The organism is Lacticaseibacillus baoqingensis, assembly GCF_003946165.1.
GTDB lineage: Bacteria > Bacillota > Bacilli > Lactobacillales > Lactobacillaceae > Lacticaseibacillus > Lacticaseibacillus baoqingensis.
The window spans coordinates 1-57,671 of the sequence record NZ_RHOI01000014.1; the positions used below are offsets into that span (position 1 = coordinate 1).

The window sequence follows — 57,671 nt, forward strand, 5'->3', positions numbered from 1 at the left end:
ATAACAAAAAATCCACTCCGAAGAGTGGACCTTTCAAAAGATAAAAACTATTAATCAACACCATTTGACACAGAGCCATGAAAAAACACCCGATGAAAGCGTGTGAAACTGGCTTTCATAAATGTATAAGGGCCAAAAAAATCCCGTTCGCGACAGGCCGCGCGAACGGGATTCAATAACGTTTCTATGGCTTTCTAAGAGTTTATTAGAACTTCGATTCATTTTCTAATAAACTCTCATGAAATAACACTGCTTTTCACAGTTTTATTTCACAATATTTTTAATGACGGTTTGGCCGCCCATGTACTTGACCAACGCATCAGGGATCTTAACACTGCCATCAGCTTGTTGGTAGTTTTCCAAAACAGCGGCTAATGTCCGGCCAACCGCTAATCCAGAACCATTTAAGGTGTGGACGTAATCAACGGTGCCATCAGCTTTGCGATAACGGATCATCGCGCGCCGGGCTTGGAAGTCCCAGCAGTCGGAGCAAGAGCTGATCTCGCGGTACTTGTTTTGGGCAGGCATCCAAACTTCGACATCGAAGGTCTTACGGCTGGAAAAGCCGGTATCACCGGTGGAAAGGACGATCACATGGTATGGCAAGCCGAGTTCCCGCAAGACTTCTTCAGCGTTTTGGGTCATCTTAGTCAATTCATCCATGGACTCTTCCGGCTTGGCGAACTTCACCATTTCAACCTTGTGGAATTGGTGCATCCGGATCAAACCACGGGTGTCACGGCCGGCAGAACCGGCTTCGGAACGGAAGCAAGGACTCATGGCAGTGACGTAGATCGGCAAGTCTTCTTCTTTGAGAATCTCTTGGGCGTAGTAGTTGGTCAGCGGCACTTCAGCCGTTGGGATCAGCGTCATACCAGTACTTTCAACGGTGTAGACATCTTCTTTGAACTTCGGGAATTGGCCGGTACCAAACATGGTGTTGGCGTTGACCAAATATGGCGGGATGATCTCGGTATAGCCTTGTTTGCGGTGCAAATCGAGCATGAAGTTGTAAATTGCCCGTTCCAAACGTGCGCCATCGCCGACATCATAGACGAAGCGGGCACCGGAAACCTTGGCCGCCCGGTCAAAATCAAGGATCCCCAAATTGCCGCCGACGTCCCAGTGATCCAGCGGCTTGAAGTCGAATTCAGGGATCGCGCCCCACTTGCGGACTTCTTTGTCACTGTCTTCATCCGGGCCGACAGGTAAGGAATCATCAGGGATATTTGGCAAGCGGACCGCCACATACTCCAGCTCATCGGCAACTTTCTTTTGCTCTTCTTCAAGTGCTTTGATCTTCACGTTGGTCGCTTTGAGTTCATCGATGTTGGCTTGCCATTTTGGATCGTCTTTAGCCAGTTTCTTCATGGCTTCAGTGGCTTGGTTCTTGTCGCGCTTCAAGGCTTCCATTTCGGTGATCAGCGTCCGGTTTTGCGTGTCGAGATCGAGGTAATGGTCGATTTCTTCAGGCTCAACGCCGCGTGTGGATAGGCGTTCTTTGACGTAATCAGGCTGCTTGCGAATAATATTAGGATCAATCATGTTTTCCCACTCCTTTGAGATATAAAAAAGCGCCCCAGAGCCATCGGCTCTGGGGCGCATTGCAACTGCAACACACGGTACCACCCAGATTAGGTGCGTGATCACACCCATCTCAGTACTGTCTACTTGATGCGAGCAGTGGATTCAACCGTTAAACAGACTGACTCACACCAACCGTCAGCTCTCTGGAGTGTCGCTCGATTTACTATTTGCTCTCGTAGATCTTGCATCAAGAATATATGCGCCAAAACCGAATGTCAACCGTTTCCGGATAAAGAAACATCGCAAGCAAATGCCAATATACCGGCATTGAGACCGCTTTTTTTGCCGAACAGGGGTCAGCTGAGAGAAGCCCGTGAAGGCGCGGATTTACGCTGCTAATACGACTGTTCGCCAATATTAAACGCGGGTCAAAAGCGGCGTACCAGCGGCTCAGTCCCCGTTTTGGCAACCGATTAGCCGGTGGAACCAAGGATTTTGTGAAACCGTTTTCCGGGGATGCCAAAAGGCGCTGGCGGTTCACCAAAACACCAGTCTAAAAGTTGTGAAATTTATGGAAATAATCGAATTAAATAACAACGAGTTTCTAATTTTTAAACGCCTGTTAACGAATCGTGATACACGAGCAAGGGCGTAGTGAGCTTGGCGGCGACTGTTTCAGCTGATAGTTGCAACCTGTACCAGTTTAATTGACATAAAGCCGCGGCGACGCCTGCATTAGAAAAAAATTCAACGAAATCGACGAGATTGTGAACTAAATCACTTCTTTCTTGATACTTGCAGCTCACTGCCAGCGGCATCCATAGTTAAGCACAAGTGCGGTCTTTGATGAGGGGTGCTGTTGCAGCTTTTCCTGCTATCTGTTGAAATAGCGGCATTTTTGCGCCTGACACGCGAAACGGATCGCCAAAAACTGTGATCAGCGATGACGGCACTTGCCAGCCGCAACTGAGAAGATCAGCTCTGGATGCCGGTGTTTTGGCCGCACGATCGGTCCCTTCCCAACCAGTAAAAGTGAGCCATTTGGATCGAGCCCACAAAAAAAGCGCACTCGTCTGTGCGTTTTTTGGTGGGCCGTTAATAGCGGCGCCCTAAGATATCCAAGCTGCGAAGCTGGTCATCCATTAATGCCACATCTGGCAAGTGCGCCCAGCGCGAGAAGCCATTTTTGTTGAACAGGCCTAAACTGGGCGTGTTGTGCGCAAAAATGAACGCCACTAACGTGTTGATGTCTAAGCGCGGCAGTTGCGTGGCGACAAAGTCTAAGGCTTGCTGCCCTAAGCCTTGGTGGTGAAAATGGGTATCGATGTAGATGCTGATCTCAGCGGTGTGCTGATAGGCAGGACGGCCGTAAAAGTCTTCTAAGCCGACCCAGCCGGCGAGCTGTCCTGCCACCATGATCTTCCACAGCGGCCGAGTATGCGGGTCATATGCCGCAAACCAGGCTTGTTTGGAGGCCACGCTGACCGGTTGTAAGTCGGCAGTCGCCAGTCGCCCTGGAATCGCTTGATTATAGATCGCAACGATCGCCGGTAAGTCTTGGGATGTTGCTTCTGCAAAAGTCGTCGTCATCATCGCCTCCTCGAAATTGTTTCTATCTTAGCGCATTACGACGATGTTGGCGAATTTCGCCCTGTTGCCGCACGCTAATCAGCGCTATATTAGTAGGTATGGCTTAAGGGCAGTGCCCTTTTTAGAAAGAGGAATCAAGGTTGAATAAGAAAAATGTCATCATCGTCACGGCTGCATTACTATTATCCAACGCGATGAGCGGCTTAGATAATACCATCGTCAATACGGCGTTGCCGGCGATCATTGCGGATCTGCACGGCTTGGAGTTAATGGGATGGATCGTGGCGATCTTTTTGTTGGGTACCGCGGTGTCCACGCCATTATGGAGCAAGCTCGGCGAGCGGCTGGGCAATCGCCGCGCCTATCAGTTTTCCGCGTTACTGTTTGTGTTAGGGAGTTTATTGCAAGGCTTAGCCCCTAACATGGTGACGCTGATCGTGGCCAGAGCGGTGGCAGGGATCGGCAATGGCGGCATGATCTCGCTGCCTTACATCATTTATGCACAATTATATGCCAACCCGCGCAAACGCATGCAAGTGCTGGGGCTGGTATCGGCCAGTTATTCAACGGCAACGATCATTGGCCCGCTAGTTGGTGGGGCGATCGTCGATACTTGGTCGTGGCATTGGGTCTTTTACTTGAATGTGCCGATCGGGTTGGTGTCGGCGGTGTTGGTCCAGCTGTTTTTTCACGAACAGCGCCAAACACCACGAGCAGCCAAAGTCGACTATCTGGGCGCAACGTTGTTGACAGTGGGCTTGATCGCGTTATTAGCGGCGATCGAAATGATCGGTTCCACCGGGAGTGCCTTCGTGATCGGCTTGCTGGTCTTGGCGCTGCTGTGTTTAGGCGGATTGACCCAAGTGGAAAAGCATGCCGCAGACCCGATCATCCCGGGACGCTTGTTCAAAGATCCTGCTTTGGTCGTTGATTTTGTCTTATTTGCCTTGATCTGGGGCGCGTTTATGGGCTTTATCGTGTATGCACCGATGTGGGTGCAGGCATTGTTAGGCGTCAGCGCTTTGATCGGCGGGTGTACGCAGATCCCCGGCTCGTTTACCAACTTCTTAGGCTCTGGCTCGTCAGCGCCGCTGCGCCGGCGATTATCGCCTCAACAAGTGATCTTGATCGGGGTGTTAACGTTGAGCGTGACCTTTTTGATCATGGTGTTGGTCAATGTGCATGCCCCTTATTGGGCGATATTGGTCGCCGGGATCTTTCAAGGTTATGGCAACGGCTTGTGTTTTAGTGAGTTGCAAGTCAAAGTGCAAACCGATGCAGCCAAGCCTGATGTACCAGTGGCGACGAGCTTCAGCTTCTTGATCCGCATGCTCAGCCAAACGCTGACAGCGGCAGTTTATGGCTTGTTGATGAACCACGCTTTGAGACAAGGCGTGGCGGCTAGCGCTGGGCGGATCACGATCAAAATGATGAATAACTTGTCCAACGCCCAAAGCAATCGCACCTTGCCGCAGGCGTTATTGCCGCAAATGCGCGCCATCATGTACACCGGTTTGCACCACATCATGGGGTTGGGACTGGCATTGATGGCTTGTGCGCTGGTCGTGAACTTATGGGCCCTGCGCCGGGAGCGCATGCGCTTAGCCAAGCGATGAACGCAATAATTTTGGACAAAAACTTATATTTTAGTGGAAAATTGTTTTGATTGTGAGTATAATAATCTTGTTCCGTTAAATCTTAAAAAAATTTGCTCAAGTTCGGAGATTTTTTCCGAGCATACGACCCGCACATGAGAGAGACATGTTGGGGTCGTTTTTTTTGTTTATGAGGCATTACCACTGGAGGTGAAGGCGTGTATACCGTGTTTGCACAACCAAAGTACGCGATGATGAAGCCGACTGACGCGCCGATCGGGTATGAATTATTCATTCGGGTGTGGCGCGATGGCCAATGGGATTATCCGCGTCCGTTTGAATTGATCGGAGTCGTCACGCTGAACCGTTTGTTGCGCCAAGCGATCGCAGCGATGCCGCCAAGTATTGAGTTATTATCTTTCAACTTGGAGCAAGCGCAATTCATCGACCCGGCCTTCACCAGTATGATCGCCAGCGTGCAGCGGTCCACGTCGATCCGGCTGTATACAGAATTGACCGAACGCTTGGGTGTTGGGGTGACGGCAACGCAATTGCTGGCAGCGGCCAAGCGGTTTGCCGCGTGCGGGTTAGCGGTATGCATCGATGACGTCGGCACCGGGCAGAATTCGCCAGCGTTAGTGATGATGCTGAATGACTATATTGCCGAGTACAAGTTCGCGTTTCAAAACTTCCGTCCGCTGGATTCGGTGACGGTGCTGAAGCCGCAGCTGGAATTTTGGACGGGACTAGCGCAGCGTCAACGTAAACTATTGGCTTGGGAAGGCATTGAATCAACCGTTGAATTGGCATTGTTACAGGCGCGTTTTCCAGGGGATCTTTTGCAAGGCTTTTTGTTTGCCAAGCAAGCGCGGTTGGAAACTGTCGCCTATACGCCACAGTCTGTCAGCGGCGATCGCTAAAGCCAAAAAGCGGCAGCGGCAATCACTGTTTTTGGCCTTGGCATCGGCGAAACCGGCGGCGACGTTTGACCGGGTAGAGGCGGTGCGGTTGGGGCCGATCGATTAAATATCAACAAATAATTTTCGCAGATTTTAACTGTGCGGCTGCTGCTGATGTGTGGCAGCCCAAACAACCATAACCATTGCAATAGCAACTTGCTCAAGTTCGCTTTGGCGAGCATACGACCCGTGCATGAGAAAGTCATGCTGGGGTCGTTTTTTGCTAGCAGGCTGTAGGAGGCGTAGGAATGTTCCGGTTTTTTGGTCAACCAAAGTTCGATCTGGATCCTAAACATCAAGATCCGATCGGTTATGAATTATTTATTCGGGAATGGCGTGATGGACAATGGCTGTTGCCTGAAAATTTTAGTGCGCTTTCAGTCGCGATCATCGAGCCCTTGTTGGTGCAAACGATCGCGGCGATGCCAAGCAAAGTGCAGATGCTGTCGTTTAATCTGGAGCAGGATCAATTTATTGACCCGGCGTTTTTGGCCATGGTTTTGCGGGTCGAACAGCATGCGTCGATCCGGTTATTCATTGAATTGACCGAGCGCCTGGCCCCAGGCGTGCATGAAGACCAATTGGTCCAAGCGGCCAAGCGGTTTGCCGATCACGACTTATTAGTGTGCATCGATGACGTCGGCACCGGGCAAAACACCCCAGAAATGGTGGTGCGGATGAATGATTCCGTCGCGGAGTATAAATTTGCCTTGCAAAACTTCCGCCCCTTTGCCGCGATTGCCGAGCTCGCGCCAGAGTTGGATATGTGGTATGCCATGGCCCAAAAAGAGCATAAGATGCTGGCGATAGAAGGCATTGAAACCCCTGAGGAGCTGGCGTTGATCCGCCGACAATATCCATGTGATGTGGTCCAAGGCTACTTGCTGGGCAAACCGGCTTTGATTTGAAGTGTGACCATTAAGTTATGGCTGTCCTGATTATTTTAGAAATTATGTCAATTTAATTGTGCCACTGACTGCCATTGCGACTATAATAAGAGGTGTAGAAAGTGACTAAGCAATGGAGGTAATTGAATTATGGCAGCAGTAGCAGAGAAGACATTAGTGTTGGACAAGACGATGGCTGAAGTATTCGATTGGAGCGACAGCGACACGCCGGTTCGCGACGCGCTTTGGAACTTCTACATGGAACAAAACAATCACGACACCATTAAGACTGAAGAACAAATGAAGCCATTGCTGGATCAAAGCGATGACGAGGTGAAGGCATTAGCCGAGAAGCTGTTAAAGAAGTAATTGACAGCTTGGCGTGAATCCGTTAGCATGAAATCAAATTAAACCGCTATTAGATCGTGTTGTCGTCGGGCACACGGTATAGGCAACCGTTCCATGATCGTAGGCACAGCATTTTTTGCTGGAAGATCGTGGGACGGCTGCCTTTTTGTTTGAAGCAGGCAGGAGGAAGTCATGTTAGCTGTTTATTTGCGCGGGATGCTGATCAGCATCGCGTTAGTCAGTTCGATCGGGATGCAGAATTTATTTGTCTTTAATAGTGCCATGAGCAATCGCTTGCGCCGGGCGCTGTTGATCGCCGGTTTTGTGTGGTTGGCCGACACGGCGCTGACGGTGGTCGCGTTTTTGGGGATGGGGGCGTTGATCACCCGCTGGCAATGGCTGAAATTGCTGATCTTACTGATCGGCGGGGCCATCGTGATGTGGATGGGGGTCGGGATCATTCGCGGCGCCAGCCAAAGTGCCATCGGCAATGACCACAAGCTGATGCCGTTAAAAGAAGCGTTCACTGGGGCGTGGGTCGTCGCGTTTGCGAATCCCCAAGCGATCATTGATACCAGTGTTTCTTTTGGGGCGATGCGCAGTACCTTGGCGACTGGGCAAGTGGTGCCATTTTTACTGGGGATCTTGACGAGTACCGCCTTATGGTTTTTCGGTGTGACCATAGTCATTGGGACGTTGAAAAATCGCTTGCCGCGCCGCTTTTTACTGTGGGTCAACTTGATTTCCGGGACGATCGTCTTTGTTTATGGGGCGACTTTGATCTGGCATGCGGTAAAATTGATCCAGTAGCCGATAATGGAGGAAAAAGCGATGCAACCACCAAAATTAACACCGGAATTGACGGCCCATGCGCTGGCTGATTGGCCGAGTGATGACCCTTATTTACAAGGGGTCATGATCGACGGCGGCAGCCTCGATGACACCTGGCGCCATCATCCAACGATCGAAAACAGCCGCGTGACGCATGGCGACTTCACTGCGCTGCAGGCTGAGCGCTTTGAAGCCAGTGATGTGGTGTTTCGCAATTGTGACTTTGCCAATGTTGATTTGAGCCATGCTGCCTTTTATCGTGTGGTTTTTGAGCAATGTCGGTTCACTGGGACGGATTTGACCGGCGCTTATTTGCGTGATGTCAGTTTTCAAGGCTGTCAAATGGCGCTGGCATGGCTGCCGGAAGTGACGGCTAAAACCGTGCATTTTACCGATTGCCGCTTGGCCGGAGCCGAGTTCAGCCGGGGCAAATTCACGCAATTACGGCTGGTCCACTGTGACCTTGAAGGGCTAGGGCTATTGGGCCTAAAGTTGAAAGGCTGGGACTTGACCAGCTGCCAGTTTGACGCGATCGGCGCGGATGTGACTGGGCTGGCCGGGCTTAAAGTCACCGCCTTGCAAGCAGAAGCCTTAGCGCGGCGCTACTTAGGGCTGACGGTCAAGCCGTCATCTGATTAAAGTAGTGTCCGCTGGTGCCGCGGTGCGCTATAATGGCGGGATAGAGCATATTAAGCTCATGTTGCATGAGTAAGCTGAGGAGGAAACTGGATTGAGTCAAAAGCGCAAGGCGGTGTCTTTGGCCGGGATGTTGATCACATTAGGGATCGTCTATGGCGATATCGGGACCAGCCCGTTATATGTGATGAACGCGGTGATCGGTGACGCTGGCAAAGTGGGGGCATTGACACCAGATTATATTATCGGCTCAGTTTCGCTGATTTTTTGGACGTTGATGTTGCTGACGACGATCAAGTACGTCTTGATCGCGATGCAAGCGGATAACAAGGGTGAAGGCGGGATCTTTGCGCTGTATGCCTTGGTACGCCATCGCGGGCGGTGGCTGGCCGTGCCGGCATTGATCGGCGGCGCCGCGCTGTTGGCCGATGGGACGCTGACGCCGGCGGTCACGGTGACGTCTGCGATCGAAGGACTGAAAGGGCAGCGCTTTGGCGAGTTTATCTTCAGCGACTCGCAAACCGTGGTGATGCTGATCACCGCGGTCATCATCTTAGGGATCTTTTTGATCCAGCGCTTTGGGACGTCCAGCATTGGAAAACTGTTTGGACCGGTAATGCTGTTGTGGTTCTTATTCTTAGGGATCGCCGGTGCGCTGCATTTGACCACGCATTTGGATATCTTAAAGGCCTTTTCGCCGGTGTATGCGGTGCAGATCTTGTTTAGCCCAGACAATAAAGTCGGGATCTTCTTGCTGGGGAGCATTTTCCTGGCGACGACTGGGGCTGAAGCATTGTATTCAGATATGGGCCATGTCGGCAAAGGCAACATCTACCGGACTTGGCCGTTTGTTTATGCGATGTTGATGCTCAATTACTTCGGGCAAGGCGCTTGGCTGTTGAACCACTATCAAGACGCTGCGTATCGCAATTTGGCGACGATCAATCCGTTTTACACCATGCTGCCTGACGGGATCCGGCCCATCGCGATCGTGCTGGCGACTTTTGCGGCGGTGATCGCCTCGCAAGCGCTGATCACCGGGTCGTACACGCTGGTCAACGAAGCGGTCGGGTTGAAGTTCCTGCCGAAGATGACGATCCGCCACCCTAACAACACCCGCAGCCAGATCTATATTGGGTTGATCAACTGGTTCTTGTGCGTCGTGACGTTAGGCGTCGTTTGGTACTTTAAGACCTCTGAACATATGGAAGCCGCATACGGGCTGGCCATTACGATGACCATGCTGATGACGACGTTATTGCTGTATGAATTTCTCAGTGCGCGCTGGTCGCGGGCGCGCGCGGCGCTGTTTGCCGGCTTTTTTGCGGTGATCGAAGTGATTTTCTTGGCAGCTAGTTTGACCAAGTTCATCAAAGGCGGCTATATCACCTTATTGATCATGGTGTTGATCTTGATGCTGATGATCGTGTGGTATTTCGGCAACAAGTTCCGCGAACGTTACCAAGATGAAAGCGAATATGTCACCTTGACGGACTACTTGGAGCAATTGCAAACTTTGTCCGCTGATGAGTCGGTTCCGCTGTTGACCACGAACTTGGTTTATATGACCAAGGTCAAAGCCGGTTATCGCCTCAAGCGTACGACGATGTATTCGATCTTAGATAAGCAGCCTAAGCGGGCGAAAGTGTATTGGTTCGTGACGGTCAACGAAACCGATTCGCCTTGGGAAATGCGGTATACGGTTGACATGATGCATACCGATAATGTCGTGTCGGTCCAGCTGTATCTCGGCTTTCGCTGCTCGCAACACGTCAACGTGTACATTCGGCAGATCATCAACGATTTGTTAGATGAACATGTGCTGCAGCCGCAAGCGCCGACGTATTCGACGATGAAAACTCGCCGCGTCGGGGATTTTCGCTTCGTGATCATTGGCGAAAAACCAGCCGGGTTGTTGAACGCCGATGCGATCCCAGCTTGGCAAAAACGGCTGATCGGCGGGCGCTTGTGGTTGCAAAATATCACCACTTCGCCGGCGCAATGGTATGGCTTAGAGTTTTCTGAAGTGATCGAAGAATCGGTGCCGCTGTTCATTCAAAGACCTAAGCAGCCGCGGTTTACCACGTTTAAAGTGATCAATCAAAAAGGGGTCAACGATCACGCTGACCAGTGAGTTTAGGCTTTGCCAAAAAAGTGCCGCTGTTGCTTGCAATAGCGGCACTTTTTTAGTGTGCAGCGGATTGTTGAGCAGATTCTTTGACCTTTGAATGGAGATGGGGATAATACGAGTTAGGTAAGGAGGGGATGAAAATGCAGATGAGTTTAGTGGTGCCGGTTTATGATCTCGGCAGCTATTTTCAACCGATGCTGGCCACTTTGGCCCAGCAGACGGCGGATTTTGAATTGTGGTTAGTCGATGATCATTCACAAGACGGCTCTGCAGCAGTCGCAGCTGAGTTTGTCTTGGGCCACCCAGATTGGCATGTGCTGCGCTTGCCGCATCACGCGGGGATCTCAGCGGCGCGCAACGCGGGGTTGGCCCGTGCTAATGGTGAGGCGATCGCTTTTGTGGATGGGGATGACTTATTAGCGCCAGATTTTGTGGCGACTTTGGCTGCCGGCTTTGCGCAATCAGAAGTGATCGGCACCAGTGTCGGTTATCGGTGGTGGCATTCAGGCCCGGTGACCAAAACCCCGTGGCAATATCTTGATCAGCCGACGATGTTTGATCAAGTCTCACATCACGGCACCGAAATCGGCGGGTATGTTTGGAACAAAGCGTTTTTGCGGCAGGCGATCGGCGATTTGCGTTTCGATGAGACTTTGCGCTTGGCAGAAGATTATTGGTTCACCGCCAGTTTTGTTGCCCGCAACCCAGGCATTTATGCCCATGCCCCGCAAGTGCGTTACACGAAAGTCTCACGCCCGCACAGTACCATTCATTCTGCTGGGTTTGCGGCCCGCCGACAAGAAGATGAGGTCTTTGAGCGAATCCGCAAACTTGAACGCCAATTGCACTAAAAAAGCAGGCAGCGCCTGCTTTTTTCATGGACATGGGTTTAAAAGAGTTGCAAGACCCCAACAACGACGATCGGGACTGCCAGTGCCGGCAACAGGTTCAAGGTCTTGATCGGCTTTAAGCCAAGGATCGAAATGCCGGAAGCTAAGATCAAAACGCCGCCAACGATGCTTAATTCAGTGATCATGGCCGCAGAAATCGCCCCTTGCATCGCTTTAGCCAGCAAGTAGATACCGCCTTGCCAGCAAAATAAGACTGGCGCGGCGATGATCATGCCAATACCAAAGCTGGCGGCTAAAACCGTGCTGGTGACGGCATCCAGCATCCCGTTGGTCAATAGCATCGTGATGTCGCCTTTTAGCGCTGCCGTGATCGGCCCGACGATCGACAAGGTGCCGATGCAATACAATAAGATCCCGGTGGCGAGTCCTTGGGCGAGGCCGTTTTGCCCTTGATGCTTGGCCAAAATGCGGTTGAAGCGGCCGTCAAGATCGAGCCAAGCGCCGATCAATGCGCCAATGGCGAGACTGGCGATGAATAAAACCGGATATTTGGAATCCGGCATGTGCGTGAGGGTCGTGTTTAACCCAATGGCGATCACCGCTAAGCCCAACGCCTCCATCAGCATCGCATGGGTGCTGGGTTTTAAGCCTTTGCGAAAAATGCTTCCCAAACAGCTGCCTAAGATGATCATTGCCGTGTTAAAAATTGTTCCGAGCATAATAGCCTCCATGAAGGATCGATGTGACTAGAATACCCTTGGTACTAGGGGCGCTGTCAAGCACCAAGTAAAACCGAGATTTCAGAAAACCCCTGGTGTTCAAGGCCCATATCGCTTACAATGGCACAAAACGCACTTGGTGTGCCGACACCAGAAAGGAGGCCATTATGGCTGCACAACCTAGTGTGATCATTAGCCAAGATCTCTCCGGCATCGGGCAAGTCTCTTTAGGCGTGGCGCTGCCATTGATCGCGGCAATGGATTTTAACCCGTTCACGCTGCCTACAGCGTTGTTGTCAACGCATACCGGCGGGTTGGGAGACAATACCTATTTAGACTTATCTGCGCAAATGCCGGCGATCTTGACGCATTGGCAAAGCCTCGCGCTGCAGCCGGCGGGCTTATTGCTGGGGTATTTGGGGCAAAAGGCGTTGGCAGTTTGGCAAACGTGGCTGCCGCAGTATCAAACCGTCTTAGTGCGGGTGATCGATCCGGTCATGGCCGACCATGGCCGGTTGTACCAAGGGTTTGATGAGCAGTATGTGGCGGCGATGCGCACCTTGGTCCAACACGCGACCGTGATCACGCCTAATCCCACCGAAGCGGCCTTATTGCTAGGCGAAACCGCGCCGCGCAAGCCGTTGACAGCCGCTGCTGCGCAAGGCTTAGCCAGTCGCGTTGCCAAGCGCTTTGCCGTGGCGGTGGTGTTGACCGGGGTGGCGTTAACGACTGGCGAATTAGGGGTCGTTGGCGCCCAGCCGCAGGCGCCGCCGTGGTGTTTGACCACGGCGAAGCTGGCCGGGCATTATTTTGGCACTGGGGATATTTTTGCCAGTGTCTTGTGCGGCGCCATGCTGCGCGGTATGGCGTTGCCAGCAGCTAGCCGCTTGGCGATGACGTTTGTTTCTAAAGCGATCACCACGACACTGGCAAGCGGAAGCGATGGGCGCTTAGGCGTCGATTATGCGGCCGGGTTGCCGTGGCTGTTAGCACAATTACCACAAAGGGGGAGAAAAAATGCAACGGACTAGTAATTTACGCAAACTCGTCTTCACCGGCTTGTTTGCTGCTATCATTTTTATCGGGATCTCGATGTTGCGGATCCCATTGCCGGCATTAGTCGGGAAACCATTTATTCATTTTGGCAACACCTTGATGGTTTTGGCGATTTTATTTCTAGGCGGCGGTTATGGGTTTGTCGCCAGTGCGATCGGCTTAGGCGGGTTTGATCTGCTCAATGGCTACGCCGCCACCAGCTGGTTGACGGTGTTGGAATGTGCAGTGATGGCGATCGTCGTTTCCAGCTTGTTCAAAGCGTTCAAAGGCGCTAAGCGGCCTTTGAGCGTCGGCCAGATCATTACCATCAGTGTCACCGCCGGGGTCACGAAGGTGATCACGTCATATTTGGTATCGATCGTGGAAGCGCTGATGGTGGGCACGAGTTTTAAAGTGGCGATCGTGGCCAGCTTTTTGAGCTTGACCAGTGCGGCGATCAACGCCGTTTCCACAGCGATCGTCGTGCCGATCTTGTATCTGGCGCTGCGCGGGGCATTCAAAAATCGCGTGTGATCACCATGGACCAATCAAGCAACGGCGAATGCCGCTGTTTTTTTTGACCCAGTTTTCACCGCGCCGCCGTGACAAATCGCAATTATGGCTTGCTTTTAGGGGTCAATGCGGTAGGTTAAAAGCAAGCAGTATTGAGGAGGAGATGGCATGAATTGGACGGTGATCAAGGCGATCGTTTCGATCGTCATCGCGTTGAATGTCATTGCGTCGATTTTTACGGTATTTCGCGAACGCCGTGATATCGCCGCGACTTGGGCATGGTTATTGGTGTTGAACTTCTTGCCGCTGGTCGGGTTTTTGCTGTATGCGTTTTTTGGCCGCAAGCTGAGCCACCGGCAGCTGGATAAGATCAGGGCCCAACCGAATGCGGAATTGACTGAAGCCTTGCAACAGCAGCGCGCGTCGATCCCGCCTTATTCGCCAGCAGATTCGCATACAGACGCATCGGTGAAAAATATGATCGAATTGTTTCAAAACATCGATAACGCCTTTGTGACGACCAACAACCAAAGCGCCATCTTTACCGATGGGCCGCAATTGTTTGCGGATATGCAAGCGGAGATCCGCCAAGCGCAACATCATGTCTACATCGAGTTTTATACGTTTTATGCCGATCAGCTCGGAACAGAATTGTTGGCCACGCTGATTGAAAAAGCCCGAGAAGGGGTCGATGTCCGGATCTTGTATGATTCATGGGGGTCCATGGGTGCGCGGGCGGCGTTTTTCCAGCCGTTGCGTGATGCCGGCGGGTTTGCCGAACCGTTTTTAGGGATCCATTCGAATCTTTTGGACTTTCGCTTGAACTTCCGCAATCACCGCAAGATCGTGGTGATCGATGGGTGGACCGGCTATATTGGCGGGTTCAATGTTGGCGATCAATATGTTGGGCGGGATCAGAAGTTTGGCTATTGGCGCGATACCCACTTGAAACTTGAAGGCGATGGGGTCTTGGCGCTGCAGCAGCACTTCATCCAAGATTGGGATGCAACTGTCGATGCGCATCGCTTGGATGTTAACCAGACCCATTTTCCCAAACATAATCACGGGTTAGGCCAAACCATGGTCCAAATCGTGACCAGCGGCCCGACCAGCGACTTAGAGCAAATCAAGTTAGGGTATTTGCGCATGATCAATTCCGCCCGGGAGCATTTGTATATTCAAAGTCCATATTTGATCCCGGATGATTCGGTGATGAATGCCCTGCGCAGTGCGATCCACTCTGGCGTCGATGTGCGCATCATGGTGCCGCATATGCCAGACCATGCGTTCGTGTATCGCGCAACGCAATATTATGCGCGTTTGCTGGCCGAAGATGGCGCGAAGATCTATTTTTATCAAAATGGATTCATCCATGCCAAAGTGATCACCATCGATGATACGATCAGCTCGGTGGGTTCGGCGAATATGGATTTTCGCAGCTTCAAGTTGAACTTTGAAGCCAATGCGTTCGTTTATGACCGCCCGGTGGCGCGGCAATTGCGGGAGATCTTCTTGGCAGATATCGCCAAAAGTACCTTGGTCACCGCCGCTGATTTTCAGGCGATGTCGTTATGGCTGCGCTTCAAGCAAGCCTTTTCGCGCTTGTTATCACCGATCTTGTAGGGGTACACTATTAAGCATAAGAAGGAGTGCTGCTCGTGAAAATCACGCGTTCTCAAGCGATCCGGTACGCCGTGATCGGGGCTTTGTTTTTGATTTGTTTGGTGTATCCTGCTCAGTTATTTGCTGGCTTTCAAGCGTTATATCAAGTGGTACTGCCATTAGTGCTTGGTGCGGCATTGGCGTTTTGTATCAACTTGTTGTGCGTGCGGCTGGAAAAATGGTTTTGGCCGCATGCCCAAGCCAAGTGGCCTCAGCGGCTCAGGCGCCCGGCGGCGATCTTGATGGCATTGGTGTTGATCGTGGCGATCATTGCCTTGGTGTTGCGGCTGGTGTTGCCGCAATTTATTACCGCCATCGACGGGTTTTTCAGCAGCGTGCCTAAGACGTTGAATCAGTTGAATCATTGGCTGACTAAATCTGATCAGGCCAATGCCTTGACCAAACAGCTGGCTAGTGCCAAGATCGACTGGGCCAGCATTCAAGCCAAGGTGATGAAATATGTTTCATCTGGGATCTCCGGTTTGTTTTCGAGTTCGATCTCGTTGTTTGGCAACTTGGCTTCTGGTGTCTTCAACTTTATTTTGGCCTTTACGTTTGCGATTTATCTGGTCAGTGGCAAAGAACGCATCCGCAGCCGCCTCAACCGCGTTTGCGACGCTTTTTTACCGCGGCAGGCGATGACTAAGATCCGCTATGTCCTGCAAGTGGCCAATGAAATGTTTTCGAGCTTCATTGTGGGCCAAGTCACTGAAGCGTTCATTTTAGGCACGTTATGTGCGTTGGGGATGCTGTTGTTCCGCTTTCCTAATGCCGTATCGATCGGCGCATTAGTGGGGATGGCGGCTTTGATCCCGATGGTCGGCGCCTTTATTGGCGGCACGGTCGGGTTTGTCTTGATCGCCGTTTCCAGCCCGATGCAGGCAGTGTTGTTTGTGGTTTTTCTGATCTGTTTGCAACAGCTCGAAGGCAATTTGATCTATCCGCGCGTGGTCGGCGGCTCGATCGGCTTGCCAGGGATCATCGTCTTGGCTGCGATCACCATCGGCTCTGGTTTAGGCGGGATCATTGGCATGCTGCTGGGAGTGCCGATCGCTGCCACGGCTTATCGCTTGATCCGCAATGCGACTTGGAAAAAAGAAGGCCGCCTGTAGTACCGCTGGCATTGACGCCGGCGGAGCGTTGAATTTGGCATTGACTTTTTGTCAGTGGCTGGCTATATTAACCGTAACCGAAGATCAGACGATGATGGAAAGAGTAGACGTTTTTGCGGGGTCCAGCGACTGCCGATAGTGGAAGGGCAGCAACTGCATGGCGTTGAAGATGAATCCGGAGTCTCGCCAGTAGTGCAAGCTGCAAGCGCGCGTGGGCGCGATAACCCCCTTAGGCATGAATGTGCCGAATAAGGCCGCCAACTGCGGCGAATCTGGGTGGTACCACGGTGAAAATCGTCCCTTGCGTCAAGCGACGCGAGGGGCGGTTTTTTTCGTCCCGCGGCTTTTGGTCATTGATCGTCACTTAGTCAGCAGAAAAGGAAGTTACGCTATGAGTCAATTTCAAGCAAGTAATACGTTAACATTTGGCAATGCCAATGCCCCACATCAAGTTTGGGCAGTGTTAAACTTAGGCTGTTCTGATACCCGCGACTGGTTCAATGCGCATTTTGACGCTTTGGAAAAAGCCGTTGCGGCAGGCCGAGTACAATTGCACATCCAATTTTGGAGCAAGCAAAAGGTGCCGTTAGTCAGCGGCAACGTTGCTAATGCGTATATTGATTATCATGATCCTCAAGCGGCTTTGGCATACACTAAGGCGGTTTTTGCCGATCAAGACGCGCTGAAAGCAGCGCCTGATGTGCGGGCGTATCTGGAACAGACTTATGGGGTAACGCGCAATCCGCAAGCTGAATTAGTCGATGCGCAAGTCGCCGAGGCGATCGCTGCAGCCGGCATCACCAGTGTGCCGACGATTGTTTATGATGGCCAATTATACTTTGATGAGACACTGGCAAAGCTGCCGGAATTTTGATCGCGGCGCAATGACACGCGGGATTTATTGACTAGGCCATTTTCGCGATAGAGGGTATAATGGGCATGATGAGGAGGCGGAGATTATGGATGAAACATTCAAAGAAAAGGCGCTGGTACAATTAGAACAGGTGATCGATCCGGAGCTGGGTGTCGATATCGTTGATCTCGGCTTAATCTATGACGTGGCGTTAGATGATGCAGGAGTTTGCGTCGTCACGATGACATTGACGATCATGGGCTGCCCATTATCAGATATGTTGAGCGAAGATATCGACAACACCTTAAGCGCCTTGCCAGAGGTCAAAGAAGTCAAGATCAACCTCGTGTGGGAACCCGCTTGGTCTGTCGATAATCTGTCTCGACAAGCAAAGATCATGTTAGGGATCCACTGATCGCTTCACGGCTAAACGCAATCAACGACTAGCCATATAGACGCCTTGGGACCCGATCCGGTTTAGGATCGCGGTGCCAAGGCGTTTTTGTCTTGGGCCCAGGTGTTGGCAGCAAGCAGCTGCTTGCGGCAAAAGCGTGAAGCAGGCAAAAATACCCATGGCCGGTGATCCAAACTGCGAATCACCGGCCATGGGTATTTTGAGGCGGTTAAAATGGGGTGGTGCTTAAGGGGACGGGTTCGCCTAAGTAAAAGCCTTGGACGAGGTGGCTCGGATGGGCGCTGACGAGCTGCTCGATGTCGGTGAGCGATTCGATGCCGGCAATATCAAAGTATTTGTGATTATGCAAGGCGCGTTCAGCCCAAAAATCGAAGCGGTCTTTAAGATCGGTGGCACTGTTGAAGGTCCGCAGATTCTGGAGGCCAAACTTGTAAGTCGTCACATAAGGCGTCAAGGCTTCAACTAGGCCAGGTAAGTTGTTGCCTGACCCCACATCATCGATACACACCGCGATCCCAGCGTCATAATAGCGCTTGGCTGCGGTGACGATCGCAGTATTGTCGATGGCCGGATCATGGCGTTCAGTAAGTTCAACGGTCAAGGTGACCGCTGTGGTCGCTTGCACTTTGATGATCGCATTAAAAAAAGCGGGGTCGACAAAGTGCATGCGTTCCAGATTAAACGAGATCTGTACCGCTGAATCAGGAATGGCGCTTAAGGCATCGCGCAGATGATCCTCAAACTCAGCCGGCGGTAATTTGGTAAAGTCTTCTGGCAATAGCCATTGGCCAGCCACATGCTGGCGAATCAATAATTCATAGCCGACAGGCGCCTTATCTAGCGTTTCGGCAGCAAACTTTGGCTGTCCGTAAAACGTAATCATGCTTGGTTTCCCCCATAGTACGGCCGCTTGTACCGCACATGCTGATCCTAATCAAAAATTATAATGTCAATCTTAACCCGGAGTGACTCGCTGGTCAATCGGGAAATAGGCGGGTCTGATTGGCACACCAGCGCCTTGGCGGCGGGTACTGCTGTCAATGAGCGCTTCGTCCAACATTATACGCCCAAATGAGTGTGTTTTTCCGACGATGGCCGATATTTTTAAGCGGTTGCAAGCCCTTAATACACCTTGCCGGAAAACGGTTGATAGTACAAGCGCGCAAAGTTGAAATCCGCTAGTTTTGCAAGGGGCAAGACCACTGTGGCGCCCATTGCCGGCATGAGGTTCAAATCCCGCGTCAAGGTGTCAGGCAGCACTAACACGACGGGCTTGTGGCAGCCATACGCATACCCTAGCTCCCATAAGACGCCAGGATCAGAGTTTGCCAAGGCGGGGTCATAGATCGCCACGACTAAGTCACTGGCATTGATCCCGGCGACATCGGCGTTAAACGTGGCCAGCTGCCATTCTGGATCGGCTAACATCTCCGGATGGGTACTTAAGGTCCAATCTTTGTAGGTGTGGTTTTTAGGCATGAAGCTATTGTCCCAATCGAGCGTGGGGTTGGCTTGCAGCTTGGTACAAGCGGTATCGAGCATGGCAACTTGCGCTGGGTTGAACCAGCTGGAGGCGATGTAAGCAGTTTTCATGGCGATGAGGCGCAGCTTTGAGCAAAAGCGTTGCGCCGTGCTCCCTTCTTTTTCATGGCTGAATTTCAGCGGTTGCTTATAGTTTAGAGGAAAATGCCGGTGATGGCGAACTATTTTGTCACGCTTGGCCGCAATTTGAGGCAAACCTATTGATACCGGTAACAAGATCGCGGCCGCGCCTGCTTTTGCAAACGCTATCGTGATACGCTAGGGCCAAAGAAATGGAGGCAGTTATATGTTGAAACACTGGTGGCAAGAAGCGGTCGTCTATCAGATCTATCCACGGTCTTTTCAAGATAGTAACGGCGATGGGATCGGGGATCTGCAAGGGATCATTCAGCGCTTGGATTATCTCAAAGCACTGGGGGTGACGGTGCTTTGGCTGAATCCGATCTATCAGTCGCCAAATGATGATAATGGGTATGATATTAGTGATTACACCAAGATCATGACCGATTTTGGCACGATGGCAGATTTTGAGGCGTTGTTGCAAGCTGCGCATGCCCACGGTTTGAAGCTGGTGATGGATCTGGTGGTCAACCATACTTCTGATGAGCACCCTTGGTTCATCGAAAGCCGGCAAAGCAAGGACAATCCTTACCGGGATTACTACATTTGGCGCGATGGTCAAAACGGCCAAGCGCCTAATGGCTGGCAGTCGTTTTTCTCCGGTCCGGCGTGGACGTATGATGCGCAAACCGCGCAGTATTATTTACACCTGTTTTCCAAAAAACAACCTGATTTGAACTGGGCGAATCAGGCGGTCCGCCAAGCGATCTACCAGATGATGCGCGGGTGGTTGGATAAGGGCATCGATGGGTTTCGCATGGATGTCATCAATATGATCGCCAAACCGGCAAACATCGAAGCCGCGACGGCCTTGCCGCGCAATGGTGAACATGTGCATGAGTATCTGCAAGAGATGAATCGGGAGGTCTTGTCTAATTATGACCTCATGACTGTCGGCGAAATGGATGGCACGACGCCGGCCATGGCGCTGCAATATGCGGGTTTTGAGACCCATGAACTGAACATGCTCTTTCAATTTGAGCATATGCAAATCGATTGTGATCCAGAATTAGGCAAGTGGCGGCCGCATCAGTGGTCGTTGCCGACCCTCAAAGCGATCATGTCCAAGTGGCAAGTCGCCTTAGACGGTCAGGCGTGGAATTCGTTGTACTGGAATAACCATGATCAGCCGCGGGTGGTGTCGCGCTTTGGCGATGATCGGCCCCAATATCGCGTCTTGTCGGCGAAAATGCTCGGCGCGGTGTTACACTTTTTGCAAGGCACGCCGTATATCTACCAAGGTGAAGAGCTGGGGATGACCAACGTCGCTTTTGCGTCTTTGGATCAGTACCGCGACATTGAGACCTTGAATGCCTATCACGCGCTTGTTGATAGCGGACAAGTGGCACCAGCTGAGATGATGGCGGCGATCCATCATAGTTCTCGGGATAATGCCCGCACCCCGATGCAATGGGATGACAGCGCCAATGCTGGCTTTACTACCGGCACGCCTTGGCTGGCGGTCAACCCAAATTACCCCACGATCAATGCGGCAATGGCGCAAGCAGATCCTGACTCGGTTTGGCATTTTTACCAACAAATGAATGCCTTGCGGCGGCAATATCCAGTGATCACTTATGGACATTACCATTTATTGGATCCAGACGCGAAGACGACTTGGTGTTATCAGCGGACCTTGGATGCACAGCGGCTGGTCGTGGCGGCTAACTTCACCGCCAGCCCGCAGCCGGTACCCAAAGCGGCCCAGACCAATTATCGGCAATTGCTGGGAAATTACCCGCCGACAGCGGCGCAAACCATGCGGCCATATGAAGTCCGTGTGTTATTTAACGCGTAAAGCAAAGCGGCTCTTGAATGAGCCGCTTTTTGCATGGAGTGCGCTTTGCTAAAGGCCTAGACTGGATTGCACCGGATGAAAATGCCGGCATGACAAGGCGTCAGACTGTTTATTAAATTTAAAGAAGTATTGACACATCGTTTTGTAATGTTTAGTATCGTACATATCAACCGCTTACTAACGGTAACAAAGGAGATGGTTTCATGTGTCCGTGCATGTGTGTGATGCATCAGCAAACGAATAGGAGGCAACGGAATGGACTGGACCGTGATCGCTCGAAGCTTGCCGCAATTTACGGCGGGTTTTTGGCTGACACTGAAACTCTCCGCGATCGGAATTCTCGGTTCGCTAATCGTCGGTGCGCTCGTTAGTTTAGCGCAGTATTTCAAACTGCCAGGGTTACGGCAGCTTGCGACGGTCTACATCGAGATCTCACGTAATACCCCGCTGCTTGTGCAACTCTTCTTCATTTACTATGGCTTACCAGGCCTGGGTGTGAAGTTGAGCGCGACCGTCAGCGGGGTTTTTGGTTTGATGTTTCTCGGTGGCAGTTATATGGCAGAAGCATTTACCAGCGGATACAATGCGATCAGCAAAGGTCAACTGGAATCTGGCCGGGCATTGGGACTCACCAATGTGCAATTAGCACGGTATGTGGTGGTTCCGCAAGGCTTGGCGGCTTCAGTGCCGGCGTTGGCGGCAAACGTGATTTTTTTGATCAAAGAGACTTCGATCTTCACCGTGATCGCGATCCCAGAGCTCACGAACACGGCGCTTGATCTGATTGGGTTATATTATCGCAGTAACGAGTACCTGTTCGTACTTGTTGTGGCGTATGCCATTATCTTGATCCCATTGTCAGTGGGATTGACATGGCTGGAAAGGCGGGTACGGTATGGCACATTCGGGAATTGATCTTTTGTTCCAAGGCCAAAACTTCGCCCGCTTCTTGCAAGGCTTTGGGGTGACATTGCGCGTCGCCGTGATCACCTTGGTGATCGGCGGCGTCTTAGGGGTCGTGTTAGGGGCCTTGCGCACCCTGAACAACCGGCCATTGCAAGTGATCTTGCGATTATATCTGGAGATCTTCCGGATCGTGCCGACTGTGGTGTTGCTATTCGTGGTGTATTACATCGTGCCGCAAGTTTTTCACTTGGAAATGAGTGGCGAAATGGTCGCGATCGTGACCTTCGCCTTATGGACCGGGGCAGAAATGTCAGACATTGTCCGCGGCGCTTTGATCGCCGTGCCGAAGCATCAAGTCGAGTCTGCTCAAGCGCTGGGGTTGAATCGCTTGCAGCAATTCCGGTACGTCTTATTGCCGCAAGCCTTGCCAGTGGCTTTGCCAGGGACGATCAATTTGGCCACGCGGATCATCAAGACCACTAGTTTGTTGTTGATGATCAGCGTGATGGATATTGTCAATGTCGGTCAGACGTTAGTCGAAGCCAACGGCCACAAGCATCCGGCCTTTGCCTTTTGGGTCTATGGCATCATGTTTATCATGTATTACATCTTGTGTGCACCGCTATCGTGGTGGGCCAAGCGCATCGAGAAGCAAAGATTGGAGCGAAGCAATGGCTGAAGCGTTATTGAGTGTACGCCACTTGGAAAAAGCGTACCAAAAAAATGTGATCTTAAAAGACATCAGTTTTGACGTTCATAAAGGCGAAGTCGTCGCGTTGCTTGGTCGCAGCGGCTCTGGGAAAAGTACCTTGATCCGCACGCTCAATGGGCTGGAACCTTTTCAAAAAGGGGAATTGACGTTTGCCGGGCAAACGATCGTCCCCAATGCCGCGACTTGGCTGCAATTACGGCAAAAAATCGGGATGGTGTTTCAAAGCTATGACTTATTCCCAAATTTAACAGTGTTGGATAACATCTGTTTAGCGCCGACTAAAGTGGCCAAACGCCCGCGGGCACAAGTGGCACCAGAAGCCAAAGAATTGCTTGCCAGCGTCGGGTTAGCCGAATTCGCTCAGCGTTATCCGCGCCAGCTGTCCGGCGGTCAAAAACAGCGTGTGGCGATAGTCAGGGCATTGGCGATGCATCCGGAAATGATGTTGTTTGATGAAGTGACCGCCAGCTTGGATCCGGAAATGGTGCGCGGGGTCTTGGACATGATGGTTGATTTGGCCAAACAAGACATGACCATGATCGTGGTCACCCATGAAATGAATTTTGCCCGCCAAGTCGCCGATCGCATCTTATTTTTGGATGATGGGCTGATCACCGCAGACACCACCGCAGAAGCTTTTTTCACCGCACCACCGACAGCATCGGCAAAGGAATTCTTAGCCAGCATGAATTTTTAATAACGGCTCTTGGCAGTCGAAAAAAAGGGGTAGCATTTTATGAAGAAACGAATCTTAGGCATTATTACCGCATTGGCAGCGATCTTGGTTTTTGCCAGTGCGTGCGGCAAATCAAGTTCCTCCAGCTCTTCCAGCAGCAATGACGCCGTGGCAAAGATCAAAAAAGCCGGCGTAATCAAGATCGCTGTTTTCGGCGACTTGCAACCTTATGGCTGGATCAACAAATCCGGCAAGCGCGTCGGCTATGACTTGGAATTAGCCCGGCAGATCGCCAAGGACCTCGGCGTCAAAGCCAAGTTTGTCCAAGTGAACGCTAATGGGCGTGTGGATGCCTTAAAAGCCGGCAAGGTCGACATGGTGTTGGCGAACTTCACCGTCACCGATGATCGCAAGCAAGTGGTCGATTTCGCCGATCCTTACATGAAGGTTTCTGTCGGCGTGGTTTCCAAGAAAACCAGCCCGATCACTAAGGTCAGCCAACTCAAAGACAAAAGCGTGATCGTTACCAAAGGCACTACTGCAGAACAATACTTCACCCAATCGCAAAAGTCCGTGACCTTGCAGAAGTATGATTCCAAGACGCAACAATTCAATGCGTTGAAAAATGATCGGGCGGCCGCTTTAGCCGATGATAACTCCTACTTATACGCTTGGGTCAAAAACAACCCGACGTATACCGTCGGCATCAAGACCCTCGGCCCCAGCTCTTATATTTCCCCAGCGGTTAAAAAAGGCAACAAGTCCTTGCTGACTTGGACCAACAAAGAAATCAAGAAGTTGAACAAAAACGGCTTCTTTGAAAAGGACTATCAACAAGAACTGGCGCCATACTTCGGCAGCGACATTAAAGCCAGTGATATCATCATCACCAAGTAAACCGCTGCAAACCAGCTGAGCGGCAAAACGAGCCCATGACAAAAGCGCCTTGAAGCCACGATTCGTGATTGGAATCGCGGTTTCAAGGCGCTTTTTTGTCGCTGGGCTGCGTAGCAAAGTGCGACTAAACGCAGATGTCTTGGTCACTTGGTTTGCTCAAGGCGCAAAACAGGCGCGTGAATCGAATTTCGATTCACGCGCCTGTTTGGGGTTACTTAGCGGCGGCTAAGAGGTTATACATGTTATTCAAGGCATCTTGGGCGATTTGCATCGCGTCAGGGTCGATCTCGAATGCTGGCAAAGACGCATCCGTGTAGTGCAATAACGCACTGGCGCGGGCACACATGTCATACCAGTTTTGGAAAGGCATCTTGTTGATCGCACCGTTGACAGAAGCAGGCGTGATCTGCAAGAGCTGATTGATCACCAGCTTGGCTTGCGTTAAAGTCTCATCTGGCACTTGCGTTAAAGTCGTGGCCTTATTGGCTAAGTTAAACAAGCGTTCCGCGGCGATCAAAACGGGATTTTCAAACTGCGACGGCTTGGCGACGGCAGTATGATCATCCAGCAGGTATTTTTGCAAGCCGATCATGGAGAATAAGGTGATCTGGTCGCCAACTTGGCTCCCAAGGTCTGGCAAGCGGGTGATGCCGCAAGCGGCGAGTTGTTCCGTCGTGAAGGTCAGTGCCGCATGCGCGGAAAAGTCGCTGTATTGAATCCCAATCGTTGATTTCGAATCGCTGGTGCGCAACATGAACATCACATCTTGGCCGGTTTGGGCTTTGACGTAGCTGTTGAGCATGCGCGCGGCGACGCCTAGTTGTTCATCTTGGATCTCGTTGCGCCGGTCTAAGACGATGCGGATCTTGGCGGGTAAGGTCTTGCGTAAGCTGAGAATGCGCAAGATCGTGGCCAAGTAAGGGTATAACACGCCAAAGCCCATGGCGAAATTCCCGGTATCGCTTTGCGGCGAAAAGGCGACGAAGTTATCGGCATGATCGCCATGCGCTTTAGTCAGCATCGCCGCGATTTGATCGTGGTTTTTGCCGCGCGCTTTGACTTCATCTCCCGGCTGCCAACCGAACGGATAAAGGGTATCGGCGAATTGCTTTAAGGCATCGTCATCGTCTTCATCGACAACGGTGACGCCAATATACATATTCCGTTGATAGTCATTGCCGTGGACGAACGATTCGTCAACAAACAGCTGCAAGGCTTTGGCTGTGGTTGCCACCGGCGCCTGTGGTGCTGGCGTGGCGGCTGGTTTGGCCTCAGCAGGCACCGGCTTGACTGCAGCTGGTGCCGCTTTGTCAGGGACAGCTGGTTGGACCGCGGTTTCAGGTGCGGGTGTGGCAGCCGCCGGCTTTTGCGGCTGTTTGGCCGGGGCCGGTTGCGGGGTCGGCTTGGCTTTTGGCGCTGGTGTGGCAGTATCTGATGCAGGTTGAGCGGCTTTTTGCGGCTGCTTTGGTTCTAAGCTGCCCACGCCGGCCAATGACAGCTCTTCTGCGCGCTTTTGCACGCGGCGGCGCCGTTGTTGCGGATTGGACTGGCTCTTTTGCACATTAGCCGGCTGGTCTGCTTGCGTCTTTGGCTGCTCAGCGGTTTGAGGCGTAAACAAGGTTGCGTTCGTTTGCGCTTGGGCAAGCTTGGCTTCCGGCACGATCGGGGCGCCATCGATTTGATGGATCGTGAAGCGTGCCGGTTTAGCTGGCCGCTTAGCCGTCGTTTTTTTAGCAGCTGGCTGGTGATTTGGCTTAGCGGCTTCAGCGGCTTTTGGCGCACGCTGTTGCGTCGTTTTTTGGCGGGTTGGCTTTTGTTGTGCGGACTGCTTTTTAGCCGGCTTTTGTGCGGATGCTTTGGCGCTGGCTTTTTGGGCTGCCGGCTTTTTGGCCGGTTTTTGGTCAGCTTTGGCTGGCTGGTCAGCGGTGGTGTTTTTTGAAGCAGGTTTTGCTTGGGCAGTCGGCAATTCGCCAGGCTTCGTGTGCACGATGGCGTTGTGCGCATCGATGAAGCGGTTGACTTTAAACATCAACGGTTGGCTCATCTTGGCATCTTTGAGCACCTTGCGCATGCTCGATGGGGAAATCCCAATTTGCTTAGCGGCTTGCGTTAAGCTTAAGTGCTCAGCACTCATGATCTGTTTCAAATGGAAGGCAGTGCTACCATTCATATATTTGTTCCTCCTAAAATGACCCCGCCGCGCTGGCGGGTATCGACGTATGGTTTTTCGTGGAGATGCTCAGCGAAGGCTGACCGCACATCTTAGCTGACGTTAGGCACAGCTGCAGTGGGAGGCGGCGCATACACAGATGCAAACGGGCTCTCGACTGGTGTGAAAATACCTTAAGATCAACGCAAAAAGCGGTGTGAATCAGACGACAGTGAATGCGGGGTGACCAGATCGGCACGCATGCACTCAACTGCGATCACGTGAACAACTCTCAATAAGCGTACAACAAACCAGCCGATTTTGCAGAAAAAAATCAGTTGGGGCCGATTTATTAGGCCGATCCCTTAAGCGAATTGGCCTGATCCAGTCGTCACCAACTGTGATTTAAGTGGTCGCATTGTCTTCAAAAGTCGCAATGGCCATGTCGATAAACGCCTGCACATGGGTGTTTAACTGACGCTCTTGATGATAGGCGATTTCCACTTCAGTTTGAAAAACACTCGCTGCCAGCGGCAAAGTGGTGACTGCGGTGTCTTGCAGATAATGCGTCGGCATCGACAGCGGAATGATCGTCGCGCCTAAACCGGCCGTCGCCAACACACAAGCCGTCGTCAAATTGGCAGTTTGCAAAACAACATTCGGGGTGATGTTGTACTTGGTCAAATACCCGTCTACCGTGCGCTGAAAATCTGAATCCGGGGTTTCTGAGATGAAGTCTTTACCATTGACTAAGGGGCTGATATCCACTACTGGTCCGCTGGGCAAGGTCTGCGGTGCTAGGCGCTCAGGTAAGACTAAAGCCCCGGTATCGCTATATAGGTGTTGATAGGCCAACGCGGCATTGTAAGCGGGGGTGACGCCGATATAAAGGTCTAAGTCACCGTTTTGGACACTTTGTTGCAAGCTCAGTGAGTCGCGCTCGCGCAATTGCACTTCGATTTGCGGATAGCGCAAGTGGTATTGCGGCAAGATCTGCGGCAAGATCACCTGCGCCAATGACGGGTTGATCCCCAAAGTGATGCGGCCATGCGCATCGGCCGCGTAAGTGGTCAAATTGTTGCTCAATGTTTGGTAGGCTTGGGCGATGCCACGAATTTTGCTGAGGTAATATTCACCGGCGTAAGTGAGTTTGAGCGGATGCGTTGAGCGATCAACAAAATCAACGCCATAGGCTTTTTCTTGGGTGCGCAATAACTTGCTGACAGTTGGTTGAGAAAGGGCCAGCTCGCTTGCGGTTTGGGAAATATTCCCAGTGCGGGCGAGGCTTTCAAGGATCTGGATCAGTTGCGTTTCCCGGTCTAATGCCATAAGGGCCTCCTTAAAGATCTAGGTTCAGTATGCCGTTAATGGCGTGACCCTGCAAGTCACCGCGCAACAAAGCGCGCTTCGACCCAATCAAGCAAGGGCTGGTTCAAATAGTAAAACGGCACCAACAAACAAGTGGCCAAAACGATCAAGAGTAGCGGGCTGACCCACAACCCGATGCAAACGCCGACGAGCACTAGCACGATATCGGCTAAAAAAAGCGTCAAGTGTTGGGCCAAACTGCCTAAGGCCAAGCGGAAATAGTCGCTGTAGCGAAACGTAAACGTGGCGGCTAATAACAAGACCATCGTTGCGATCACCGCTGCCAAGATCCCTAAGATCAACACTGCCGGCAGCAGCACAAACAAAAAACGCGGGGCGTGGGCAAGCGATAGCTGACCATACAACATCAATGGCAGCAAGAACACCCAAAACGGCGCCCACAAACGCAGCCCTTCTCGCCAATGCCGGCGCCAAAAGTGCCAGGCATACCGGTAAAGGCCGGCTGATTTGGTGCGGACATATTCGCGCGTCGCCGCAAAGATCGCACTGACCAGCGGCCCGATCGGTAATAAACAAAGCCAGATCACCAGCAAAGTCAGCACATTGAGTTTTAATAGGTATAATGCCGCCAGCAAAGGCAGCAACACGGTCAAAGTGAACAACCCCATGATGGTAATAGGATAAAGCAAGTTGACGATCCCTTGCGAGACTTGTGTTGCGCGTTGTTTTTTTGCCATAGTCAGCCCTCCTGTAACCGCTGATCACCAATTTTGGCAACCGGTTGCTTTAACTATAGCACACCGGTTTTGCCCATAATATTGAATTGTGAGAATTTGAAGAAGTTAACCCTGTATATAATTTGACGCTGATTTACTGCATAGGCTACTATTAATGAATGGGGATGTCTGATCACCCTGTGCGCAAAAGCGGATAAAAAACTTGATACCGGTAACAGTTGATTTGACGGGCCTAAAAGCTTGCACCGGGGTTGTGACCTGGTTATGATGCTTGTGTAAGCGTTTTTAGTAGGGAGGATGGAAAAGATGATAGGAACAAAACACAAGTTTGTGAAAAGTGTTGTTGCTGGGATGGCTGTTCTAGGCAGCGTCTTAGCCTTGAGTGCTTGCTCAAGCAGTGGTTCATCTAGCAGTTCCAGCGGCAAAACGACTACCGTCAGCTTCTTCAACATGAAGGTTGAATTCAAGAAGCAGCTGGAACAAGCAGCGGCAACTTACAACAAGACCCACAAAGGGGTCAAAGTGCAAGTCACCACTGTTGGTGGGGGGACAGACTACCAAACCAACCTGAAAGCGAAAATGCAATCTGGCAAGACGCCTGACATTTTTGCCTTGGAAGGCCCACAACAGTTGCAGACCTATAAGAAGTACTTGGCCGATGTTTCTGCTGGCAAAGCGATCAAGCAGGCTTTGCCTGGCACCTTAAACACCGTGAAGTCTGGCAGCCAAGTGTTAGGTTACCCAGTCTTGCAAGAAAGTATCGGGATCGTTTATAACAAGACGATCTTTGCTAAGGCTGGCATCGACCCAGCCAAGATCACCGACCAAGCTTCTTATGAAGCCGCATTGAAGACCTTGAATGACAAAAAGGCGCAGTTAGGCATCGAAGCGCCTACCGCATTCCCAATGAAGGAATGGTGGGTCATTGGCCAACATGCTGTTGATCCGTTCCTATCAACCGAGTTTAATGGTTCGGTCACCAAAGCGTATAACGCTAAGACCATTTCTTGGAAGAACAGTCAATACTTCAAACAATATATCGATGCAACGACGAAGTACAGCGCACAGCCTGTCCAAAGCATGGATTATTCCACGCAAATCGAAAAGCTGTTTAGTACTGGCAAAGTTGCCATGGCAGAACAAGGTTCTTGGGTATACCCAACCATCGAATCTGTTAACAAAGACTTGGCCAAAAATGTTGGCATCATTCCAATTCCTGTCAACGACAAGACATCCGGCAAGTTACCAGTGGGCGTGACCCAATGGTGGGCAGTCAACAAGCAAGCTGACAAGAAGACCCAAAAGGCTGCGATGGACTTCATGGACTGGTTGTTCACCTCTAAAGCAGGTAAAAACATCGTCCTTACCGATTTGAAGGTCGTACCGGCTTATAAAGGCTTCGATTCTTCTAAGATTGCTGACCCGCTTGGCAAAGCAACCTATAAGTATATCGATGATGGCAAGACCCAAGGCTTAGTCTTCGGTGGTTTCGCAACCGACTGGGCACAAAACGGGATGGCACCAGAACTCCAGAAGTATGTTGCTGGCAAGGAAAGCTGGAACGCGGCGATCAAGAATTCTGAGAATGCTTGGAAGTCTGCTCGCGCGGGACAATAATCCACGCAACGTTATGCAGGGAGGAGAGGAGACATCCTCTCCTCCCTTGTTTTAAATCAGTATTGGCACGGGATGCCGTGCTTGCTATTATATCGAGCTGAATTGGTTCACGCTTTGACCTAAACGCGCGTCTAATTGTAACGGTGAGGCGCCTCAAACATCGCGCCGTGCTCCGGCTAACGCCGAAACCCGACACGCTGCTTGAGCCACTCACCTAAGCCCGCAATTGGTCACGCTCTGACTAAACGCGCTCACCAGCACAACGGTGAGGCGCCTCAAACATCGCGCCGTGCTCCGGCTAACGCCGAAACCCGTCACGCTGCTTGAGTCGCTCACCAAAGCCCGTGCTGGTTCACGCTCTGACTCATTAAGGGGGTTCACACACATGTCCCAGAAAAAGACTTGGTTCTATCTTTTCTCGGCACCTGTCTTGATCGCGCTGTTCCTTGTGGTGATCTTGCCATTTATCTATGGGATCTATTATTCATTCACCAGTTGGGACGGGGTATCGACCAGTGCCTTTGTCGGGATTCAAAACTACATTAGTGCGTTGAAAGACCCAGGATATCTTGGTGCTTTGTGGTTCACCATTAAATTCTCGGTGGTTTCGATCGTGTTGATCAATGTGATTGGCTTGGGGTTGGCGGTGTTAGTGACCACCAAGTTCAAAGGGGCCAATATCTTACGGACGATCTTCTTCATGCCTAATTTGATCGGGGGCTTGATCCTCGGGTTTATCTGGCAATTCATTTTTGTTGAAGCCTTTTCCGCTTTTGGCAAAGTGACGGGCATTCCTGGGTTAGGCAGCTGGTTGGCGACTACGAATACCGGCTTTTGGGCTTTGGTGATCGTGATGGTTTGGCAGTATTCCGGCTATATCATGGTGATTTATATCTCTTATCTGCAAGGGGTCGATCAATCTTTGCTGGAAGCTGCAGACCTTGATGGGGCGACGTCGATGCAAAAGTTCTGGCGCATCAAGTTCCCGTTGATCATGCCAGGATTCACCGTTTCCTTATTTATGACCTTGTCCAACTGCTTCAAGTTGTACGATCAAAACCTGTCCTTAACTGGCGGCGGCCCTTACAACTCGACGCAAATGGTCGCAATGAACATTTATAACACGGCCTTTTCAATGAATAAGATGGGTTACGCGCAGGCCAAGGCGGTCATCTTCTTCGTCTTCATCGCGATCATTTCATTGACGCAGGTTTATCTCACCTCTAGAAAGGAGATCGAAGCCTAATGCAAGAAGAGAAGCGGACTAAAAAGATTTTGATGATCATCCTCGGCTGTTTCCTTGGCTTAGTGTGGATCTCACCTTTCTACTTGATGCTGACCAACTCCTTTAAGACCAAACAAGAATTGTTCAACGATACCTTGGGGTTGCCGAAGACGTTTCATTTTGATAACTATGTCAATTCCGCCAAAGACTTGAACATCGTCAATACGTTCTTGAATTCGTTGATGATCACGGTGATTTCGGTGTTGATCATCATCGTCTTTTCCAGCTTGGCTGGTTATGCGATCCAGCGGACTAAGAGCAAGTGGAGCAAGGTCTTTTACCTGACTTTTGTGGCGGCGATGCTGATCCCATTCCAGTCGGTCATGATCCCGTTGATCGCGGTTTTTGGCAGAATGAACATGCTCAACCGCCCAGGGCTGATCTTCATGTACTTGGGGTTTGGCGCCAGCATGTCGGTGTTCTTATATAACGGCGCGATGAAAGGCATTCCTCAAGTGCTGGATGAAGCGGCGATCATTGATGGTGCCAGTCGCTGGCAGATCTTCTCCAAAGTGGTCTTTCCAATGTTGCAACCCACCACGGTCACCGTGGCTTTGCTGAATGTGATGTGGATCTGGAACGACTACCTGCTGCCAAGTTTGGTGATCAACCGTCCCGGTTCGCAAACCATTCCGCTGACAATGTTTGACTTCTTCGGTCAATTCACCAAGCAATGGCATTTGGCTATGGCTGGTTTGACCATCGCGATCATCCCAGTGATCGTCTTCTATTTCTTGATGCAAAAGCAGATCATTGCCGGCGTTTCCGAAGGCGCGGTCAAGTAACCAAAATACGACCAAGCGTATTTTGAGTGGCGCCTTAATGACCATACTGGCAGCTTTGAATAGGCGCGAAGACGACTTTTGGGGGGAATTGATTGTGACGAAAAGACTGTTTGAAATCGATCCGTGGGTGATCCAAACGACGGCATTGGCCACAGATGATAAAAGGCTGCAAGAAAGTATTACTGCCATCGGCAACGGTTATATGGGGATGCGCGGTAATTTTGAAGAACACTATTCAGGCGATACCCATCGCGGGATCTACCTGGCAGGGGTGTGGTTTCCAGACAAAACTCGCGTCGGCTGGTGGAAAAACGGCTATCCCAAGTATTTTGGCAAGGCGATCAACTCGCCGGACTTCTTGAGTATTCCGATCACCGTCAATGGGGTCGATGTGGATCTGGCCAAGGTAGCTTACCAAGATTTTTCCTTGCGTTTGGACATGCATAACGGCGTATTGCGCCGTCAATTCACGGTCACGATCAAGGATGCGCAAGTGCGGTTTGCATTTATGCGCTTCATGAGCAACCAAACGCGATCGTTGGCGGTGATCCAAGTGCAAGCTGAAGTGTTGGCAGGCAAGGCGCAGATCGTTTTTGCCCCGCGCATCGATGGCGATGTGCATAACGAAGATGCCAACTATGACGAAAGCTTTTGGCAGCCAAAAGCGGTAGCGCCCAACTGCTTGACCATGGCGACCAAGCCGAATCCTTTCGGCACGCCGCGCTTTACCGTTACGGAAAAAATGGCCAACACGTTTTCTGGTGACGGTACCGTGTCTCGGCACATGACCCAAGGCACTCAAGCCGTCCAAGAAATCTTGACCACCGAGCTAGAAGCCGGGCAGCAAGCGACATTAGTCAAGTATGTGGCGGTGATCACCAGCCGTGATGTGCCCAAAGACCAGCAGCCAACTGCGGCCCAAGCGGTGTTAGATGCGGCAGTGGCCAAGCCGGTCACCACGCATTTGGCAGAGCACACGGCGGTTTGGGCCAAACGCTGGGCGCGCAGTGATGTCCAGATCCATGGCGATGACGCGGCGCAGCAAGGCATTCGCTTCAACATTTTGCAGTTGTTTATGACCTATTATGGTGAAGATGCGCGGCTGAATGTTGGGCCTAAAGGGTTTACCGGCGAAAAATATGGCGGTGCGACTTATTGGGATACGGAAGCATATATCGTGCCAATGTACTTGGCCACTGCGGCGCCTAAAGTCACTGAGCACTTGCTTGAATACCGCTATGATCAATTGCCTGGTGCTTTTCACAATGCGCGCCAGCAAGGGCTAAAAGGGGCCTTGTATCCGATGGTGACCTTTGATGGGATCGAATGTCACAATGAGTGGGAGATCACGTTTGAAGAGATCCACCGCAACGCCAGTGTCGCCTTTGCGATTTATAACTATACCGATTACACCGGTGACACGGATTACGTGTTGACCAAAGGCGTCGATGTGTTAGTCGCCATTGCGCGCTTTTGGGCAGATCGGGTGCATTTTTCCAAGCGTAATGGGCAATATATGATCCATGGCGTCACCGGCCCGAACGAATATGAAAACAACGTCAATAACAACTGGTACACCAATAAGATGGCGCAGTGGTGCTTGCGGTATACGCTGCAGATCCTGGCGCAAGTCAGTGATCAAAAAGCGCAGGCGTTGGCAGTCAGTGGCGCCGAAAAAGCCCAGTGGCAAGATATCATCGACCGCATGTATTTGCCTGAAGACGCAGAGTTAGGCATTTTCGTACAGCATGATGGCTTTTTGGATAAAGACTTGCGCCCGGCGTCTGCATTAGATCCGGCAGAGCGGCCTTTGAATCAGCACTGGTCATGGGATAAGATCTTGCGTTCGCCGTTTATCAAACAAGCGGATGTGTTGCAAGGGATCTATTATTTGGATGATGAATTTACCCTGGCACAAAAACGCCGCAACTTTGATTTCTACGAGCCCATGACGGTGCATGAGTCATCGTTGTCAGCTTGCATCCACAGCATCATCGCCGCTGAAATCGGTGAAGTCGATAAAGCGGTGGCGTTGTATCAGCGCACGGCGCGGTTGGATCTGGATAACTATAACAACGATACCGAAGATGGCTTGCACATCACGTCCATGACGGGATCTTGGCTGGCGATCGTGCAAGGCTTTGCCGGGATGCGTCACAAAAATGGCCAGTTGCGCTTCAAGCCATTTTGCCCGGATAATTGGACGGGGTATCAATTCAAGTTGAACTTCCGCGGGCGTTTGTTGGTCGTGGCAGTGGATAATGCCGGGTGCACTTTAACTGTGGAAAAAGGCGACGCGTTGCGCGTGTTCGTCGATTCGCAGCCGATCACGCTGACTCCAGGCGTGGCCCAGCATTTGGCCAATTAAGTGAACAAAGTGAGTTCGGCAAATTTTGCCGGGCTCACTTTTTTTGACCGCGCGCCGGTGAATATTTGGTAGACTAGGGGGTGTTTAAGGAGGCGGACTTGTGCGAAAACGATTATGGTGGGGCGTGTGGCTGTTCGTGTTGTTGAGCTTGAGCGGCTGCGGCCAGCGCCCGGCACAAAGCGATGGCCAGTTGAATGTGGTGACGAGTGTTGATTTTTATGCCGAAGTGGCCAACGCGGTGGTCGGTAAATATGGCCATGTCGCCAGTGTGATCAATGACCCGGCAGTTGACCCGCATGATTATGAACCGACCGTGGCCACCGGTAAAATGGTAGCTAAAAGCGACTTGGTGCTGACCAATGGTGCCGGTTATGATTCTTGGATGACGAAATTAACGCGGGCTGAACCGCATGTGGCGGTGGTATCAGCCGCCAAAGTCGTCGGGATCCATGATGGTGAAAATGAACACATTTGGTATCAACCAACGGCCATGCCTAAATTGGCCTTAGCCTTGGCAAAACGGCTAGGCCAAATCGATCCCAAACATCGCGCGGCGTTTACCGCCAATGCCAAACAGTACATTCAGCACCTGCAGCCGCTGCAGCGGCAGATCGAGCAACTGAAAGCCGATCGCACTCGTACTGCAGTAGCGGTCTCTGAGCCGGTGTTTAATAATGCGCTGACTTATTTGGGCTATCACGTGGCCAATGAACATTTTGCCGCGGCAGTCGAAGAAGGCACCGACCCGAGTCCAACGGATATTCGGGCGTTGAATACGCAAATGAAGACCGGTCAGCTCGCCTTTTTCGTGTTAAATACGCAAGTTGACAGCAAGATCGTGACGAATGCGGTGGCCACAGCCAAGCAAAATCACGTCCCGATCTTAAAGGTGACCGAAACCTTACCTAAAGGTTTAACGTATACCAGTTGGATGTTGAAACAATATCGTGCCTTGGCGAAGATCCAAGCAGGCGAGTAAGGGGGATCCGCATGACAAAACTGAACTATCATGATCAAGCCCATTGGCCTAATGGCTTTGGCCGGCAACAATCACCGATCGCTTTGCAGTCGGCGCAGGCGCGCTCAGTGCCAGCGGTGGCACTGGCAGTGACGGCACCTTATCAAATGCAAACCGAACTTGATGATGACACGACCATCAAGCTGCTTGGCCAGGGGCGCTTAACGATCGGGGCGCGAGCCTATGATTGCGTGCAAGTGCATTTTCATGTGCCAGTTGAACATACGGGCAACCCGCAAGCGGTATTAGAAGTGCATTTGGTGCATCAAACCGCGCTGGGGCAATTGTGCGTGGTCGCGGTGCGGTTAGTACCAGGAGCTGCGGCGCCGGCTTTGACCCAGGTGATCGCCGGGTTTGACCAACAAGCGCATCCGATGGCCATCGACTTGAGCAGCTTGATCCCGCAACATGGGCATGTTTTTCATTACCTCGGTTCTTTGACTACCCCGCCGTTGACCGAAGGCGTCGAGTGGTATGTGATCGATGCGCCCACTGCGACGGTCAGCGCCGAGCAAATCGCGTGGTTCAAAGCGCATTATGCCGCCAATAGTCGCATTAGCCAACCATTGGCTGACCGAGTCGTTGAACAATTCAATTATTGACCCCAGCTGGGTCACTCGATCCTAAAGCAAGCGCCTTTGGTCCGCGATTTGAATCGCCGGCCAAAGGCGCTTGGTTTTGTCGACCTTATTGCAGGCGTTTGTATTCGGCGGTTTCCAGGCGAAATTCGTGGAACGTCTGCTCGATCAGTTCTCTGGTCAAGGTGAGGTGGATGACGCCATCAGTTGGCGGCACTGGGGGATGCGGGAAAGGGCCTGGGGTCAAAAGCTGCCACGTAGTCGCGACATCTAAGGTGATACTGGCTTCGGTGAGTTTTTCCAGCAAGGTGAGCCGTTTTTGGTAGAGCCGCTGGTTTTGGGCTTGGAGCTTGGCCAATGCCTTGCTGGCACGCTCAGCGCCGGCAAAAAGTTTTTGTTGGGCCGTTTGCCAGTCTTCAAAAGTGCTTTTGTGCGCAGCAAATTCATCGGTGATCGCGTTGAAAATAGCGGCATTATTGCCCGCGTATTGTTTGCCCCAAGTCCGCGCGTTGGCCGCCATTTGATGCGTCAATGCAGGCAATTGCTTGAACAGCAGCTTGGCATTTTCAGGCGTCGTGATCAGCTCGTGCTTCAAGACATTAAACGTGATTCTGACTTGATCTCCTAAGTGCAAACCGCCGGGGCCGCCGAATTGGATGTCAAAATAGACCCATGCGGTACTCGGCGGGATCTTCAACTCAACACCTTCTAGTGCTTCAAAGATGACTTGGCTAAGGTGCAAAAAATAATCATGCGAGGTCGTTTCGTCCGTTTCTAAGATCGTCAAAGGCTGGGCGTCATCGATGACGCCGGTGATGAGGATCATTTGCGTTTGGTTATCCATGCGGGCCCTCCTTATTGGCTAAAACGGTGTTGCATCGATTGTTTCCAAGGGAGTTCGGCGGCAGTTTCCGGGGTCATGAGCGGCAGGTGATGAACTGCGCGAAAGTGTTTATGGTCTAGGATATATTGGAACCGCTGGCGTTGATAAGCGGGCTCTTGGTAGCGTTGCGGATCGCTGCGTTGCAACAGCCAATCTTCTTTAACCTCATGAGGATAATAAGACGCTGCGGCAAAACGTGACAGGTGATGTACCAGCACTGCTTGGGGGATGACGCGATCAAGCTGCTGGTTTGCGTGGCGCTGGCGTTTTTGGAGTTGGTTCACGAGATGGGCATAATCGCGCCGCAATTTATTCGGGTAAGCCGCGATCGCCTTTTGGGTGCTGACCAAAAACGCGTATAAGGTTAATTGATGCTTGGCATAACGCGTCAACTGCTGCTTGATCTGCTTTTGGGTGGCTGGCCAGTGATCACTGTGATGATAGGTTAGCCAAGCGTCGACGCGGCGCACGATGTCTTCAGTGGTCTTGTCTTGAATGTGTTGTGCGCCGATGCGGTCTTTAGGGTCCTTGATTAAGCGGATTAATTCGATACGGCCGGTAATGACGAGATGGGTGCCGATCACCGGTGGTTCGCCATCCCACTTGACGGCTAAGGGCTCCCAAGCCATCAATAACGTCAATGGGGGGATGCCAGTTAAGACGACGGCTTTTTTGGTGCGGTAGCGATAAGCCCCAAGCTCCAACAAGCGCAGTCTTTGATGCTGGCCATTGGCTCGGCGGATCTCTTGACTGTAAGCGTCGACAACGATTGCATCGATCATTAACTGATTGAAGCGCGTCCCCATTTGCAACCCTCCTTTTGCTTTAATGTAAGTCCATTATAGGAGGCTTGGTCGATTTTACCTAAGAAGATGTGCGCTAATTATTTAGAGATTATATTGCGAAAAAATTAATTCAAAAAAGTATTGACAGCGCTTTCTTCAGGGCGTATCTTAACGTCACGGTATCGTGTAAGTAGTAGGATCCCATGCGGCCGCATGAGATGTGACCCTCACTGCTCCCTGGGGAGATCTGGTCGCTTCGGCGTCACCCCAGCAATCAAAAGCGGCGCACAGCCCTGACATGGCCCCACCGTGTTAGGTGGCTTTAGCGATGAAGCATCTGCGTACTACGGGCGTGGATGCAACAAAATGATTGGCGGACGCTCCAATGTACAGGCAACTGTACAGCACCACCCGCTTTTGGGGGGCCAAAAACGGGATGCACCAAGGCATGACGCACCACTAAAAACCGCGAGTTGGCGGCCTTGTACGGCAGGCAACTGCCAAGCAGCCACCAGCAAGCCACCAGGGACACGAGCAGGCAACCGCTCGTGTCTTTGGCGTGTCAAAAAATAAACAGAGCGCAGCAATGCGTATTTAGGGGTGTGGTTAAGGCAGCTTGGACGCGGTGGCGCAACGCGCCGCCACGGACGAGATGACTTAACCGCGACCCCGTTGCATTGCGCAGCTCGACTAAAACCACAGAGCGGAGTGGCGCGGTTTTAGTGCGTAGGCTTGGGCGTACTGGCGGCGATCTGGCAAAGCCAGATAGACGGCAGTGTCCCAAGCCCTAGCGCGTCGCGCCACGCAGCTCGACTAAAACCACAGAGCGCAGCAATGTGCATTTAGGGGCGTTGGTAAGGGGGCTTGGGGGCGTCGCGGCACGCGGCGTGACCGAGACCCCTTACCAATAGCCCCGTTGCATTGTGCAGCTCGACTAAAACCACAGAGCGCAGTGCCCCAAGCCTTAGCGCGTCGCGCCACGCAGCTCGCCTACGCCACCAAAAACCGCCTCGATCACTTGCGTCTGCACAGACGCATTTGGTCGAGGCGGTTTTTGCTTTACGATTCATCTTCAAGATCATGAAAGATCGCCTGCATATTGCTTTCGATCTTGTCCAAGTCGTCGGCATAGCCTTGGAGTTGTTGCGCGTAGCGGGCGACGCGGTCGGCTGGAACGTTGGTTTTGTAGCGCAGCTTATGTTCGAGGCTGGCCCACATATCCATGCCTACCGTGCGGATCTGGATCTCCACCGGCGCGTCTTTGACCCCGCTGGCTTGAAAGACCGGGACGCTGACGACTAGATGCAAGCTCCGGTAGCCAGACGGTTTCGGCGCTTTGATGTAATCTTTTTGCCGCAGCAAGGTGATGTCGCTTTGGGCGAGCAAGTTGTCAGCAACCGTATAAACATCATCTTGGTAGTTGGTGATCACCCGGATCCCACCGATATCATAGATGTTTTGCTGCACGCTGCTAAATTGCAGCGGCAGCCCTTTTTTTTCGAGTTTGTGGAGTAAACTGCGCACGTCTTTAAGGCGTGCTTCCATGTGGTGGATCGGGTTATGGGCGTTATGGATCTGATAATCGCTGTCGAGATTTTCCAGCTTAGTGCCGACTTCATTGACGGCAGATTGGCATAGCTGATAGTAGCTGATAAATTTACTGAGATCTGTGCGCAACTCCGGCGGTGCAAATTGGCCAAAGTCGGTTTGGATCTGGGTCAAATTCGGTAAATTGGTTCGTTCTAAGATCATGGGGGCCCTCCTATAGACTGGCTGATGCTCCTATTGTAATGCAAAGCCAGGCGTGTTCGGAAAAAAATTTCCGTCGTGATTAATAAGATAATTTTCCTATAACCGTTTGTTTACCGAAATTGGTCTAGTGATGAGGAAGATAGTTGAACGCGTTAACAAAAAATATTTTCGCGAATACGATCTTGATAATGCTTCTAAATAAGCGTGATTTGGCATCATCCGGTATTTAGCGCATAATCATTATGAGTATTATTGACAAAAAACGAGGAAATCGGCGATGTATCGGTATTTTATTCAACCCCAACTAAACACCGTCACCAATAGTTTGATCGGTTACGAACTCTTGATGAAAGGCCACACCGACTCAGGTTGGCGGCCCCCGGAAAAGTTTAGCGATATCCCTGCGCAAACACTGGCAGATGTTTTGGTAGCCACAACAGAAAAGCTCGCGTTGAAGATTCCTTCGGTGTCGGTCAATCTGAATCGCACGCAATTGCTTGATCCGGCAGTCAACACGGCGTTGATCAAGGCGCAAAATTTTTTGCGTCCGGTGAAATTAGTGATCGAGTTAACTGAAGAACAATGTGATCGCAATATCACGCTGGCGCAATTAGAACCGCAGATCCAGCGTTATTTGGCGCGCGGGATGGAGCTGAGTTTGGATGATGTGGATAGCGGCGACAATGATGTCAGTCACGTGCACACATTATTGCCGTATGCCAGCGAGCTGAAATTTGCCTTGCAAAATTTTGCTGCGGGATTAGAAGATCCGCGCTTGCATGAACGCGTGATCTATTGGCGCGACGTCGCGCAGCGCCATAACCTGCGCTTTATTCTGGAAGGTATTGAAGATACGCATGACGATGCTGTCGCTGATGGGATGCAAATCGATTTGCGCCAAGGCTATTTCTACGGAAAACCGCATTTGCTCAAGCTTAAAGCTGATGACCCGATCCAATAAGCAGGAGGAACTAGATGAAAATTGTGATTGTGGGGTGTACCCATGCCGGCGTCGCCGCAGTGAATGCGATCAAACAGTTTCACCCGGAAGCTGACGTCGTGATCTATGAACGTGATGATAACGTGTCGTTTTTATCTTGCGGGATCGCGTTGTATCTTTCTGGTGAAGTCAAGCAGCTGGCCGACATGTTTTACGAAACCCCAGAGCATTTGGCGGCGCAAGGGGTGAGCGTCAAGACCCGCCATGACGTCTTGGCGATCGATGCTAAAACCCAGCGCTTGCAGGTGCAAGATCTCACCACCAATGACGTGTTTGAAGATCATTATGACAAATTGATCATGACGACCGGCTCATATGTGTAAGTGCCGCCATTGTTTGGCATCGACGATACGCGGATCTTGATGTGTAAAGATGCGCGCCAAGCCGAAGCCTTGCGCGCGGCAACGAAAGGCGATGAGCGTATCGCCATTGTGGGGGCAGGCTATATCGGGGTGGAGTTGGCCGAAGCATTTGCCCAAAACCAGACCCACCAAGTGACGTTGTTGCAAGGCGGTGGGCAGCTGTTGAACCATTATATCGACCCAGCGATGTCGCAACATGTGGAAAAACGGCTGGTCGATCATGGGGTGCATGTGCAATTGAATGCGCGCGTCGAGGCATTTTATGGGACTGAAGGGTCATCGGCAGTCACGATCGAAACGGCTGAAGCGCAGTATCAAGCCGATGTGGTGGTCGTATGCACCGGCTTTTTAGCCAACACCGCCTTATTGCGCGGGCAAGTGGCGATGGATCGCAGCGGGGCCATTTTGACGAATGAATGGATGCAAACCAGTGACGACAATATTTTTGCCGCAGGCGATGCTTGTACTGTGCACTTTAACCCCACCGGCAAGCAAGCTTATATTCCCTTAGCGACTAACGCTGTGCGGCAAGGGTATCTTGTGGGGCGCAACGTTTTTGGCCATATCCAGCGCGATTTAGGGACCCAGGCGACGACGGCGATGCGGTTATTCGACGATAATTTGGCCACGACCGGGTTGACGATGCACCATGCCCAGCAAGTTGGCATCCCTGCCGCTTCGGTCACTTATCTCGGCCCTTACCGTCCCGCTTTTATGACCGGCCATGATGAGGTCATGATCAACTTGGTTTACAACCCGGAAAATCGGCGGGTGCTGGGGGCACAATTGTTGAGTACCCACGAGATCACCCAATCTGCCAATGCAGTGTCGATCGCGATCCAAAACCGCAATACGATCGATGACTTAGCCTTTGTCGATATGTTATTCAACCCGCATTATGACCAACCCTTCAACTATTTGAACTTGGTGGCGCAACAAGCCGTCGCCCAAGCTGATAGCACTGATTGAACCGCCACGCAAAAGATCCGCGAGCAAGTCGTATAGACTCGCTCGCGGATCTTTTTTTGCGTCAGCTTATACCGCTAACAGGCCGCTGATCGTAGCGGTGCTGGTAAAAAGCGGGACTTGGTGGCTCAGAGCATAATAGTTCAAGGGACTGGCGGTGTTTTGGTGGGCATCGAGGTTCAAGACCGCCCAGGGTTTTGCAGTCGGCGGTGTGCCGGCAAAAACTTGGATCGTGATGCCTGCTTGGGTCAGTTGCGCTTTTAATGGCGCTGCCGGTTCCGCACTGCATACCAAGATGTCGCCGGCTTGCGGCAAGGTGCAATGGTAGCTGTCAAATAAGGCTTTTTGCATGGCTTGCGGGTAGGTGGCTGCTAAGCCGATGGTTTCGCCGGTGGACTTCATTTCTGGCGCTAAGCCGGTGGCCATGCCAGGCAGCTTGGTGAAGGAAAAGACTGGGGCTTTGATCGCCACGCCGGCAGGGGCTTTGGCACACCCGATCGGCAATTGCAGGTCCGCTAAGGTCTTACCTAAAATCAAGTTGGTCGCCAGTTTTGCCAGGTGATAGCCAGTGACTTTGCTCATGAATGGGACCGTACGGCTGGCGCGCGGGTTGACGTCGATCACATAAAGCTGATCGGCGACGATAAATTGGACGTTCATCATCCCGACACAATGGACCGCTTTGCCGATCGCCGTGGCCGTGGCAATGATCTGGTCTTGTTGCGCCGCCGTCAAATGCTGCGGCGGGAAGATCGCGATCGAGTCGCCGGAATGCACCCCAGCGCCTTCAAGATGTTCCATGATCCCAGGGATGAAGACGTCTTGGCCGTCGGATAAAATATCGACTTCACACTCCATCCCTTGCACATCATGGTCGATCAAGATCGGCTGATGCGGGGCGGCGGCGATGGCTTTTTGGACATATTCGGCCAGTTCAGCTTCATTATGCACGATCGCCATGGCCCGCCCGCCGAGGACAAAACTCGGCCGGACCATGACCGGATAACCGACAACTGGGGCGATCTGGCGCGCTTCTTGAAGATTCATGGCCGTGTCGCCTTTAGGCTGATTGATGTGCAGCTGCGCCAACAAAGCTTCAAATTCATGCCGGTCTTCAGTCTGATTGATCCCCGCCAGGCTGGTGCCTAAGATCTTGACGCCGTTAGCGACTAAGCTTTTGGTCAAGTTGATGGCGGTTTGGCCGCCGAATTGCACGATCACGCCAAGCGGTTGTTCCAAGTCGATGATCTGCATCACCGATTCGGTGGTCAAAGGCTCGAAGTAGAGTTTATCTGAGATCGAAAAATCCGTTGACACGGTTTCGGGATTATTGTTAACGATGATCGCATGGTAGCCGGCAGTTTGGATCGCTTGGACACAATGGACGGTGGTGTAATCAAACTCGACGCCTTGGCCGATGCGGATCGGCCCAGAGCCAATGACAAGGATGCTGTTGCCAAGCGGTTGGCTTTCGTTTTCTCCAGGAAAAGCGGTGGCATAAAAATACGGGGTCTGCGAGGCAAATTCACCGGCGCAAGTATCGACCATTTTATACACCGGAGCCGGCAGCAGCGCTGCCACGACTTCTGCGGTGGTGTCAGCCGCTTGGGCGATCATCTTCGCAGTAAAGCCCAGCTGATTGGCGGCGACGGCTTTGGCAGCCGTCAGTGTGCCGGTTTGCAACCCGACTAAAGTCGCCCAGATGTGCTGCAGCTTGTGCAGGAAAAATAAGGTGATCTGGGTATGCGCTTGGATCTCTTCGAGTGACCAGCCTTGATGCAGTGCCTCAAATAAATAAAACAGCCGCAGATCAGTAGGGTGTTCCAATGCCGCGACTAACTCAGCATGGCTGGGTGTGGTTTTCGGCAGCAAGGTGGTTTGCATTTGCGCGTCGAGTTCTAACGACTGCACCGCTTTTAACAAGGCTTCTTCCAGCGTGGTCCCAATGCCCATCACTTCGCCGGTGGCTTTCATTTGGGTGCCTAAGTGGCGATCTGCAGTGACAAATTTATCAAATGGGAACCGCGGGAGCTTGGCGACCACATAATCCAAGGTCGGCTCAAAAGCGGCAAAAGTGGTTTTCGTGACTGGGTTTTGGATCTCTTGCAAGGTCAAGCCCACGGCGATCTTGGCGGCGATCTTGGCGATCGGATAGCCGGTGGCTTTGCTGGCTAACGCACTGGAACGCGAGACTCGCGGATTGACTTCGATGATGTAATACTGGTCGGAAGCTGGATCTTGGGCCAATTGGACGTTGCAGCCGCCTTGGATGTTCAATGCGGATACGATCTGCAAAGAAGCCGCGCGCAGCCGCTGAAAGGTCGGATCGTCTAGGGTCTGGTTGGGGGCGACCACGATGGAATCGCCGGTGTGGATCCCCACTGGATCGAGGTTTTCCATGCAGCAAACGGAAATGGTCGTGCCCGCGGCATCACGCATGACTTCAAATTCGATTTCTTTGTAACCGGCGATGCTTTTTTCGATCAAGCATTCGGTGTTGGGGGAAAGCTCCAAGCCGCGCTGGCCGATCTTCTTGAGTTCGGCTTCGTTATGCGCGATCCCGCCGCCGGTACCGCCTAAGGTGAAAGCCGGCCGCACGATCACCGGATAGCCGCAGCGTTGGGCAAATTGCAACGCTGCTGGCAGGTCATGGACGGTGAGGCTTTCTGGCACAGGCTGGTGCAAGGTTTCCATCAGCTGCTTGAATTCTTGCCGGTCTTCGGCTTGATGGATCGTGGCTAAGCCAGTGCCCAGCAATTGAATGTGCAGCCGGGCTAAGACGCCGGCATCATCTAAAGCCACCGCCAGATTGAGGCCGGTTTGCCCGCCTAAAGTCGGCAACAGCGCATCGGGACGTTCTTTTTCCAAAATGGCGCTGACTGAATCTAAGGTGAGCGGCTCCAAGTAGATCTTGTCGGCAATATCGTCATCGGTCATGATTGTGGCCGGGTTGGAGTTGATCAACACCACACGATAGCCTTCTTCGCGTAAGGACAAGCAGGCTTGTGAGCCGGAATAATCGAATTCGGCAGCTTGGCCAACGATGATCGGACCACTGCCGATCACGGCGATTGTATGAATGTTTTGGTTCTTAGGCATGGGCAGCGACCTTCTTTTCCATCAGTTGCTTAAATTGTGTGAAGAACCCAAGCGCGTCATGCGGGCCAGGGTTGGCTTCGGGGTGATATTGGACTGAAAACATGGGCAGCCACTTGTGGGCAAGCCCTTCGATGGTGCCATCATCGCCTTCCAGTGCGGTGACGACCAGATCGGTGTTGGTCAAGCTTGCCGGATCGACCATGTAGCCATGGTTTTGGCTGGTGATGATCGCATGCAAGCTGTCGGCGGCATGCACCGGATGGTTGATGCCGCGATGGCCATATGCCATGGGCTGCGTCTTGGCGCCGTTGGCTAAAGCCAGGATCTGGTGGCCTAAGCAGATCCCAGCGGTAGGATACAGGTGCTCAAGGGCTTGGATCAATGGCAGCACGTCGTAGTCGGCAGGGTCGCCAGGGCCATTGGATAATAAGATCCCATCTGGATGCAGGTTTTTGATCATCGCTAAATCAGCCGTGTAAGGGACGACTGTCACCTCACAGCCGAAATCGGTCAATGAATCAATGATCGCCTTTTTTGTGCCAAAATCGATCATCACCACATGCGGCGTCGTGCCGGCGTGCGGCTTGGCCGGATAAGTGCTGTGGCCCAGTTGGGGATGCTTTTTGCATTGGGCAAACAGCTGTTGGTAAGTGGTGTCAAAGTCGCTGGTCAGCGGGGCATTCAATAAGACGGCTTGCATCGTGTGGCTTTGGCGAATGTGTTTGGTCAACGCGCGGGTGTCAACGCTGTGGATCCCAGGCACGTGATATTGTTTCAAGAACGCATCCAGCGTCAAACCGTCAGGCCCGGGTTCGTTTTCTAAAGTATGCACCATCGCGGCTTGGGCTAAGACGCCGGTGCTTTGGTTTTGGGCTAAGTCGATCCCGTAAGTTCCTATTAAAGGATAGGTGAACGTCAGCAGTTGGTTGGCGTAACTCGGGTCGGTCAGCGCTTCTTGGTAGCCGACCATACTGGTGTTGAAGACGACTTCGCCGGCGATTTCAGTGTCGGCCCCAAAGGCGATCCCTTCAAAATGCGTCCCGTCTTGTAAATAGAGATATTTTTTCATGTTGCGCCACCTCGTGATTTTTATACAGTTCATATTCATAATTCGTTGTACATAGTTAACCGCAATCTCGGCTGACTGTCAACTGAATATTCAATATTTATAGGATAAAGCGGCGATTATGCGCTTTATTTTGAATAAATCGTGAATAAAAACTGCAAAAGGCTTGTATTTTTTGGCTGACGGGGTTAAGCTACTGTCATTCAATAATTTGCATAAGGGAGCCATGTTTATGAAAGTCGCGTTAGTCGGCGTCACTGGTTATGCGGGGATGGTCTTATATCAACTGCTCAAAAGTCATCCCGCAGTCGACCAGATCAATCTATACGGGCATGATCTTGATCACGCCGTACCATTATATGAAGCAGTCCCGCAATTTGGACCGACAGAAATGACACCATTGCATCCTTATGATCCTGCTGCGATCCAAGCCGCTAACGACGTGTTGTTCTTCGCCACGTCCGCTGGCGTCACCAATACCTTAGCGGCGCCATTCATCGCGGCACACTTTCCAGTGATCGATTTATCCGGGGATTATCGCCTAAAAGATCCTGCGCAATACACCAAGTGGTATCACAAGACCCCAGCGCCTCAAGCCGCATTGGCCACGGCGCATTTCGGCTTAGCGGATTTTGCCAATGCCAAAGGCCAAACGTATGTCGCCAATCCCGGCTGTTACGCGACAGCCACGCTGTTAGGCGTCGCGCCGCTGATCCAACAACACTTGATCGTCAAAGATTCGCTGATCGTGGATGCCAAGTCTGGCACTAGCGGCGCCGGCAAGAAGCTGACGACCATGACGCATTTCACCCAAACCAACGAAAACTTGCAATTATATGGGATCAACACCCACAAGCACATTCCCGAAATCATGCAAGCCATTCATCAATGGGATCCGGCGATCCCGGCCTTGCAATTCAGCACCACCTTATTGCCGATCACTACCGGCTTAATGGCGACGATCTACGCCAAAGTCGCGCCTGGCGTTGATGGGGCAGCGATTGCTGAGGCTTATGCCCAAACGTATCAAGATGATTTTTTCGTGCGGTTCACTGGCGAACAATTGCCTACCTTGAAACAAGTTGTCGGCAGTAATTTCACCGATATTGGCGCCGTATATAACCCAGTGACCAACACCGTCATGGTGGTCAGTGTGATCGACAACATGATCAAAGGGGCCGGCGGGCAAGCGATCCAAAATTTCAATCAGATGTTCGGATTTGACGAATCAGCTGGCTTGCCCACAACCGTGGCGCTGCCATAACAAATTTTTCAGGAGGAGTTGCTTATGACGATCAATGACACTTTCGTATGGCCGACCGGGTTTTATACTGATGGGGTACAAGCAGGATTGCGCGATAAAAACGACATGGGCTGGCTGGTTTCCAAAGTCCCAGCCGCCGCTGCTGGCACTTACACCACCAGCCAATTCGTCGCCGCGCCGACGAAATTGTGCCGACAATTGATCTCCACGCATCACCGCCTGCAAGCGATCGTGATGAACAGCGTCATTGCCAACTCCTGTACCGGCCAAGTGGGCTGGGATAATGCTTTGGCTGAACAAGCCCAAGTCGCGGAAAAATTAGAGATCGACCCTGAATTGGTCGGTGTCGCTTCTACCGGGTTGATCGGGTCGCAATTACCGATGCAAAAGATCCATGCAGGCATCGCGGCGCTGCAGCTCAAACAAGATGTCGGCGTCACTACCGCGGTGATGACGACAGACACCCATGCCAAGATCGCCAGCACCCAGTTGCTGATCGATGGCAAACAAGTGACCATCACCGGTTTTGCCAAAGGCTCTGGGATGATCCATCCAAAAATGGCGACGATGTTAGGTTTTGTGTTCACCGATGCCAATATTTCCGGGCTGCAGCTGCAAGGCTTGCTATCTGCCAGCGTGGATGAAACCTTCAACCAGATCACCGTGGATGGCGATACCTCGACGAATGATATGGTCACCGTGATGGCCAACGGCTTGGCAGACAATCACTTATTGACGGCTGATCATCCCGACTATGCGGCGTTTGCTGCCGCATTAAGCGGGGTGTTGGCTAAATTGGCGCAAGGCATTGCTGCTGATGGTGAAGGGGCGACGAAATTAGTCGAAGTCAACATCCACCATGCTGCCACCCATGCACAAGCTCAACACGCCGCCAAAGCGATCGTTGGCTCCAACCTCGTCAAAGCCGCTCTTTTTGGCGACGATCCCAACTGGGGACGGATCATTGCCGCCTTGGGGCAAACCAGCGTCAAGATCGATGTTGAACACGTCGCCATCAGCATCAACGGTTTCACCTTAGTCAAAGATTCATTGGCAGTGCCGTTTGATGAAGCCACGGTCAAACAAGCGATGACCAGCCATAAGCTGACGATCGTGGTTGACTTGAATGCTGGCGACGCTGATGGCCAAGCGTGGGGGTGTGACTTGACATATAATTACGTCAAGATCAACGCCTCATATCGCAGCTAGTCAATTTGTGCAGTGGCAACTAAATAATTTGGAGCAACAGGAGGACATTATGCAAGAACTCATCATCGTCAAACTCGGCGGCAATGCCGCGACTCAATTATCGCCAGCGTTTTTCGCCCAATTACATGCCTGGCATGATGCCGGCAAACAAGTCCTCTTGATCCATGGCGGCGGTCCGCAGATCAACGCATGGAGTGAAAAATTCGGCTTGAAGCCAGTCAAAAAAGCCGGCATTCGCGTCACCGATGCCGCCACCTTGCAAGTGACGCAAGCCGTATTGATCGGCGTGGTCCAGCCGCAATTATGTTTGTCTTTGAGCCAACATGGCTTGCCAGCATTAGGGTTGAACACGACAGATGAGCATTTGCTGGTCGGCGATTACCTCGATCAGGCGATCTATGGGCAAGTGGGCGCTGTCAAAGGCGTCAATGCCGTTGCATTGAAGCGTTTTTTGACCGATCACATCGGGGTGTTGGCCCCACTGGCGCAAACTGAAGACGGGACCTTGCTCAATGTGAATGCGGACATGGCCGCAGCAGCAGTCGCTACGGCGATGCACGCGACCAAGCTGGTCTTATTGACCGATGTGCCAGGGGTGTTGGCCAATGGCGCGGTGGTCCCTAAATTATCCCCGCAAAAAGCGGCCCAGCTGATCGCGACGAACGTGATCACCAAAGGGATGCAGCCGAAGATCGAAGCCGCTGCCCATACCGCGCAAGTGGTGCACGAAGTCGTGATCACCGATGCGCTGGAGCATGCCGGCACGATCGTGGAAGCGGCGATCGCCGGCTGAACGCCGAAGCATGCGTTTGGTTTGGCACACAGGAGGAAAACAATGAGCAATCTTTTTAACACATATGCACGGTACCCATTTGATTTGGTCTCTGGCCATGATTGGCATTTGGTTGATAATCACGGCAAGACCTACTTAGATATGACCGCTGGGATCGGGGTTTGCAGCTTTGGCTACAATGATCCGGAAATCACCGGCGCCGTCGAAGCGCAACTCAGCCAAGTTTGGCATACGTCCAACTTGTATGAAAGCCAGCTGCAAGAAACTGTTGGCGGGTTGCTGGCGGGTCCAGATAAGCTCGCGTTTTTCTGCAACTCAGGGACTGAAGCCAATGAAGCGGCTTTTAAACTCGCGCGCAAAGCCACCGGCAAAACGCGGGTGTTGGCGTTTAACAATGGGTTTCACGGCCGCACTTACGGGGCGATGTCTTTGACTGGCAATCCGGCGATCCAAGCCGGGTTTGCGCCATTGGTGCCGGATGTGGTGTTTGCCGATTATAATGATCCGCAAGCGCTTGACCAAATCGATGCGGATCTGGCGGCCGTGATCTTGGAAGTGATCCAAGGCGAAGGCGGGGTTTATGTCGGCGACCAGGCGTGGCTGCAAAGTGTCCAAGCCAAATGCCATGCCACCAACACCTTATTGATCATCGATGAAGTGCAAAGCGGGATCGGCCGCACTGGCTATAAGTTTGCTTATGAGGCGTTTGGGTTGGATCCGGATATCGTCACCATGGCCAAAGCCTTGGCTAATGGGCTGCCGATCGGCGCGATGATCGGCAAAAAAGCGCTGGGTCCAGCCTTTACCCCAGGCAGCCATGGCACGACTTTTGGCGGCAATAAATTGGCTTTATCAGCAGCAGAGCAAGTGTTAACTAAGCTGACGCCGGCGTTTTTAGCCACTGTGCAACAAAAAGCGGATGCGGTGTGGACCACGCTGAGCGACACCATTGCCCCGTTAAAGGCGGTTAATGGCATTAGCGGGATGGGGTTGATGATCGGGATCCATTTGGACGAAAGTGTGCCCGTGGATGCGGTGATCGCCAAGCTGCAAGCGCTGGGGATCTTGACGCTGTCGGCCAAACACAACACGCTGCGCTTATTACCGCCTTTGATCATGTCCCAAGCAGATCTATTGGCCGGGCTGGCGCAAATTGCCACAGTGTTGAAGGAGGCAGCAGTATGAATCATTTTCAAAATCATTCGTTCCTCAAAGAAATCGACTTTACGCCTCAAGAACTCGAGTATTTGATCGATTTTGCCGGTCATTTGAAAGGGTTGAAACAACAGCATATCCCGCATCCTTATTTACAAGGTAAAAACATCGCCTTGCTGTTTGAAAAAACCTCAACGCGGACGCGCTCAGCGTTTACCGTCGCGGCGATCGATCTTGGCGCCCACCCAGAATTCTTAGGTAAAAATGATATTCAATTTGGCAAAAAAGAAAGCACCGCCGACACCGCGCAAGTGTTGGGGCGGATGTTTGATGGGATCGAATATCGCGGGTTTGCCCAAGAGACCGTTGAAACGCTGGCTAAATATTCCGGGGTACCGGTTTGGAACGGCTTGACTGATGAATGGCATCCCACGCAAATGATCGCGGATTTCTTGACCTTAAAAGAGCAGTTCGGCCACTTAAAGGGGTTGACCTTGGCTTATTTTGGCGATGGCCGCTCCAACATGGGCAATTCTTTGATCGTCACCGCGGCGATGCTCGGCGTCAACTTCCATCTAGGAGCGCCAAAGTCATTATGGCCTGCTCAAGCGGTGATCGACATTGCCCAACAATATGCGGATCAAAACGGGTCTGAGCTGGTGTTGACCCAAGACGCCAAGTTCGCGGCTAAAAACGCGGATGCGGTATACACCGATGTGTGGATCTCAATGGGCGAAGACGTGGATCCGGCAGAGCGGATCCAAAAGCTCAAGCCATATCAAATCAATGCTGAACTGGTGGCGGCAACGGGTAAAGCTGACACGATCATCATGCATTGTTTGCCGGCATATCATGATCATCAAACCACTGTTGGGCAGCAATTAGGCGAGCAATTCAGCATGGACGCATTGGAGATCACCGATGACGTGTTCACCTCGCCCAATTCAGTGGTATTTACCGAAGCAGAGAATCGGATGCATGCGATCAAGGCGATCATGGCCGCGACATTAGGCGATTTGTTCATCCCAGACAGTTTGTTTGCATAATCTTGAGCTAAAGCGGCGACCGCTAACGGTTGGCGCTTTTTGTGCACCTTATTTTAGCCAGAGGGAAAAGCCGATCGTTCGTGCTTGTGAATGGCCCTAAAAGGTGGGGCCTCAGCATAAATTAATTAATCTTGATGTCATGTTACCTAACGCAAGTGCTTGCTTTGTCAGAAATACGTTATAACATTAAATGCATATTAGATTCTAAGCATTACATTAAAACCGCGTTGGCGACTGGAAAAGGATGGGATTGCGAATGACAAAAACCTATGTAAACACGTTCCAAAGTGGCGACAAAGAGTACAAATATGCGGATATCGATGCTTTCATGGCGGATCACCAGGCGCAAGTCGTCACCCTTCCTTACACGATCCGCATCTTGCTGGAAGCGGCCTTGCGCCGCGCCAATCATGGCCAAGATCAGCCAGGCGAACTGGCGGCCTTGTTAGATTGGGATCACGCGCATGATCAAGACGTGGCGTATCAGCCTGCCCGCGTCTTGTTGCAAGACTTGACTGGCGTTCCTGCCGTGGTCGATTTAGCCGCGATGCGCGATGCTGTCGTCGCTGCCGGCGGTGATGGGGCGGCGATCAATCCAGAAGTGCCTGTTGATTTGGTGATCGACCACAGTGTCCAAGTTGACAAAGCCGGCACCGATGAGGCCTTTGCGTTTAACGTGAAGCGGGAATTTGAACGCAATCAAGAGCGCTACACTTTTTTGAAGTGGGCGCAAAATAGTTTCACGAATCTGTCCGTCGTGCCGCCTGACACTGGGATCTGCCATCAAGTTAACTTGGAACGCTTAGCTTCAGTGGTGATGACCAAAGACGGTGAAGCCTTCCCAGATACCTTAGTCGGCACCGATTCACACACCACCATGATCAATGGCTTAGGGGTGTTAGGCTGGGGCGTTGGCGGTATCGAAGCCGAAGCCAATATGCTCGGCGTGGCGACGTTGATGCCCACCCCTTTGGTCGTCGGGGTGCATCTCAGCGGCCGGTTGAATCCTGGCGTCACCGCGACGGATCTGGCGTTAACGCTGACGCATCGCTTGCGTGAACATGGCGTGGTCGGCAAGTTTGTCGAATTTTACGGGGTGGGCTTGTCTGATCTGTCTTTGGCGGCACGGGCGACGGTGGCCAACATGGCCCCAGAATATGGCGCAACTTGCGGGTATTTCCCGATCGACAGTCAAACCATCGATTACTTGCGCTTAACGGCCCGTTCAGAAGAACAAATCGCGCTGGTTCAAGCCTATAGCCAAGCCAACCATCTGGCGTATCAGCCAGTCGAAGATGACTTGCGGCATTACAGTGAAAACCTTGAGTTGGACTTAGGCACGGTGGTTCCCAGCGTGGCTGGGCCGAGTCGGCCGCAAGACTTGGTGGCACTGCCAAGCATGCCAGATCAATTCGCATCACGGCGGGACATGCAGCCGTTAGCCGTCGACATGGCCGGCCAGCACTTCGACTTGCACCCTGGAGCCTTAGGGTTGGCGGCGATCACCAGCTGCACCAACACCTCGAATCCAGAAGTATTGTTTGCCGCCGGTTTGATCGCCAAAAACGCCTTGGCTTTAGGCTTGAAGGTACCAGCTTATGTGAAGACCAGCTTTTCGCCGGGATCGCGGGTGGTATCTGATTACTTACAAGCAGCCGGCTTACAAGACTGCTTGGATCAATTAGGGTTTAACCTGACCGGGTACGGGTGCATGACGTGTATCGGCAACTCTGGACAGCTCAAGCCGGAATTACAAGCAAGCGTGGAAGCAACGCCTTATCCGCTGGCCGGGGTGGAATCTGCTAACCGGAACTTCTCTGGCCGAGTGAACCCCAAGATCGTTGACACTTACTTGGCCTCTCCGCCATTAGTCGTGATCTATGCCTTAGCCGGGACCATGGATATCGACTTGACCACTCAGCCAGTGGGCATCAGCAAAGCCGGCCAGCCGGTTTATCTTAAGGATCTATGGCCAAGCGATGCGCAGCTGGAACAATTGACGGCGGCTTATCTGTTCCCAGAACAATTTGCCACCAACTACCAAGCCCTTTACGCCCAAAACGCCAAGTGGGATGAACTGGTTGCCCCAACTGGGGACACGTATGCTTGGGATAAAGACTCCACTTACATTGCGGCGCCGCCTTTTGTCCAAGCAGCACAAGGCCAGCCGACCAGCTTAAGCGGGTTGCGCGTTTTAGCCAAATTAGGCGATTCCGTCACCACCGACCACATCAGCCCGGCTGGCTTCATTGGCCGCGATACCCCGGCAGGCAAATACTTGCAAGCGCATGGGATCAAGCCGCTGGACTTTAATTCTTACGGTTCGCGGCGCGGTCATCATGAAGTGATGATGCGCGGCACCCTCGCTAACATCCGCTTGCAAAACCAACTGGCCCCAGGCACGACTGGCGGCTACACCACGTTGCCAGACGGGACGGGCACCACGATTTTTGATGCCGCGCAAACTTATGCGCAAACCGGCACCCCGCTGGTCGTCTTGGCCGGCAAAGATTATGGCATGGGCTCATCGCGGGATTGGGCCGCCAAAGGGGTGAAAATGTTAGGCGTCAAAGCGATCATCGCCGAGTCGTTTGAACGGATCCACCGGGCCAACTTAGTGATGATGGGCGTGATCCCGCTGCAATACCAACCAGGCGACACGGCTGACAGCCTAGGGTTGACGGGTCAAGAAACGTTTGCGATCACTTTGGATTGCCAGCACCAAACCGCGCATGTCACGGCGACACAAGGTGATCAAACCATTGAGTTTGATACCATCTTGCGGTTTGATACCCCAGCTGATGTCGACTACTATCAAGCCGGCGGCATCATGCCCAAGCTGGTGGCCGCAAAGGTCTAAATGGCAAGGGAGGCTTGCAAATGGATGTACCAAAAGGATTAGCCGGCGTTGTCGTCGAAGAAACCAAGATCAGCTCGACCAAAGACGCCAAACTCACATTCGCGGGCTACCCGGTCGAAGAATTGAAAGACTTGCCGTATCCGGCAGTCGTGTACTTATTGTGGCATCAAGAATTACCCACTGCATCACAGCTCAAGCAACTCGAACATGACCTGGTGGCATCTATGACGTTACCGGCAGAAACGATCCGCTTGATGGAATATGTGGCGTTGGAACCTCAGCATCCAATGAGTATTTTGCGGACGACGGTGTCGCTATTGGGCACTACGAATAATGGCGGTAAGCTGGATGAGCCGCGGCAGATCTTAGGCAAGATGTTGGCGGCGATCGCCGCGATCATACGCTTGCGCGACAGTCAGCCGCAGCTTCGTGTCAACCCGCAATGGGGCGTCGTCGAAAACTTCATGTATCTGTTCATGGGCCGGCGCCCGTCAGCCAAACAGCTGCAGGCGTTCAACACGGTAATGATCTTACATGCCGATCATGAATTCAATGCGTCGACCTTTACCAGCCGGGTCGTGGCGTCGACGCAAGCCGATTTTTATTCTTGCTTGACAGCGGCGGTGTGTGCGTTAAAAGGGCCGCTGCACGGCGGCGCCAATGAACAAGTGTTTAACATGTTACAAGCGATCCGGCATACTGGCGTGGCGCCTCAGCGCTATGTGGATGCGCAATTGGCCGCGCACAAAAAGATCATGGGCTTTGGCCACCGCGTGTACAAAAATGGGGACCCGCGCGCCAAGATCTTACGCGGCATCGCCAAAGAGATCGCAGCAGAAACCAATAACCAAGTGTATTTTGAGATCCAAGAGCAGCTGGCGGCCTATATGTTGAAAAAGCTGGGCTTGCATCCCAATGTCGATTACTACACCGCGGTGATCTATCACTGCCTCGGGTTAGATGAATCAACCTTTACCGTGATGTTTGCGGCTTGCCGCACTGCCGGCTGGCTGGCGCATATCATGGAACAGCGTGCTAACGGGTGCTTGATCCGCCCGGCGTCACGCTACGTTGGTCCAACCGGGCGGCATGTGCCGGCGGCGTCAACAAAACTCGCAACAGAAAGAAGGAAAATCATATGAGTCAACCGATCACGATGCAAGCAGGAAAACTCTTAACGCCAGATATTCCGCAGATCCCTTATATCCAAGGTGATGGTATCGGCCCAGAGATCTGGGCCGCCGCCCGCTTGGTGTTTGATGCCGCAGTCAAAAAAGCCTATGCCGGCAAGCGCCAAGTCGATTGGCTGCCGCTGCAAGCTGGCGAAGCGGCATTTGCCGATACCGGCAAGTGGTTGCCGGAAGAAACGGTAGCAACACTAAAAAGTCATTTAGTCGCGATCAAAGGGCCGTTTACCACGCCAGTTGGTGAAGGACACCGCTCGATCAATGTGACCTTGCGGCAAATGTTAGATCTTTATGCGTGCTATCGCCCGGTACAATATTTCGCAGGTACCCCGGCACCCGTCGTGCATCCTGAGTATGTGAATATCGATGTCTTTCGGGAGAATACTGAGGATATCTATGCTGGGATCGAAGCCGCTGCTGGGACGCAAGAAGCGAATGCGTGGTTAGCGCTCTTAGCGAGTCAAAACCAACTTTCTAAAGTGCGCTTCCCGAATTCTTCAGCATTTTCCATCAAGCCAGTTTCTTCTGAAGGCAGTCGGCGACTCGTCCACGCGGCAATCGCTCATGCATTGCAACATGGTCGTCATCATGTCACCTTAGTGCATAAGGGCAATATTATGAAGCAAACTGAAGGCGGCTTTAAACGCTGGGGCTATCAAGAAGCGCAAGAAAGCTTTGCCGATCAGACCTTTACGATGGCTGAATATAATCGCATCCAAAAAGAGGAAGGCAAGGCTGCCGCTGATCAAGCCTTAACCGCTGCAAAGCATGCACATAAAGTCATTGTAGATGATATCATTTGTGATAACTTTTTCCAGCAAGCGCTCTTGCATGCCGAAAATTTCGAAGTCGTGGCAACTATGAATCTGAATGGGGATTATATTTCTGATGCTTTAGCCGCTCAAGTGGGTGGTATTGGGATTGCCCCTGGGGCGAACATCAATTATGATAATGGACGCGCAATTTTCGAAGCAACTCATGGGACCGCGCCTCAATTTGCGGGACAAGATAAGATGAATCCCACCAGCTTGATCTTAAGCGGCGCCATGTTATTTGACTATGTTGGCTGGCCTGAAGCTGCCGATTTGATCCGCTCTGGAATTGGCAATGCAATCAAGAGCCATCATGTCACGGTAGATTTTGCTACAGATGCAAAGGCAACCGTGTTAGGAACGCATGGATTCGGTGAGTATGTCGCCAAAAATCTTTAATAAGCGAGGCAAACGATCAGCAACGTGTATTTTTAGCAGTATTAACAAAGCGTGAGTGATCACGCATTAGGCGGGTGTCTAAGACAGCTTGACGCGGTGTGGCGTCGGCCGCATGGTGGCGCAAGTGCCTAGACGCCCGCCGTGTGGAATTAGACACGCATGACGGGTGACGGTTAAGACGACTTGGTGACTGTAATGGTCGACAGGATGGCTTAGCCGCCACCTTTTTGCATACAAAAGTTAGAGGTGGCATTGGCATTCGCGTATCTGATTGGATGTTTTGTGGTGAATATGTCGATCGATCAGTTATTGGCAACCTTTCCCACGCGCTGTTTTTAGTAATCTTTGCGGTTTCGTTATTTTTCAAACAATTGCCGCCAACGGTGAGTGATGCTGAGATCATGCGGCTGGATCAGTTGGGGATCCGCGCGATCCGCTTTAATCTTTATCGCGGATCGATGGCGACCTTAGCAGAAATCGAGACCTTAGCCCAGCGCGTTGATCGCGTTGATGTTGCGCTTGCCGCGAGTGTCCGTGGATCATCTGGGCATGACGATCACGCCAGTCAGCACGCTGCAGCGCTTGTTAGCGCATGGCATCGCGATTCGGGTGACTGAATTTGGGCGCATTGAATACAATCGGGACCAGTTGACGGCGTTGCTGCCGCAACTTTATAAAGAAAATCCAGAGGGGCTGTTGTTTGGCACCGACTTGCCGGCAACGCGGGTGCGCTATCGGTTTTCTCGCGCAGATCTGCAGCTGATCGCCACGGTTTTTGACCACGACCAAGCGGCAATCAACCGGGTGCTGTGGAAAAATGGCCAGCTATGGTATCAGCAGTTAAAATAAATT

General features: G+C 52.0%; 48 protein-coding genes and 1 pseudogene. 36 read left to right on the forward strand and 13 right to left on the reverse strand.

Annotated features, from left to right (window positions below):
- Positions 1 to 264: 264 nt before the first annotated feature.
- The gene (serS, locus tag EKM91_RS07240) at positions 265 to 1,545 is read right to left on the reverse strand and encodes a serine--tRNA ligase (RefSeq protein WP_125751983.1); all 1,281 of its coding nucleotides are present in this window, start codon (positions 1,543 to 1,545) and stop codon (positions 265 to 267) included.
- A gap of 1,077 nt (positions 1,546 to 2,622) precedes the next feature.
- Positions 2,623 to 3,117: a GNAT family N-acetyltransferase gene (locus EKM91_RS07245; protein ID WP_125751986.1), complete on the reverse strand. Its 495-nt coding sequence runs from the start codon at positions 3,115 to 3,117 to the stop codon at positions 2,623 to 2,625.
- Positions 3,118 to 3,257: 140 nt separating this feature from the next.
- Here EKM91_RS07245 and EKM91_RS07250 point away from each other — a divergent pair, with 140 nt between their 5' ends.
- The 8 genes from EKM91_RS07250 (at position 3,258) to EKM91_RS07285 (ending at position 11,355) form a co-directional block, all read left to right on the forward strand.
- Positions 3,258 to 4,733: an MFS transporter gene (locus EKM91_RS07250; protein WP_125751987.1), complete on the forward strand. Its 1,476-nt coding sequence runs from the start codon at positions 3,258 to 3,260 to the stop codon at positions 4,731 to 4,733.
- Between the two features lie 197 nt (positions 4,734 to 4,930).
- Positions 4,931 to 5,632 carry an EAL domain-containing protein gene (locus tag EKM91_RS07255; protein WP_125751990.1) on the forward strand — a complete coding sequence of 234 codons (702 nt, stop codon included), beginning with the start codon at positions 4,931 to 4,933 and terminating at the stop codon, positions 5,630 to 5,632.
- 287 nt (positions 5,633 to 5,919) lie between these two features.
- The gene (locus EKM91_RS07260; RefSeq protein ID WP_125751993.1) at positions 5,920 to 6,579 is read left to right on the forward strand and encodes an EAL domain-containing protein; all 660 of its coding nucleotides are present in this window, start codon (positions 5,920 to 5,922) and stop codon (positions 6,577 to 6,579) included.
- A 129-nt stretch (positions 6,580 to 6,708) separates the two neighbouring features.
- Positions 6,709 to 6,927, forward strand: a complete 219-nt coding sequence (locus EKM91_RS07265; RefSeq protein ID WP_125751996.1) for a P8 family protein — start codon at positions 6,709 to 6,711, stop codon at positions 6,925 to 6,927.
- Positions 6,928 to 7,098: 171 nt separating this feature from the next.
- A complete protein-coding gene (locus EKM91_RS07270; protein ID WP_125751999.1) occupies positions 7,099 to 7,716 on the forward strand; it encodes a LysE/ArgO family amino acid transporter in 618 nt (205 codons plus the stop codon).
- 21 nt (positions 7,717 to 7,737) lie between these two features.
- Positions 7,738 to 8,376 carry a pentapeptide repeat-containing protein gene (locus EKM91_RS07275; protein ID WP_164508498.1) on the forward strand — a complete coding sequence of 213 codons (639 nt, stop codon included), beginning with the start codon at positions 7,738 to 7,740 and terminating at the stop codon, positions 8,374 to 8,376.
- A 127-nt stretch (positions 8,377 to 8,503) separates the two neighbouring features.
- Positions 8,504 to 10,507 carry a KUP/HAK/KT family potassium transporter gene (locus EKM91_RS07280; RefSeq protein ID WP_125752131.1) on the forward strand — a complete coding sequence of 668 codons (2,004 nt, stop codon included), beginning with the start codon at positions 8,504 to 8,506 and terminating at the stop codon, positions 10,505 to 10,507.
- A gap of 137 nt (positions 10,508 to 10,644) precedes the next feature.
- On the forward strand, positions 10,645 to 11,355 hold the full coding sequence (locus tag EKM91_RS07285) for a glycosyltransferase family 2 protein (protein WP_379895833.1): 711 nt from the start codon (positions 10,645 to 10,647) through the stop codon (positions 11,353 to 11,355).
- A gap of 38 nt (positions 11,356 to 11,393) precedes the next feature.
- Here EKM91_RS07285 and EKM91_RS07290 read toward each other — a convergent pair whose 3' ends face one another.
- Complete coding sequence (locus tag EKM91_RS07290) at positions 11,394 to 12,074, reverse strand: DUF554 domain-containing protein (protein WP_125752008.1); 681 nt, start codon at positions 12,072 to 12,074, stop codon at positions 11,394 to 11,396.
- Between the two features lie 167 nt (positions 12,075 to 12,241).
- Between EKM91_RS07290 and EKM91_RS07295 the strand changes: the two genes are divergently transcribed.
- The 6 genes from EKM91_RS07295 to EKM91_RS07320 all read left to right on the forward strand — a co-directional run bounded on the left by EKM91_RS07295 (position 12,242) and on the right by EKM91_RS07320 (position 17,664).
- A complete protein-coding gene (locus EKM91_RS07295; protein WP_125752011.1) occupies positions 12,242 to 13,105 on the forward strand; it encodes a pyridoxamine kinase in 864 nt (287 codons plus the stop codon).
- Positions 13,092 to 13,643 (forward strand): ECF transporter S component, encoded by a 552-nt coding sequence (locus tag EKM91_RS07300; RefSeq protein ID WP_125752014.1) that lies wholly within the window; start codon positions 13,092 to 13,094, stop codon positions 13,641 to 13,643. Before EKM91_RS07295 ends, EKM91_RS07300 begins: the two co-directional genes overlap by 14 nt.
- A 147-nt stretch (positions 13,644 to 13,790) precedes the next feature.
- Positions 13,791 to 15,245, forward strand: coding sequence for a cardiolipin synthase (gene cls / locus EKM91_RS07305; RefSeq protein WP_125752017.1), 1,455 nt, complete (start codon positions 13,791 to 13,793; stop codon positions 15,243 to 15,245).
- Between the two features lie 35 nt (positions 15,246 to 15,280).
- Positions 15,281 to 16,396, forward strand: a complete 1,116-nt coding sequence (locus tag EKM91_RS07310) for an AI-2E family transporter (RefSeq protein ID WP_125752020.1) — start codon at positions 15,281 to 15,283, stop codon at positions 16,394 to 16,396.
- 391 nt (positions 16,397 to 16,787) lie between these two features.
- A complete protein-coding gene (locus EKM91_RS07315; RefSeq protein WP_164508499.1) occupies positions 16,788 to 17,270 on the forward strand; it encodes a thioredoxin domain-containing protein in 483 nt (160 codons plus the stop codon).
- A gap of 85 nt (positions 17,271 to 17,355) precedes the next feature.
- The gene (locus tag EKM91_RS07320; protein WP_125752027.1) at positions 17,356 to 17,664 is read left to right on the forward strand and encodes a metal-sulfur cluster assembly factor; all 309 of its coding nucleotides are present in this window, start codon (positions 17,356 to 17,358) and stop codon (positions 17,662 to 17,664) included.
- Positions 17,665 to 17,872: 208 nt separating this feature from the next.
- Here the strand turns inward: EKM91_RS07320 and EKM91_RS07325 are convergent, their stop codons facing one another.
- Both EKM91_RS07325 and EKM91_RS07330 read right to left on the reverse strand, forming a co-directional pair.
- Positions 17,873 to 18,547, reverse strand: a complete 675-nt coding sequence (locus tag EKM91_RS07325; RefSeq protein ID WP_125752030.1) for an EAL domain-containing protein — start codon at positions 18,545 to 18,547, stop codon at positions 17,873 to 17,875.
- A gap of 239 nt (positions 18,548 to 18,786) precedes the next feature.
- Positions 18,787 to 19,257, reverse strand: a complete 471-nt coding sequence (locus tag EKM91_RS07330; protein WP_125752033.1) for a nucleoside 2-deoxyribosyltransferase — start codon at positions 19,255 to 19,257, stop codon at positions 18,787 to 18,789.
- A 235-nt stretch (positions 19,258 to 19,492) separates the two neighbouring features.
- Here EKM91_RS07330 and EKM91_RS07335 point away from each other — a divergent pair, with 235 nt between their 5' ends.
- From EKM91_RS07335 to EKM91_RS07355, 5 genes are all read left to right on the forward strand, one after another.
- A complete protein-coding gene (locus tag EKM91_RS07335; protein WP_125752036.1) occupies positions 19,493 to 21,124 on the forward strand; it encodes a glycoside hydrolase family 13 protein in 1,632 nt (543 codons plus the stop codon).
- A gap of 255 nt (positions 21,125 to 21,379) precedes the next feature.
- Positions 21,380 to 22,039, forward strand: coding sequence for an amino acid ABC transporter permease (locus EKM91_RS07340; protein WP_125752039.1), 660 nt, complete (start codon positions 21,380 to 21,382; stop codon positions 22,037 to 22,039).
- Positions 22,020 to 22,709 carry an amino acid ABC transporter permease gene (locus EKM91_RS07345; RefSeq protein WP_125752042.1) on the forward strand — a complete coding sequence of 230 codons (690 nt, stop codon included), beginning with the start codon at positions 22,020 to 22,022 and terminating at the stop codon, positions 22,707 to 22,709. Before EKM91_RS07340 ends, EKM91_RS07345 begins: the two co-directional genes overlap by 20 nt.
- Positions 22,702 to 23,439, forward strand: a complete 738-nt coding sequence (locus tag EKM91_RS07350) for an amino acid ABC transporter ATP-binding protein (RefSeq protein ID WP_125752045.1) — start codon at positions 22,702 to 22,704, stop codon at positions 23,437 to 23,439. Before EKM91_RS07345 ends, EKM91_RS07350 begins: the two co-directional genes overlap by 8 nt.
- A 39-nt stretch (positions 23,440 to 23,478) precedes the next feature.
- Positions 23,479 to 24,315, forward strand: coding sequence for a transporter substrate-binding domain-containing protein (locus tag EKM91_RS07355; RefSeq protein WP_125752048.1), 837 nt, complete (start codon positions 23,479 to 23,481; stop codon positions 24,313 to 24,315).
- Between the two features lie 211 nt (positions 24,316 to 24,526).
- Here EKM91_RS07355 and EKM91_RS07360 read toward each other — a convergent pair whose 3' ends face one another.
- From EKM91_RS07360 to EKM91_RS07370, 3 genes are all read right to left on the reverse strand, one after another.
- Positions 24,527 to 26,485, reverse strand: coding sequence for a DUF3800 domain-containing protein (locus EKM91_RS07360; RefSeq protein WP_125752051.1), 1,959 nt, complete (start codon positions 26,483 to 26,485; stop codon positions 24,527 to 24,529).
- Positions 26,486 to 26,869: 384 nt separating this feature from the next.
- Positions 26,870 to 27,793, reverse strand: a complete 924-nt coding sequence (locus tag EKM91_RS07365; RefSeq protein ID WP_125752054.1) for a LysR family transcriptional regulator — start codon at positions 27,791 to 27,793, stop codon at positions 26,870 to 26,872.
- A gap of 56 nt (positions 27,794 to 27,849) precedes the next feature.
- Complete coding sequence (locus EKM91_RS07370; protein ID WP_125752057.1) at positions 27,850 to 28,530, reverse strand: DUF624 domain-containing protein; 681 nt, start codon at positions 28,528 to 28,530, stop codon at positions 27,850 to 27,852.
- 306 nt (positions 28,531 to 28,836) lie between these two features.
- Between EKM91_RS07370 and EKM91_RS07375 the strand changes: the two genes are divergently transcribed.
- The 6 genes from EKM91_RS07375 (at position 28,837) to EKM91_RS07400 (ending at position 36,205) form a co-directional block, all read left to right on the forward strand.
- A complete protein-coding gene (locus tag EKM91_RS07375; protein ID WP_164508500.1) occupies positions 28,837 to 30,147 on the forward strand; it encodes an ABC transporter substrate-binding protein in 1,311 nt (436 codons plus the stop codon).
- 385 nt (positions 30,148 to 30,532) lie between these two features.
- Entirely contained in the window at positions 30,533 to 31,393 is an 861-nt protein-coding gene (locus EKM91_RS07380; protein ID WP_125752063.1) for a carbohydrate ABC transporter permease, read from the forward strand.
- The gene (locus EKM91_RS07385; RefSeq protein WP_125752066.1) at positions 31,393 to 32,217 is read left to right on the forward strand and encodes a carbohydrate ABC transporter permease; all 825 of its coding nucleotides are present in this window, start codon (positions 31,393 to 31,395) and stop codon (positions 32,215 to 32,217) included. Before EKM91_RS07380 ends, EKM91_RS07385 begins: the two co-directional genes overlap by 1 nt.
- Positions 32,218 to 32,311: 94 nt before the next feature.
- Complete coding sequence (locus EKM91_RS07390; RefSeq protein WP_274379978.1) at positions 32,312 to 34,585, forward strand: glycoside hydrolase family 65 protein; 2,274 nt, start codon at positions 32,312 to 32,314, stop codon at positions 34,583 to 34,585.
- A gap of 100 nt (positions 34,586 to 34,685) precedes the next feature.
- On the forward strand, positions 34,686 to 35,564 hold the full coding sequence (locus EKM91_RS07395; protein ID WP_125752072.1) for a metal ABC transporter solute-binding protein, Zn/Mn family: 879 nt from the start codon (positions 34,686 to 34,688) through the stop codon (positions 35,562 to 35,564).
- A gap of 11 nt (positions 35,565 to 35,575) precedes the next feature.
- Complete coding sequence (locus EKM91_RS07400) at positions 35,576 to 36,205, forward strand: carbonic anhydrase family protein (RefSeq protein ID WP_125752075.1); 630 nt, start codon at positions 35,576 to 35,578, stop codon at positions 36,203 to 36,205.
- Between the two features lie 85 nt (positions 36,206 to 36,290).
- On the opposite strand, the gene EKM91_RS07405 is transcribed toward EKM91_RS07400, so the two are convergent.
- From EKM91_RS07405 to EKM91_RS07415, 3 genes are all read right to left on the reverse strand, one after another.
- Complete coding sequence (locus EKM91_RS07405; RefSeq protein WP_125752078.1) at positions 36,291 to 37,025, reverse strand: hypothetical protein; 735 nt, start codon at positions 37,023 to 37,025, stop codon at positions 36,291 to 36,293.
- An 11-nt stretch (positions 37,026 to 37,036) separates the two neighbouring features.
- Positions 37,037 to 37,870, reverse strand: coding sequence for a hypothetical protein (locus EKM91_RS07410; RefSeq protein WP_125752080.1), 834 nt, complete (start codon positions 37,868 to 37,870; stop codon positions 37,037 to 37,039).
- Between the two features lie 1,038 nt (positions 37,871 to 38,908).
- Positions 38,909 to 39,601 (reverse strand): GTP pyrophosphokinase, encoded by a 693-nt coding sequence (locus tag EKM91_RS07415; RefSeq protein ID WP_125752083.1) that lies wholly within the window; start codon positions 39,599 to 39,601, stop codon positions 38,909 to 38,911.
- 277 nt (positions 39,602 to 39,878) lie between these two features.
- On the opposite strand from EKM91_RS07415, the gene EKM91_RS07420 reads away from it, so the two are divergent.
- Positions 39,879 to 40,562, forward strand: a complete 684-nt coding sequence (locus EKM91_RS07420; protein WP_125752086.1) for an EAL domain-containing protein — start codon at positions 39,879 to 39,881, stop codon at positions 40,560 to 40,562.
- 14 nt (positions 40,563 to 40,576) lie between these two features.
- A pseudogene (locus EKM91_RS07425) lies at positions 40,577 to 41,932 on the forward strand (FAD-dependent oxidoreductase).
- A gap of 66 nt (positions 41,933 to 41,998) precedes the next feature.
- Here the strand turns inward: EKM91_RS07425 and carB are convergent.
- The gene (gene carB, locus EKM91_RS07430) at positions 41,999 to 45,028 is read right to left on the reverse strand and encodes a carbamoyl-phosphate synthase large subunit (protein WP_125752090.1); all 3,030 of its coding nucleotides are present in this window, start codon (positions 45,026 to 45,028) and stop codon (positions 41,999 to 42,001) included.
- Positions 45,021 to 46,097, reverse strand: a complete 1,077-nt coding sequence (locus EKM91_RS07435; protein WP_125752093.1) for a carbamoyl phosphate synthase small subunit — start codon at positions 46,095 to 46,097, stop codon at positions 45,021 to 45,023. The genes carB and EKM91_RS07435 overlap by 8 nt, the downstream gene beginning before the upstream one ends.
- A gap of 229 nt (positions 46,098 to 46,326) precedes the next feature.
- On the opposite strand from EKM91_RS07435, the gene argC reads away from it, so the two are divergent.
- The 9 genes from argC (at position 46,327) to EKM91_RS07485 (ending at position 57,668) form a co-directional block, all read left to right on the forward strand.
- Complete coding sequence (gene argC / locus EKM91_RS07440; RefSeq protein WP_125752097.1) at positions 46,327 to 47,358, forward strand: N-acetyl-gamma-glutamyl-phosphate reductase; 1,032 nt, start codon at positions 46,327 to 46,329, stop codon at positions 47,356 to 47,358.
- Between the two features lie 24 nt (positions 47,359 to 47,382).
- Complete coding sequence (gene argJ, locus EKM91_RS07445) at positions 47,383 to 48,567, forward strand: bifunctional glutamate N-acetyltransferase/amino-acid acetyltransferase ArgJ (RefSeq protein ID WP_125752100.1); 1,185 nt, start codon at positions 47,383 to 47,385, stop codon at positions 48,565 to 48,567.
- 49 nt (positions 48,568 to 48,616) lie between these two features.
- The gene (gene argB / locus EKM91_RS07450; protein ID WP_125752102.1) at positions 48,617 to 49,360 is read left to right on the forward strand and encodes an acetylglutamate kinase; all 744 of its coding nucleotides are present in this window, start codon (positions 48,617 to 48,619) and stop codon (positions 49,358 to 49,360) included.
- Between the two features lie 42 nt (positions 49,361 to 49,402).
- The gene (locus tag EKM91_RS07455) at positions 49,403 to 50,545 is read left to right on the forward strand and encodes an acetylornithine transaminase (RefSeq protein ID WP_125752105.1); all 1,143 of its coding nucleotides are present in this window, start codon (positions 49,403 to 49,405) and stop codon (positions 50,543 to 50,545) included.
- Entirely contained in the window at positions 50,542 to 51,561 is a 1,020-nt protein-coding gene (argF, locus tag EKM91_RS07460; protein WP_125752108.1) for an ornithine carbamoyltransferase, read from the forward strand. The genes EKM91_RS07455 and argF overlap by 4 nt, the downstream gene beginning before the upstream one ends.
- Before the next feature lie 256 nt (positions 51,562 to 51,817).
- On the forward strand, positions 51,818 to 54,421 hold the full coding sequence (gene acnA, locus EKM91_RS07465; RefSeq protein ID WP_125752111.1) for an aconitate hydratase AcnA: 2,604 nt from the start codon (positions 51,818 to 51,820) through the stop codon (positions 54,419 to 54,421).
- Between the two features lie 20 nt (positions 54,422 to 54,441).
- Positions 54,442 to 55,563, forward strand: coding sequence for a citrate/2-methylcitrate synthase (locus EKM91_RS07470; RefSeq protein WP_125752114.1), 1,122 nt, complete (start codon positions 54,442 to 54,444; stop codon positions 55,561 to 55,563).
- Positions 55,560 to 56,819: an NADP-dependent isocitrate dehydrogenase gene (gene icd, locus EKM91_RS07475; protein ID WP_125752117.1), complete on the forward strand. Its 1,260-nt coding sequence runs from the start codon at positions 55,560 to 55,562 to the stop codon at positions 56,817 to 56,819. The genes EKM91_RS07470 and icd overlap by 4 nt, the downstream gene beginning before the upstream one ends.
- A 498-nt stretch (positions 56,820 to 57,317) precedes the next feature.
- Positions 57,318 to 57,668, forward strand: coding sequence for an amidohydrolase family protein (locus EKM91_RS07485; protein WP_164508502.1), 351 nt, complete (start codon positions 57,318 to 57,320; stop codon positions 57,666 to 57,668).
- The last annotated feature ends 3 nt before the right edge of the window (positions 57,669 to 57,671 follow it).

Excerpts from the sequence above, each read along its gene's own strand:
- argB (WP_125752102.1), top strand. The coding sequence starts at position 48,617 with ATGCAAGAACTCATCATCGTCAAACTCGGCGGCAATGCCGCGACTCAA.
- EKM91_RS07270 (WP_125751999.1), top strand. The coding sequence starts at position 7,099 with ATGTTAGCTGTTTATTTGCGCGGGATGCTGATCAGCATCGCGTTAGTC.
- EKM91_RS07365 (WP_125752054.1), bottom strand. The coding sequence starts at position 27,793 with ATGGCATTAGACCGGGAAACGCAACTGATCCAGATCCTTGAAAGCCTC.
- argJ (WP_125752100.1), top strand. The coding sequence starts at position 47,383 with ATGACGATCAATGACACTTTCGTATGGCCGACCGGGTTTTATACTGAT.
- EKM91_RS07325 (WP_125752030.1), bottom strand. The coding sequence starts at position 18,547 with ATGATTACGTTTTACGGACAGCCAAAGTTTGCTGCCGAAACGCTAGAT.
- argF (WP_125752108.1), top strand. The coding sequence starts at position 50,542 with ATGAATCATTTTCAAAATCATTCGTTCCTCAAAGAAATCGACTTTACG.
- EKM91_RS07400 (WP_125752075.1), top strand. The coding sequence starts at position 35,576 with ATGACAAAACTGAACTATCATGATCAAGCCCATTGGCCTAATGGCTTT.
- EKM91_RS07320 (WP_125752027.1), top strand. The coding sequence starts at position 17,356 with ATGGATGAAACATTCAAAGAAAAGGCGCTGGTACAATTAGAACAGGTG.
- EKM91_RS07260 (WP_125751993.1), top strand. The coding sequence starts at position 5,920 with ATGTTCCGGTTTTTTGGTCAACCAAAGTTCGATCTGGATCCTAAACAT.
- EKM91_RS07410 (WP_125752080.1), bottom strand. The coding sequence starts at position 37,870 with ATGGGGACGCGCTTCAATCAGTTAATGATCGATGCAATCGTTGTCGAC.
- EKM91_RS07385 (WP_125752066.1), top strand. The coding sequence starts at position 31,393 with ATGCAAGAAGAGAAGCGGACTAAAAAGATTTTGATGATCATCCTCGGC.
- EKM91_RS07435 (WP_125752093.1), bottom strand. The coding sequence starts at position 46,097 with ATGAAAAAATATCTCTATTTACAAGACGGGACGCATTTTGAAGGGATC.
- EKM91_RS07405 (WP_125752078.1), bottom strand. The coding sequence starts at position 37,025 with ATGGATAACCAAACGCAAATGATCCTCATCACCGGCGTCATCGATGAC.
- EKM91_RS07375 (WP_164508500.1), top strand. The coding sequence starts at position 28,837 with ATGATAGGAACAAAACACAAGTTTGTGAAAAGTGTTGTTGCTGGGATG.
- EKM91_RS07455 (WP_125752105.1), top strand. The coding sequence starts at position 49,403 with ATGAGCAATCTTTTTAACACATATGCACGGTACCCATTTGATTTGGTC.
- EKM91_RS07350 (WP_125752045.1), top strand. The coding sequence starts at position 22,702 with ATGGCTGAAGCGTTATTGAGTGTACGCCACTTGGAAAAAGCGTACCAA.
- serS (WP_125751983.1), bottom strand. The coding sequence starts at position 1,545 with ATGATTGATCCTAATATTATTCGCAAGCAGCCTGATTACGTCAAAGAA.
- EKM91_RS07355 (WP_125752048.1), top strand. The coding sequence starts at position 23,479 with ATGAAGAAACGAATCTTAGGCATTATTACCGCATTGGCAGCGATCTTG.
- EKM91_RS07285 (WP_379895833.1), top strand. The coding sequence starts at position 10,645 with ATGCAGATGAGTTTAGTGGTGCCGGTTTATGATCTCGGCAGCTATTTT.
- EKM91_RS07330 (WP_125752033.1), bottom strand. The coding sequence starts at position 19,257 with ATGAAAACTGCTTACATCGCCTCCAGCTGGTTCAACCCAGCGCAAGTT.
- argC (WP_125752097.1), top strand. The coding sequence starts at position 46,327 with ATGAAAGTCGCGTTAGTCGGCGTCACTGGTTATGCGGGGATGGTCTTA.
- EKM91_RS07360 (WP_125752051.1), bottom strand. The coding sequence starts at position 26,485 with ATGAATGGTAGCACTGCCTTCCATTTGAAACAGATCATGAGTGCTGAG.
- acnA (WP_125752111.1), top strand. The coding sequence starts at position 51,818 with ATGACAAAAACCTATGTAAACACGTTCCAAAGTGGCGACAAAGAGTAC.
- EKM91_RS07275 (WP_164508498.1), top strand. The coding sequence starts at position 7,738 with ATGCAACCACCAAAATTAACACCGGAATTGACGGCCCATGCGCTGGCT.
- EKM91_RS07415 (WP_125752083.1), bottom strand. The coding sequence starts at position 39,601 with ATGATCTTAGAACGAACCAATTTACCGAATTTGACCCAGATCCAAACC.
- EKM91_RS07280 (WP_125752131.1), top strand. The coding sequence starts at position 8,504 with ATGTTGATCACATTAGGGATCGTCTATGGCGATATCGGGACCAGCCCG.
- EKM91_RS07335 (WP_125752036.1), top strand. The coding sequence starts at position 19,493 with ATGTTGAAACACTGGTGGCAAGAAGCGGTCGTCTATCAGATCTATCCA.
- EKM91_RS07300 (WP_125752014.1), top strand. The coding sequence starts at position 13,092 with ATGCAACGGACTAGTAATTTACGCAAACTCGTCTTCACCGGCTTGTTT.
- carB (WP_125752090.1), bottom strand. The coding sequence starts at position 45,028 with ATGCCTAAGAACCAAAACATTCATACAATCGCCGTGATCGGCAGTGGT.
- EKM91_RS07245 (WP_125751986.1), bottom strand. The coding sequence starts at position 3,117 with ATGACGACGACTTTTGCAGAAGCAACATCCCAAGACTTACCGGCGATC.
- EKM91_RS07290 (WP_125752008.1), bottom strand. The coding sequence starts at position 12,074 with ATGCTCGGAACAATTTTTAACACGGCAATGATCATCTTAGGCAGCTGT.
- EKM91_RS07340 (WP_125752039.1), top strand. The coding sequence starts at position 21,380 with ATGGACTGGACCGTGATCGCTCGAAGCTTGCCGCAATTTACGGCGGGT.
- EKM91_RS07265 (WP_125751996.1), top strand. The coding sequence starts at position 6,709 with ATGGCAGCAGTAGCAGAGAAGACATTAGTGTTGGACAAGACGATGGCT.
- EKM91_RS07370 (WP_125752057.1), bottom strand. The coding sequence starts at position 28,530 with ATGGCAAAAAAACAACGCGCAACACAAGTCTCGCAAGGGATCGTCAAC.
- EKM91_RS07420 (WP_125752086.1), top strand. The coding sequence starts at position 39,879 with ATGTATCGGTATTTTATTCAACCCCAACTAAACACCGTCACCAATAGT.
- EKM91_RS07470 (WP_125752114.1), top strand. The coding sequence starts at position 54,442 with ATGGATGTACCAAAAGGATTAGCCGGCGTTGTCGTCGAAGAAACCAAG.
- icd (WP_125752117.1), top strand. The coding sequence starts at position 55,560 with ATGAGTCAACCGATCACGATGCAAGCAGGAAAACTCTTAACGCCAGAT.
- cls (WP_125752017.1), top strand. The coding sequence starts at position 13,791 with ATGAATTGGACGGTGATCAAGGCGATCGTTTCGATCGTCATCGCGTTG.
- EKM91_RS07295 (WP_125752011.1), top strand. The coding sequence starts at position 12,242 with ATGGCTGCACAACCTAGTGTGATCATTAGCCAAGATCTCTCCGGCATC.
- EKM91_RS07380 (WP_125752063.1), top strand. The coding sequence starts at position 30,533 with ATGTCCCAGAAAAAGACTTGGTTCTATCTTTTCTCGGCACCTGTCTTG.
- EKM91_RS07315 (WP_164508499.1), top strand. The coding sequence starts at position 16,788 with ATGAGTCAATTTCAAGCAAGTAATACGTTAACATTTGGCAATGCCAAT.
- EKM91_RS07345 (WP_125752042.1), top strand. The coding sequence starts at position 22,020 with ATGGCACATTCGGGAATTGATCTTTTGTTCCAAGGCCAAAACTTCGCC.